Origin of the sequence: Halococcus salsus (assembly GCF_009900715.1) — an archaeon.
Taxonomy (GTDB): Archaea; Halobacteriota; Halobacteria; order Halobacteriales; family Halococcaceae; genus Halococcus; species Halococcus salsus.
Genome location: NZ_JAAAJC010000003.1, coordinates 109,762 through 165,776, shown reverse-complemented (window position 1 = coordinate 165,776; position 56,015 = coordinate 109,762). Strand labels below are relative to the sequence as shown.

At 67.7% G+C, this 56,015-nt stretch carries 55 protein-coding genes (2 of these 55 only partly in view); 25 read left to right on the top strand and 30 right to left on the bottom strand.

The genetic code is table 11. The features are described from left to right. The 6 genes from GT355_RS10365 to GT355_RS10340 form a co-directional block, all read left to right on the top strand. Positions 1-436, top strand: the end of a protein-coding gene (locus tag GT355_RS10365; protein ID WP_160134573.1) for a glycosyltransferase. The gene continues 665 nt to the left of window position 1, outside the view; the window shows 436 of its 1,101 coding nt (coding positions 666-1,101); the start codon falls outside the window, past its left edge; it ends in the stop codon at positions 434-436. An 84-nt stretch (positions 437-520) separates the two neighbouring features. Beyond that, a complete protein-coding gene (locus GT355_RS10360) occupies positions 521-1,543 on the top strand; it encodes an NADP-dependent oxidoreductase (RefSeq protein ID WP_160134572.1) in 1,023 nt (340 codons plus the stop codon). Next, entirely contained in the window at positions 1,540-1,848 is a 309-nt protein-coding gene (locus GT355_RS10355) for a cupin domain-containing protein (RefSeq protein ID WP_160134571.1), read from the top strand. The genes GT355_RS10360 and GT355_RS10355 overlap by 4 nt, the downstream gene beginning before the upstream one ends. A gap of 241 nt (positions 1,849-2,089) precedes the next feature. Further along, positions 2,090-3,805 (top strand): L-lactate permease, encoded by a 1,716-nt coding sequence (locus GT355_RS10350; protein WP_160134570.1) that lies wholly within the window; start codon positions 2,090-2,092, stop codon positions 3,803-3,805. A gap of 99 nt (positions 3,806-3,904) precedes the next feature. Further along, positions 3,905-7,159 (top strand): FAD-binding and (Fe-S)-binding domain-containing protein, encoded by a 3,255-nt coding sequence (locus GT355_RS10345; protein ID WP_160134569.1) that lies wholly within the window; start codon positions 3,905-3,907, stop codon positions 7,157-7,159. Positions 7,160-7,344: 185 nt separating this feature from the next. Next, positions 7,345-10,338 (top strand): FAD-binding and (Fe-S)-binding domain-containing protein, encoded by a 2,994-nt coding sequence (locus GT355_RS10340; protein ID WP_160134568.1) that lies wholly within the window; start codon positions 7,345-7,347, stop codon positions 10,336-10,338. Positions 10,339-10,366: 28 nt separating this feature from the next. Here GT355_RS10340 and dgoD read toward each other — a convergent pair whose 3' ends face one another. After that, on the bottom strand, positions 10,367-11,521 hold the full coding sequence (gene dgoD, locus GT355_RS10335) for a galactonate dehydratase (protein WP_160134567.1): 1,155 nt from the start codon (positions 11,519-11,521) through the stop codon (positions 10,367-10,369). 133 nt (positions 11,522-11,654) lie between these two features. Between dgoD and GT355_RS10330 the strand changes: the two genes are divergently transcribed. From GT355_RS10330 to GT355_RS10320, 3 genes are read left to right on the top strand one after another with little or no spacing between them, the layout of a single operon-like run. Beyond that, positions 11,655-12,824, top strand: coding sequence for an enolase C-terminal domain-like protein (locus GT355_RS10330; RefSeq protein WP_120072354.1), 1,170 nt, complete (start codon positions 11,655-11,657; stop codon positions 12,822-12,824). 55 nt (positions 12,825-12,879) lie between these two features. Beyond that, entirely contained in the window at positions 12,880-13,761 is an 882-nt protein-coding gene (locus GT355_RS10325; RefSeq protein ID WP_160134566.1) for an MBL fold metallo-hydrolase, read from the top strand. A gap of 25 nt (positions 13,762-13,786) precedes the next feature. Then, entirely contained in the window at positions 13,787-14,581 is a 795-nt protein-coding gene (locus GT355_RS10320; protein WP_160134565.1) for an SDR family NAD(P)-dependent oxidoreductase, read from the top strand. Between the two features lie 392 nt (positions 14,582-14,973). Here GT355_RS10320 and xacF read toward each other — a convergent pair whose 3' ends face one another. Next, on the bottom strand, positions 14,974-16,437 hold the full coding sequence (gene xacF / locus GT355_RS10315) for a 2,5-dioxovalerate dehydrogenase (RefSeq protein WP_192928001.1): 1,464 nt from the start codon (positions 16,435-16,437) through the stop codon (positions 14,974-14,976). A 125-nt stretch (positions 16,438-16,562) separates the two neighbouring features. Between xacF and GT355_RS10310 the strand changes: the two genes are divergently transcribed. The 5 genes from GT355_RS10310 (at position 16,563) to GT355_RS10290 (ending at position 19,654) form a co-directional block, all read left to right on the top strand. Next, positions 16,563-17,429: a fumarylacetoacetate hydrolase family protein gene (locus GT355_RS10310; protein WP_120072362.1), complete on the top strand. Its 867-nt coding sequence runs from the start codon at positions 16,563-16,565 to the stop codon at positions 17,427-17,429. 159 nt (positions 17,430-17,588) lie between these two features. Then, complete coding sequence (locus GT355_RS10305) at positions 17,589-17,999, top strand: type II toxin-antitoxin system death-on-curing family toxin (RefSeq protein WP_160134563.1); 411 nt, start codon at positions 17,589-17,591, stop codon at positions 17,997-17,999. Between the two features lie 35 nt (positions 18,000-18,034). Further along, complete coding sequence (locus GT355_RS10300; protein ID WP_160134562.1) at positions 18,035-18,190, top strand: hypothetical protein; 156 nt, start codon at positions 18,035-18,037, stop codon at positions 18,188-18,190. Positions 18,191-18,373: 183 nt separating this feature from the next. Next, a complete protein-coding gene (locus tag GT355_RS10295) occupies positions 18,374-18,778 on the top strand; it encodes a DUF7694 domain-containing protein (RefSeq protein WP_160134561.1) in 405 nt (134 codons plus the stop codon). A 57-nt stretch (positions 18,779-18,835) separates the two neighbouring features. Beyond that, complete coding sequence (locus GT355_RS10290; RefSeq protein WP_160134560.1) at positions 18,836-19,654, top strand: alpha/beta fold hydrolase; 819 nt, start codon at positions 18,836-18,838, stop codon at positions 19,652-19,654. Positions 19,655-19,698: 44 nt separating this feature from the next. Here the strand turns inward: GT355_RS10290 and rpiA are convergent, their stop codons facing one another. The 3 genes from rpiA to GT355_RS10275 all read right to left on the bottom strand — a co-directional run bounded on the left by rpiA (position 19,699) and on the right by GT355_RS10275 (position 22,761). Further along, positions 19,699-20,568, bottom strand: a complete 870-nt coding sequence (rpiA, locus tag GT355_RS10285) for a ribose-5-phosphate isomerase RpiA (protein ID WP_160134559.1) — start codon at positions 20,566-20,568, stop codon at positions 19,699-19,701. A gap of 7 nt (positions 20,569-20,575) precedes the next feature. Further along, a complete protein-coding gene (locus tag GT355_RS10280; RefSeq protein ID WP_160134558.1) occupies positions 20,576-21,616 on the bottom strand; it encodes an NADP-dependent phosphogluconate dehydrogenase in 1,041 nt (346 codons plus the stop codon). 131 nt (positions 21,617-21,747) lie between these two features. Beyond that, positions 21,748-22,761, bottom strand: a complete 1,014-nt coding sequence (locus tag GT355_RS10275) for an AIR synthase family protein (protein ID WP_160134557.1) — start codon at positions 22,759-22,761, stop codon at positions 21,748-21,750. A gap of 128 nt (positions 22,762-22,889) precedes the next feature. Here GT355_RS10275 and GT355_RS10270 point away from each other — a divergent pair, with 128 nt between their 5' ends. Next, a complete protein-coding gene (locus tag GT355_RS10270; protein ID WP_160134556.1) occupies positions 22,890-23,150 on the top strand; it encodes a MarR family transcriptional regulator in 261 nt (86 codons plus the stop codon). A 51-nt stretch (positions 23,151-23,201) separates the two neighbouring features. Here the strand turns inward: GT355_RS10270 and GT355_RS10265 are convergent, their stop codons facing one another. The 7 genes from GT355_RS10265 to dnaJ form a co-directional block, all read right to left on the bottom strand. Further along, complete coding sequence (locus tag GT355_RS10265; RefSeq protein WP_160134555.1) at positions 23,202-24,992, bottom strand: right-handed parallel beta-helix repeat-containing protein; 1,791 nt, start codon at positions 24,990-24,992, stop codon at positions 23,202-23,204. Positions 24,993-25,068: 76 nt separating this feature from the next. After that, entirely contained in the window at positions 25,069-25,311 is a 243-nt protein-coding gene (locus GT355_RS10260) for a hypothetical protein (RefSeq protein ID WP_160134554.1), read from the bottom strand. 129 nt (positions 25,312-25,440) lie between these two features. Next, positions 25,441-26,742, bottom strand: coding sequence for a malate synthase AceB (aceB, locus tag GT355_RS10255; protein ID WP_160134553.1), 1,302 nt, complete (start codon positions 26,740-26,742; stop codon positions 25,441-25,443). Positions 26,743-26,857: 115 nt separating this feature from the next. After that, a complete protein-coding gene (gene aceA / locus GT355_RS10250) occupies positions 26,858-27,913 on the bottom strand; it encodes an isocitrate lyase (protein ID WP_160134552.1) in 1,056 nt (351 codons plus the stop codon). Positions 27,914-28,145: 232 nt separating this feature from the next. Beyond that, positions 28,146-29,258 carry a hypothetical protein gene (locus GT355_RS10245; protein ID WP_160134551.1) on the bottom strand — a complete coding sequence of 371 codons (1,113 nt, stop codon included), beginning with the start codon at positions 29,256-29,258 and terminating at the stop codon, positions 28,146-28,148. A gap of 63 nt (positions 29,259-29,321) precedes the next feature. Next, positions 29,322-30,149: an MBL fold metallo-hydrolase gene (locus tag GT355_RS10240; RefSeq protein ID WP_160134550.1), complete on the bottom strand. Its 828-nt coding sequence runs from the start codon at positions 30,147-30,149 to the stop codon at positions 29,322-29,324. 370 nt (positions 30,150-30,519) lie between these two features. Beyond that, positions 30,520-31,707, bottom strand: coding sequence for a molecular chaperone DnaJ (gene dnaJ / locus GT355_RS10235; protein ID WP_160134549.1), 1,188 nt, complete (start codon positions 31,705-31,707; stop codon positions 30,520-30,522). 107 nt (positions 31,708-31,814) lie between these two features. Here dnaJ and GT355_RS10230 point away from each other — a divergent pair, with 107 nt between their 5' ends. Beyond that, a complete protein-coding gene (locus tag GT355_RS10230) occupies positions 31,815-32,498 on the top strand; it encodes a helix-turn-helix domain-containing protein (protein ID WP_160134548.1) in 684 nt (227 codons plus the stop codon). Positions 32,499-32,535: 37 nt separating this feature from the next. Here GT355_RS10230 and GT355_RS10225 read toward each other — a convergent pair whose 3' ends face one another. The 4 genes from GT355_RS10225 to GT355_RS10210 form a co-directional block, all read right to left on the bottom strand. Then, positions 32,536-33,267 carry an RNA methyltransferase gene (locus tag GT355_RS10225; protein WP_160134547.1) on the bottom strand — a complete coding sequence of 244 codons (732 nt, stop codon included), beginning with the start codon at positions 33,265-33,267 and terminating at the stop codon, positions 32,536-32,538. Beyond that, positions 33,267-33,761: a DUF8114 family protein gene (locus tag GT355_RS10220; RefSeq protein ID WP_160134546.1), complete on the bottom strand. Its 495-nt coding sequence runs from the start codon at positions 33,759-33,761 to the stop codon at positions 33,267-33,269. Before GT355_RS10220 ends, GT355_RS10225 begins: the two co-directional genes overlap by 1 nt. 108 nt (positions 33,762-33,869) lie before the next feature. Continuing rightward, positions 33,870-34,514: a hypothetical protein gene (locus tag GT355_RS10215; RefSeq protein WP_160134545.1), complete on the bottom strand. Its 645-nt coding sequence runs from the start codon at positions 34,512-34,514 to the stop codon at positions 33,870-33,872. Between the two features lie 98 nt (positions 34,515-34,612). Continuing rightward, on the bottom strand, positions 34,613-35,665 hold the full coding sequence (locus GT355_RS10210; RefSeq protein ID WP_240145772.1) for a M48 family metalloprotease: 1,053 nt from the start codon (positions 35,663-35,665) through the stop codon (positions 34,613-34,615). Positions 35,666-35,829: 164 nt separating this feature from the next. Here GT355_RS10210 and GT355_RS10205 point away from each other — a divergent pair, with 164 nt between their 5' ends. The 3 genes from GT355_RS10205 to GT355_RS10195 are packed head-to-tail and all read left to right on the top strand — an operon-like array spanning position 35,830 to position 37,539. Continuing rightward, a complete protein-coding gene (locus tag GT355_RS10205) occupies positions 35,830-35,988 on the top strand; it encodes a hypothetical protein (RefSeq protein WP_158589413.1) in 159 nt (52 codons plus the stop codon). Positions 35,989-36,025: 37 nt separating this feature from the next. Continuing rightward, the gene (folP, locus tag GT355_RS10200) at positions 36,026-36,853 is read left to right on the top strand and encodes a dihydropteroate synthase (protein ID WP_160134544.1); all 828 of its coding nucleotides are present in this window, start codon (positions 36,026-36,028) and stop codon (positions 36,851-36,853) included. Beyond that, positions 36,850-37,539 (top strand): 6-hydroxymethylpterin diphosphokinase MptE-like protein, encoded by a 690-nt coding sequence (locus GT355_RS10195; RefSeq protein ID WP_160134543.1) that lies wholly within the window; start codon positions 36,850-36,852, stop codon positions 37,537-37,539. Before folP ends, GT355_RS10195 begins: the two co-directional genes overlap by 4 nt. Here GT355_RS10195 and GT355_RS10190 read toward each other — a convergent pair. The 3 genes from GT355_RS10190 to GT355_RS10180 are packed head-to-tail and all read right to left on the bottom strand — an operon-like array spanning position 37,536 to position 40,940. Further along, positions 37,536-38,504 carry a quinone oxidoreductase family protein gene (locus tag GT355_RS10190; RefSeq protein ID WP_160134542.1) on the bottom strand — a complete coding sequence of 323 codons (969 nt, stop codon included), beginning with the start codon at positions 38,502-38,504 and terminating at the stop codon, positions 37,536-37,538. The genes GT355_RS10195 and GT355_RS10190 overlap by 4 nt on opposite strands. A 40-nt stretch (positions 38,505-38,544) precedes the next feature. Continuing rightward, positions 38,545-39,837, bottom strand: coding sequence for an AI-2E family transporter (locus GT355_RS10185; protein ID WP_160134541.1), 1,293 nt, complete (start codon positions 39,835-39,837; stop codon positions 38,545-38,547). Positions 39,838-39,896: 59 nt separating this feature from the next. Then, entirely contained in the window at positions 39,897-40,940 is a 1,044-nt protein-coding gene (locus GT355_RS10180) for a mechanosensitive ion channel family protein (protein WP_160134540.1), read from the bottom strand. Positions 40,941-41,175: 235 nt separating this feature from the next. Here GT355_RS10180 and GT355_RS10175 point away from each other — a divergent pair, with 235 nt between their 5' ends. Both GT355_RS10175 and GT355_RS10170 read left to right on the top strand, forming a co-directional pair. After that, positions 41,176-41,838: a helix-turn-helix domain-containing protein gene (locus tag GT355_RS10175; RefSeq protein WP_160134539.1), complete on the top strand. Its 663-nt coding sequence runs from the start codon at positions 41,176-41,178 to the stop codon at positions 41,836-41,838. Positions 41,839-41,959: 121 nt separating this feature from the next. Then, the gene (locus tag GT355_RS10170; RefSeq protein WP_160134538.1) at positions 41,960-42,400 is read left to right on the top strand and encodes a hypothetical protein; all 441 of its coding nucleotides are present in this window, start codon (positions 41,960-41,962) and stop codon (positions 42,398-42,400) included. Positions 42,401-42,416: 16 nt separating this feature from the next. Here the strand turns inward: GT355_RS10170 and GT355_RS10165 are convergent, their stop codons facing one another. Both GT355_RS10165 and GT355_RS10160 read right to left on the bottom strand, forming a co-directional pair. After that, positions 42,417-43,796: an NAD(P)/FAD-dependent oxidoreductase gene (locus tag GT355_RS10165; protein WP_160134537.1), complete on the bottom strand. Its 1,380-nt coding sequence runs from the start codon at positions 43,794-43,796 to the stop codon at positions 42,417-42,419. A 39-nt stretch (positions 43,797-43,835) separates the two neighbouring features. Next, the gene (locus GT355_RS10160; RefSeq protein WP_160134536.1) at positions 43,836-44,705 is read right to left on the bottom strand and encodes an alpha/beta fold hydrolase; all 870 of its coding nucleotides are present in this window, start codon (positions 44,703-44,705) and stop codon (positions 43,836-43,838) included. A 73-nt stretch (positions 44,706-44,778) separates the two neighbouring features. On the opposite strand from GT355_RS10160, the gene GT355_RS10155 reads away from it, so the two are divergent. Continuing rightward, positions 44,779-45,093, top strand: a complete 315-nt coding sequence (locus tag GT355_RS10155) for an MTH1187 family thiamine-binding protein (protein WP_160134535.1) — start codon at positions 44,779-44,781, stop codon at positions 45,091-45,093. A gap of 33 nt (positions 45,094-45,126) precedes the next feature. Here the strand turns inward: GT355_RS10155 and GT355_RS10150 are convergent, their stop codons facing one another. Both GT355_RS10150 and GT355_RS10145 read right to left on the bottom strand, forming a co-directional pair. Continuing rightward, entirely contained in the window at positions 45,127-45,324 is a 198-nt protein-coding gene (locus GT355_RS10150) for a hypothetical protein (protein ID WP_120074658.1), read from the bottom strand. 72 nt (positions 45,325-45,396) lie between these two features. Further along, positions 45,397-46,347 carry a M48 family metallopeptidase gene (locus tag GT355_RS10145; protein ID WP_160134534.1) on the bottom strand — a complete coding sequence of 317 codons (951 nt, stop codon included), beginning with the start codon at positions 46,345-46,347 and terminating at the stop codon, positions 45,397-45,399. Positions 46,348-46,429: 82 nt separating this feature from the next. Between GT355_RS10145 and mch the strand changes: the two genes are divergently transcribed. From mch to GT355_RS10130, 3 genes are read left to right on the top strand one after another with little or no spacing between them, the layout of a single operon-like run. Next, positions 46,430-47,362 (top strand): methenyltetrahydromethanopterin cyclohydrolase, encoded by a 933-nt coding sequence (gene mch, locus GT355_RS10140; RefSeq protein ID WP_160134533.1) that lies wholly within the window; start codon positions 46,430-46,432, stop codon positions 47,360-47,362. After that, positions 47,359-47,838 (top strand): double winged helix-containing putative transcriptional regulator, encoded by a 480-nt coding sequence (locus GT355_RS10135; RefSeq protein ID WP_160134532.1) that lies wholly within the window; start codon positions 47,359-47,361, stop codon positions 47,836-47,838. The genes mch and GT355_RS10135 overlap by 4 nt, the downstream gene beginning before the upstream one ends. A gap of 30 nt (positions 47,839-47,868) precedes the next feature. Further along, positions 47,869-48,543 carry an HAD family hydrolase gene (locus GT355_RS10130; RefSeq protein ID WP_160134531.1) on the top strand — a complete coding sequence of 225 codons (675 nt, stop codon included), beginning with the start codon at positions 47,869-47,871 and terminating at the stop codon, positions 48,541-48,543. 13 nt (positions 48,544-48,556) lie between these two features. Here the strand turns inward: GT355_RS10130 and GT355_RS10125 are convergent, their stop codons facing one another. From GT355_RS10125 to GT355_RS10095, 7 genes are all read right to left on the bottom strand, one after another. Beyond that, complete coding sequence (locus tag GT355_RS10125) at positions 48,557-50,359, bottom strand: hypothetical protein (protein WP_160134530.1); 1,803 nt, start codon at positions 50,357-50,359, stop codon at positions 48,557-48,559. Positions 50,360-50,490: 131 nt separating this feature from the next. After that, a complete protein-coding gene (locus tag GT355_RS10120; protein ID WP_160134529.1) occupies positions 50,491-52,089 on the bottom strand; it encodes a GTPBP1 family GTP-binding protein in 1,599 nt (532 codons plus the stop codon). A 287-nt stretch (positions 52,090-52,376) separates the two neighbouring features. After that, positions 52,377-53,012: a hypothetical protein gene (locus tag GT355_RS10115; RefSeq protein WP_160134528.1), complete on the bottom strand. Its 636-nt coding sequence runs from the start codon at positions 53,010-53,012 to the stop codon at positions 52,377-52,379. A gap of 223 nt (positions 53,013-53,235) precedes the next feature. After that, complete coding sequence (locus tag GT355_RS10110; RefSeq protein WP_160134527.1) at positions 53,236-53,634, bottom strand: (R)-mandelonitrile lyase; 399 nt, start codon at positions 53,632-53,634, stop codon at positions 53,236-53,238. An 82-nt stretch (positions 53,635-53,716) separates the two neighbouring features. Next, positions 53,717-54,481 (bottom strand): SDR family oxidoreductase, encoded by a 765-nt coding sequence (locus GT355_RS10105; RefSeq protein ID WP_160134526.1) that lies wholly within the window; start codon positions 54,479-54,481, stop codon positions 53,717-53,719. A gap of 124 nt (positions 54,482-54,605) precedes the next feature. Then, positions 54,606-55,283 carry a helix-turn-helix domain-containing protein gene (locus GT355_RS10100; RefSeq protein WP_160134525.1) on the bottom strand — a complete coding sequence of 226 codons (678 nt, stop codon included), beginning with the start codon at positions 55,281-55,283 and terminating at the stop codon, positions 54,606-54,608. 118 nt (positions 55,284-55,401) lie between these two features. Further along, a protein-coding gene (locus GT355_RS10095; RefSeq protein ID WP_160134524.1) for a phosphoglycolate phosphatase crosses the window boundary here: on the bottom strand, positions 55,402-56,015 show its 3' portion. The gene runs 85 nt beyond the window's last position; only the last 614 of its 699 coding nucleotides appear in the window; its start codon lies off the right edge, out of view; the stop codon is at positions 55,402-55,404.

Genomic DNA, 56,015 nt, shown 5'->3' with positions numbered 1-56,015 from the left:
CGACGCGACGGTCGTGCTCGGTGGCGACGGCCCGGCGCGAAAGACCCTCGAAACCGAGGCGGCGGAGCTCGACGCCGACATCCGATTCCTCGGGTTCCTCGAACGCGAGGAGCTCCCCGAATTCTACAACGCGCTCGACGTCTTCGGGTTCCCGAGCCCGGTCGAGACACAGGGACTCGTCGCGCTCGAAGCCATGGCGTGTGGCACCCCCGTCGTGGGGGTCGACGCCGGCGCGCTCACCGAGACCATCGACGAAGGGGAGACGGGCTATCACTACCGACCGGGCGACATCGCGGGCTTTCGCGACGCGCTCGGACGGGCGCTCGCCGACCGCGACCGGCTCGTCGAGACCTGCCGTTCGCGCCGCGAGGGGATGGGAGTCGACCACGCGGTCGACGCGCTCACGGACGTCTACGACGCCGTGGGCGTCGTGTAGCGGCGTTCGACCGGACGGGTGGGTGGAACGACCAACCGCTGTCGGAACCCGAAGGCTCTGAAAGCTACAGTCCCTCCGGTCGGTATGGCACCCACCAACCGCCAGTTCGTGCTGGGCAAGCGACCCGAGGGCACCCCCGACCGCGACACCTTCGAACTCGAAGAAGTCGAGGTACCGGAGCCCGAGTACGGCGAGGTGTTGATCCGGACGCTCTACCTCTCGGTCGACCCCTACATGCGCGGCCGGATGGACGAGGCGGAGTCCTACGCCGAGTCGTGGCAGGTCGGCGAGCCGATGGAGGGCGCGGTCGTCGGCGAGGTCGTCGAGTCCGAACACGATTCGTGGGACGAGGGCGCGTTCGTCACCGGCGACCTCACCTGGAGCGAGTACGTCACCGCCCACGGCGACCGGCTCTCGCCCGTGGAGCCCGGCGAGAACCTCGGGCTCGAAGCCCACCTCGGCGTGCTCGGGATGCCCGGCAGAACGGCGTATTTCGGGACGCGCGACGTGCTCGACCCCTATCCGGGTGACACGGTGGTCGTCTCGGGCGCGGCGGGTGCGGTGGGGTCGACGGTGGGCCAGATCGCGAAACTCGCCGGAACGCGCGTTATCGGCTTCGCCGGCTCCGAGGAGAAGGTCCGATATCTCGAAGACGACCTCGGATTCGACGTCGGGATCAACTACGAGGAGACCGACGACTACCGGGCGGCGCTCGACGAGGCCGCACCGGACGGCGTGGACAGATACTTCGACAACGTCGGCGGCCCGATCTCCGACGCGGTGTTCACGAGGCTCAACGTCGACGCGAAGGTCGCGGTCTGCGGGCAGATAGACACCTACAACGCGACCGAAGCCCCGACCGGGCCCCGAAAGCTCCCGATGGTCATCGCGCCGCGCGCCACAGTACAGGGCTTCCTGGTGTTCGACTACCAGAGCCGCTTCCCCCAGGCCACCGAGCACCTCCGCGAGTGGGTGGAAGCCGGCGACCTCGACCACCGCGAGACCGTCGTCGAGGGGTTCGAGAACGCGCCCGACGCCTTCCTCGGGCTCTTCTCGGGCGACAACGTCGGCAAGCAGGTCGTGAAGGTCGCGGAGCCGGACTCGTGAAACACGTCGACACCCGCGAGACGGGCGAGTTCTTCGACGTGGTGGGCGAGACCGAGCGCTCCCAGGCCGCGACGATGACCCTCGACCCCGGCCAGTCGACCGGCGGCCCCGAGAACCGCCACCCGGACAGCGACCAGTGGTGCTACGTCGTCTCGGGCGCGGGCTCGGCGGTGGTCGACGGCGAATCCACCGCCCTCGAATCGGGCTCCCTCGTCTGCATCGAGGCGGGCGAGACCCACGAGATAACCGGCGAGGGCGACGAGCCCCTCCGGACGATCAACGTCTACGCGCCGCCGACGTACTAACTCGTCAAAGATCGTCGCCAGTCCGGCTGCTTTCGCCGTTTTCAGCGCTCTCGGCCCCCCCCTCGGCGTTCGAGCGGATCGACCGGTACCGTGGGATCCGGCCGGCACCAAAATTTATTATCATTCCTTATGAATAGGCCTGAGTGATGACCGCACACCGGACCGACCGTCGGATCGGGGAGCCGACCCCTGGCTATCGTCGTCGACCGCCCGACCCGCCGACATCGAACGGGGCGCGTCGATGAACGGTCTCGCCGGGGTTCTGGTCGCGGTGTTGCCGCTGGTGGCCATCGCGGTGTTGATGGTCGGTCTCTTCTGGCCGGCGACGCGCGCGATGCCGGTGGCGTGGCTGGTCGCCGTCGCCGCCGGGGCCGTCGGCTGGGGGATGAGTCCCCGCTGGATCGCGGCGGCGACCATCAACGGCTTCATCACCGCCACCCAGATCCTCTGGATCGTCTTCGGCGCGATCCTGCTGTTGTACACCCTGAAGCAGACGGGGGCGTTCGACGCCATCAGCGGGGGGTTCGCCGCGGTCAGCGACGACCGCCGCGTCCAGGTGGTCCTGCTCGTCTTCCTGATGGGGTCGTTCATCGAGGGCGCGGCGGGCTTCGGCACGCCGGCGGCGGTCGTCGGGCCGCTCCTCGTTGGACTGGGTTTCCCGCCGCTCGCCGCGGTCGTGGTGGCGCTCACGGGGAACCTGATGGCGATCACCTTCGGCGCGGTCGGCACGCCGCTGATCATCGGGCTCGAGGACACCTTCGCGTCGAGCGAGGCGATCCGGTCGACGGTCACGTCGGAGACGCCGTACACCATCGCGAGCTGGGTCGCCGAGATCGGGGCGTGGGCGGCGACCTACCACGTCATCGTGGGTATCGCGGTGCCGTTCATCGGGGTCGCGATGATGACGCGTTTCTTCGGCGAGGAGCGCTCCGTCCGCCCGGCGCTCGAGGTGTTGCCCCTCTGTCTGTTCTCGTGGGCCTCGTTCGCGGTGCCGTACTGGCTCACCGCGATGTTCCTCGGTCCGGTCTTCCCCGGCCTCGTCGGCGCGATGGTCGGCCTCGCGCTTACCGTGGGCGTGCTCAGGCTCGGTTACCTCCATCCCGACGAGGAGTGGGACTTCGGCGACCGCTCGGCGTGGCCCGACCACTGGGTCGGCGACATCGAGCCCGGCGAGTCCTCGACCCGGAGCGGGGCCATCGCGGCCGACGGCGGCACCGCCCAGGCGATGCCGCTCTGGAAGGCGTGGGCCCCCTACGCGCTGCTCGTGGTCCTCCTCGTCGTCACCCGAACGATCGACCCCATCTCCACGTTCCTCCAGGCCAACGGCGTCCTCGTCTGGTCGGACATCCTCGGGACCGGCCTCACGAACGACCTCGCGGTGCTCTACCTCCCCGGCGCGGCGTTCGTCTTCGTTTCACTGCTCACCATCGGCTTCCACCGGATGAGCGGCGACGAGGTCCGTGGCGCGTGGCGCGAGACGGGCGAGAAGATCGCGCCGCCGGTGGTCGCGCTGTTGTTCGCGGTTGCCACGGTCCAAGTGATGCTCCAGTCGGGGGCGGCGACGGGCTCTGACAGCATGCTGATCGTGCTCTCGCAGGCCACCGCCGACCTCGCCGGCGGGATCTACCCGTTCTTCGCACCGCTCGTCGGTGCGTTCGGGGCCTTCCTCGCGGGGTCGAACACCGTGAGCGACATCCTGTTCGGTACCTTCCAGTACGGCGTCGCGACCGACATCGGGACACCGCGAACCATCATGCTGGGTGCGCAGGCGGTCGGCGGGGCGATCGGCAACCTGATCGCGGTCCACAACGTGGTCGCCGCGCTCGCGGTCGTCGGCCTCGTCGGCGAGGAGGGCCGGGTCATCCGGCTCGAACTCATCCCGCTCGCGTACTACGCGACCTTCGCTGGCCTCCTCTCCCTGCTGTTCAGCTACGTCCTCTTCCCCGGAACCTTCTGAGCCCCGTCCACTGCCTTCGTTTCGTCTCGAACCCGACCACGACCCCAGGGGTCGGATAGCCGACGCGAGTTTATGCCTCCACGGTGAACGTGTGGTACCGTGACAACCGAGTTCGCCGCGCTTCCGCACGACGACCCCGCCGAGCACGATGCGAGCTACGACTACCAGGGTAACGAGGTCGAACGGCCCGACCTCCTCGCGGCGCTCGACTCCCGGACCGCGGGCGACGTTCGCTTCGACACCTACTCACGACAGCTCTACGCGACCGACGCGAGCGCCTACGAGATGACCCCGGTCGGGGTGGTCTTCCCGGAGTCGACCGCCGACGTTTCGGCGGTGATGACCTACTGTGCCGAGGAGGGGATCCCGGTGCTCCCGCGCGGCGGCGGGACGAGCCTCGCGGGCCAGGCGGTCAACGAGGCGGTCGTGCTGGACTTCACGCGACACATGGACGGGATGGTCGACATCGACCCCGACGGCCGCACCGCCCGCGCCCAGTCGGGCAGCTACCTCGGCGACATCAACGAGGCGCTCGCGGAGTGGGACCTGAAGTTCGCGCCCGACCCCGCGTGGGGCGACAAGAGTTCGCTCGGCGGCGCGATCGGGAATAACTCGACTGGATCGCACTCGCTGAAGTACGGCAAGACCGACGCCTACATCGAATCCTGCGAGGTCGTGCTCGCCGACGGCAGCGTGACGGAGTTCGGGGAGCTCCCTCTCGACGAGCTTCGTGACCGCGCCGACCCGGAAGGGGACCTCGAAGCCCGGATCCACGCCGCCGTCGCCCGGGTCGTCGACGAGGAGAGCGAGGCAATCGAGGGGGCCTATCCCGACCTCAAACGGAACGTCTCGGGCTACGACCTCGACATGCTGGTCGCCGACGCGAAGTCGGATTCGGTGAACCTCGCGCGATTGCTGGCGGGGAGCGAAGGTACTCTCGGGATCGTCACCGAGGCCACCGTCGCGCTCGAACCCGTCCCCGAGACGAAGGCCGTGGCGCTGTTGACCTACGACTCGCTCGTCGACGCGATGGAGGACGTGGTGGCGATCCTCGACCACGACCCGGCCGCGGTCGAGGTGATGGACTCCGTCCTCCTCGACCTCGCACGCGACACCAGCGAGTTCGCGGACGTGGTGGGGATGCTTCCTGATGGTACTGATTCGGTACTCCTCGTCGAGTTCTACGCCGACTCCGACGACGACGGACGACGCAAGACCGCGGACCTCATCGCCGACCGGGTGGATGGCGAGACCGAGGTCGAGCCGAGCGAGGGCGCGACCGAGACGACGGGAAAAGCACGCTACGCGAACGCGGCGATGGAGGCCCACGACGCCGAGACGCGCGCCCAGTTCTGGAAGATGCGGAAGTCCGGGCTCCCGATCCTCCTCTCGCGAACCACCGACGCGAAACACATCTCGTTCATCGAGGACTGCGCGGTGCCCGCCGAACACCTCCCGGAGTACGTCTCGGGCTTTCAGGACATCCTCGACGAACAGGACACCTTCGCGAGCTTCTACGCCCATGCGGGGCCCGGCGTGCTCCACATCCGCCCGCTCGTCGACACGAAGACCGTCGAGGGGCTTCGCCAGATGGAGGCCATCGCCGAGGGCGCGACCGACCTCGTGGTCGAGTACGGCGGGTCGGTCTCGGGCGAACACGGTGACGGCCGCGCGCGGACCCAGTGGAACGAGAAGCTGTACGGCGAGCACCTCTGGAACGTCTTCCGCGATCTCAAGACCGCCTTCGATCCCGATTGGCTGTTGAACCCCGGCCAGGTCTGTGGGTTGCCGCCCGCGGAGGGATCGGACGGTGCGGATGGTGACAGCGAACTCCCGGACCTCACCGAGAACCTCCGGTTCGACCCCGACTACGAGTTCGAGGCGGGCTTCGAGACCGAACTCCGGTGGGAGAACGAGAACGGCTTCCAGGGGATGGCCGAGCTCTGTCACGGGTGTGGCGGTTGTCGGGGCCACCAGTCGACGACCGGCGGGGTGATGTGTCCGACCTATCGCGCCTCCGAGGAGGAGGTCACCTCGACGCGCGGCCGGGCGAACCTGCTCCGGCAGGCGATGAGCGGCGACCTCGACGACGAGGCCGTCGACGTCGAGTTCATGCACGAGGTGATGGACCTCTGTATCGGCTGTAAGGGCTGTGCGAACGACTGCCCGAGCGAGGTCGACATGGCGAAGCTGAAGGCCGAGGTCACGAACGCCTACCACGAGCGCCACGGTGCGAGCCTCAGGGACCACCTGTTCGCCAACATCGACTCGCTCTCGGCGCTCGGCAGCGCGCTCGCGCCGCTCTCGAACTGGGGCACGAAGCTCCCCGGCGCACGGAACCTGCTCGAACGAACGGTTGGGATCGCGACGGACCGGACGCTCCCCACCTTCCACGGCGAGAGCTTCGAGGACTGGTTCGAGAAACGAGGTGGCGCGCGGGTCCCGGCGGCCGAGGCCGACCGTCGGGTCCTGCTGTTTCCCGACACCTACACCAACTACAATCACCCCGAGGCCGGGAAGGCCGCCGTGCGAGTTCTCGAAGCCGCCGGGGTTCACGTTCGACTCCCGCTGGGGGTCACGGACAGCGGCCGCCCCGCGTTCTCGAAGGGGTTCATCGGGAAGGCTCGCGCGGCCGCCGAACAGAACGTGTCGGCGCTCGCGCCGCTGGTCCGGCGAGACTGGGACGTCGTCGTCGTTGAGCCCTCGGATGCCGTGATGTTCCAGTACGACTACCCCGACCTACTCCCCGCCCAGGACCGAAGCGTCCCCTCGGGGACCGTGCCGGCGGGCGAGGGTGGCGACCAGGCGATCGCGGACGGGGGTGAGCGAACCGACGGTTCGCGAGCCTCGTCGGTCGAGCGAGAGGCGCGACCGGCGGAAGCGCCTCGAACCGACGAACGGCGAAGCCGTAAGCGAAGCGAGTCCGACCGTGGGGTCGCCGATGTCGAACTCGTCGCCGGGAATTCGTACGGGGTGCTCGAATACCTCGACCGCTTCCGGCTCGACGAGGCGGTCGACTTCGACGAGCCCACGGAATCGCTGGTCTACCACGGTCACTGTCACCAGAAGGCCACCAAGAAGGACCATCACGCGGTCGGGGTGCTCCGGCGGGCGGGCTACACCGTGGACGCGCTGGACTCGGGCTGCTGTGGGATGGCCGGCTCGTTCGGCTACGAGGCCGAACACCTCTCGATGAGCCGGGCGATCGCGGGCGTGCTCTACGACCAGGTCGAGGACAGCGACGCCGAGCGGGTGGTCGCGCCGGGGGCCTCCTGCAGAAGCCAGCTCGGCGAGCACGAGGCCGAGGAACCACCACACCCGGTCGAGAGCCTCGCCGACGCGCTCGCCGAGTAGCGGAATCCCGGCACTGGCTGGCCTCCGGGTCCGCGATAGAGCCGACGTCGGAACGAAGTTCGTTCTATCAGAGACACATCTCCGATAACGGTACTGCCTCCGTGAGTTCCGGAAATATAATCAATGTTAGGAATGTTGTTATCTATCGTCATAGAACTTAACCGCTTCAACCACGGAGCGTGGCCATGGCCGTCGAAGACGAATACTACGACCCAGCGGGTTTCGAGACCTCGGTCGAGGCGCTCGGCCACGACCACACCGACGTCGCGGAGTACCGCGCCCTCGCCGACGACCTCCGCGAGGCCGTCCGCGGCGAGGTCGACTTCGACGAGTACGCGCAGGTGCTCTACGCGACCGACGGCAGCATCTACCAGGCCCGGCCCGCGGGCGTGGTCTGCCCGCACGACATCGAGGACGTCCGGGCGGCGATGCGGGTCGCCGCCGACCACGACACCCCCGTGATCCCGCGCGGCGCAGGGTCGTCGCTCGCGGGCCAGGCCGTCGGGCCGGGCTGTGTCGTGCTCGACATGACCCGTTACATGGACTCGATCCTGGATACCGACCCCGACGAGCAGACCGCGACCGTCGAACCGGGGGTCGTCCAGGACCACCTCGACGACCACCTCGCGGAGTGGGACCTGAAGTTCGCACCCGACCCGGCCTCCTCGAACCGCGCGACGATCGGCGGCGGCATCGGCAACAACAGCACGGGCGCTCACTCGGTGCGCTACGGGATCACCGACGCCTACACCGAGGAGCTCCGGGTGGTGCTCGCCGACGGGTCGCTGATCCACACCCGCGAGATCGTGCTCGACAGTCCCGAGTGGGAGTCAGTGACGAGCGGGGACGACCGCGAGGCCGAACTCTATCGCGAAGTCAGACGACTGGTCGAGGAGAACGCCGACGAGATCGAAGCGAAGTACCCCACCCTCAAGCGCTCGGTCTCGGGGTACAACCTCCAGAAGGTGATTTACGAGAACGACACCGGCGAGGAGGTCATCAACCTCTCGAAGCTGTTCGTCGGGGCGGAGGGGACGCTGGGAGTCATCGTCGAGGCCACCCTGGCGCTCGTGAGCAAACCCGAGACCACCGCGCTCGCGCTCTACTGTTTCGACGACCTCGTGGACGCGATGGAGGCGGTGCCCGAAGCGCTCGACTTCGACGTCAGCGCGGTCGAGCTGATGGACGACGAGGTGTTCCGACTCGCCAGCGAGTCCACGGAGTTCGCGGAGTACGCCGAACCCATCCCCGCGGGGACCGCGGCCGCGCTGATGCTGGAGTTCGATTCGGAACTCTGTGACGAGTTCGAGGACGCCATCGCGGAGACCAACGACTTCTTCGTCGAGAACGGTGCGGCGTTCGACGTTCTGGAGGCCTACCTGCCGGACGAGCAGGCCGACATCTGGAAGCTCAGGAAGGCCGCCATTCCCCTCCTGATGAGCCTCGAAGGCGACCCGAAGCCCTACCCGTTCATCGAGGACGCGACGGTTCCTCCTGAAGAGCTCGCGGTCTACGTCCAGGAGTTCGAGGAGGTTCTCGACGACCACGACACGTCGGCGGCGTACTTCGCCCACGCAGGCTCGGGCACGCTTCACATCCGCCCCATCCTGAACCTCAAAGAAGGCGAGGGGATCGAGGCGATGCACTCGATATCGGAGGACGTCACCTCCCTCGTGCTGAAACACAACGGTGCGTTCTCGGGTGAGCACGGCGACGGCCTCGCGCGCACCGAGTTCAACCCGAAGATGTACGGCGACCAGTTGTGGGGCGCGTTCCAGGAGCTCAAACTCGCCGCCGACCCCAACCGGCGGATGAACCCCGGCAAAGTGGTTTACTGGGACGACGACCCGGCGGACATGCGCGAGCACCTCCGGTACGGGGCCGACTACGCCTCGCTCGAACCCCGGACCGAGATGGACTTCGGCGAGGACGGCTTCTCACACGTGGTCGAGCTCTGCAACGGCTGCGGGACCTGCCGGCAGACCGACTCGGACACGATGTGCCCGACCTACCGCGCCTCGAAGGAGGAGATCCAGGCCACCCGTGGCCGGGCGAACATGCTCCGGGCGGCCATCTCGGGCGAGCTCTCGGAGGAGGAGATGTACTCCGAACGCTTCCAAGAGGAGGTGCTCGACCTGTGTGTGGGTTGTAAGGGCTGTATGAGCGACTGCCCGACCGGCGTGGACATGGCGAAGCTGAAGGCCGAGGTCAAACACGACTACCACGAGCGGGAGGGAACCGGCCTGCGCGAGCGCGTGTTCGCCAACATCGACTCGCTCTCCGAACTCGGCAGCGCGCTCGCGCCGCTCTCGAACTGGGGGCCGAAACTCCCCGGCGCGCGTGCCGCGATGGAGCGAACCCTCGGGATCGCCGCCGAGCGCGAACTCCCCCACTTCGAACGGGAGAGTCTGGAGAAGTGGTTCGATGCCCGGGGTGGATCGAAGGTCCCGATCGGCGAGGCGGAGGCGAAGGTCCTGCTCTTCCCGGACACCTACACCAACTACAGCAACACCAAACCGGGCAAGGCCGCAATCTTGACCCTCGAAGCCGCCGGGGTCCACGTCGAGATCCCCGATGGAGTGGTTTCGAGCGGCCGACCGGCCTACTCGAAGGGTCTGCTCGACCTCGCGCGCGAACGGGCCGAGACCAACGTTGAAGCCCTCGACCCCTACGTGGCCGACGACTGGTCGGTGGTGTTCACCGAACCCTCGGACGCCGTGATGTTCCAAGACGAGTACCTGAGTTTGCTCCCTGACGACGAGGCCACCCACCGGGTCGCGAGCGCGGCCTACGGAATCCTCGAGTACATCGACGTGACGCGTCTCGACGAGGCGATCGAGTTCGACGAGCCGAAGGAGCCGGTCTCCTATCACGGCCACTGCAACCAGAAGGCGATGAACAAGGACCACCACGCGGTCGGGGTGATGCGGCGGGCGGGCTACGCGGTCGAGCCGCTCGATACGGGCTGCTGTGGGATGGCGGGCTCGTTCGGCTACGAGGCCGAACACTACCAGCTCTCCCAGGCCATCGGCAACATCCTCTTTCGGCAAGTCGAGCAAAGCGACGCCGACGGTGTCGTCGCGCCGGGCACCTCGTGTCGGACCCAACTCGGCGACCGGCCGGGCGAGTCGGCTCCCCGACATCCGATCGAGAAGGTCGCGCTCGCGATCGCGCGCTGAGGAGGACGGGAATTTCAGTCGCTTCGACTCACCACTCGGCGACGCTGCCGTCGTCGTGTCGCCAGATCGGGTTGTGCCAGTCCACCGGTTCCGCCGACTGGGCTTCGATGTGGTCCTCGTCGAGGTCGACCCCGAGGCCCGGTTCGTCGAGCACGTCGACGAAGCCGTCCTCGTACTCGAAGACGCTCGGGTCGGCGAGGTAATCGAGCACGTCGCTGGTCTCGTTGTAGTGGATGTTGAGGCTCTGCTCCTGTATCAGCGCGTTCGGCGAGCAGGCGTCGACCTGGATGCACGAGGCGAGCGCGAGCGGTCCGAGCGGGCAGTGGGGCGCGAGCGCGACGTCGTAGGCCTCGGCCATCGCGGCGATCTTCTTGACCTCGGTGATCCCGCCGGCGTGCGAGAGGTCGGGTTGGATCACGTCCACCGTTCCGTCCTCGAAGACCTGTTTGAAATCCCACCGCGAGAACATCCGCTCGCCCGTCGCGATCGGTGTGGTGGTGTGGCCCGCTATCTCGCCGAGCGCGTCGTTGTGCTGGGGCAGGACGGGTTCCTCGATGAAGAACGGGTCGTAGGGTTCGAGCGCCGCGACGAGCCGTTTCGCCATCGGTTTCGTGACGCGCCCGTGGAAGTCGACCCCGATGTCGACCTCGGGGCCGACGGCCTCGCGGACGCTTCGGAGGCGCTCGACGGCGTCCTCGACCGCCGCGGGCGAGTCGACGCGCCGCATTTCGGGGGTGGCGTTCATCTTGAGCGCCGAGAACCCCGCCTCGACCTGCTCGGCGGCGGCCTCGCCCACATCCGCCGGCCGGTCGCCGCCGATCCACTGGTAGACGCGAATCCGGTCCCGCGCCCGACCGCCGAGGAGTTCGTGGACCGGCGCGCCGAACCGCTTGCCCTTGATGTCCCAGAGCGCCTGGTCGACGCCCGCGATGGCGCTCATGAGTATGGGCCCACCCCGATAGAAGCCGCCACGGTACATCGCCTGCCAGTGGTCCTCGATCCGGCTCGGGTCCTGTCCAAGCAGATAGCTGTCGAGCAACTCCTCGACGGCGGCCGCGACGGTCTTCGACCGGCCCTCGACGACCGGCTCGCCCCAGCCGACGAGGCCGTCGCTCGTCTCCAGTTTGAGGAACAGCCACCGCGGCGGCACCTCGTAAAGTTCGTAGTCGACGATCTCGGTCATCGTCGAGACGCTTCCGCACCCGCCCGAATGAGCGTTTCGAGTGGTCGATTCGCCCCTCCGTGCGTCACGGTAGCACGTTTGCGGCGAGCCGAACTGCCCGGCTTTTTACCCTCGGCTTTCGTAGCCGGCGGATATGGCACCGGAGATCACCCGGATCGAGACCACCGAGTTCAGCTATCCGCTCGAAGACGTGGGGTCGGACACCGGCTTCAACCTCGTCTACGACCCGGGCGAGACCACGAACCGACGGCTGTTCTCGATCCGCATCCACACCGACGACGATATCACTGGTGAGTTCATCGGCGGCAACTCGCCCGCGTTCGCGGAGTTCCACGAGGTCGCCGACTACCTCATCGGCAAGAACGCGCTCAACCGCGAGCGCCACTGGTCCGAGATGAAGCGCGGCCTCCGGAAGTACGACCGGATGGGGATGGGCCCCGTCGACATCGCGCTCTGGGACCTCGCGGGCAAGTACTACGACGCCTCGATCTCGGAGCTCCTCGGGCGCTACCGCGACCGGCTCCCGACCTACGCCTCGACCTACCACGCCGACGATAACGGCGGACTCGACTCCCCGGAAGCCTACGCCGACTTTGCCGAGGAGTGTCGCGAGCTGGGCTACGGCGGGTTCAAGATCCACGGGTGGGGCGGCAGCGACGAGCGCCGCGACGTCGACCGCGAGGTCGAGACCGTGACCGCGGTCGGCGAGCGCGTCGGCGACGACATGGACCTGATGATCGACCCGGCCTGCGAGCTCGAGACCTTCGGCGACACCATGAAGGTCGGCCGCGCGTGTGACGAACAGGAGTTCTTCTGGCTCGAAGACCCCTACCGCGACGGCGGTATCTCCCAGCACGGCCACCGCAAGCTCCGTCAGAACCTCGACACCCCGCTGCTCCAGACCGAGCACATCCGCGGGCTCGAAGTCCACACCGACTTCGTCGACGCCGAGGCGACGGACTTCGTTCGCGCCGACCCCGAGTACGACGCGGGTATCACCGGCGCGATGAAGATCGCCCACATGGCCGAGGGCCACGGGCTCGACGTCGAGATCCACTCCCCGGGCCCCGCCCAGCGCCAGTGCATGGCGGCCATCCGGAACGCGAACTACTACGAGATGGCGCTCGTCAACCCCGAGTGCGACAACACCCAGCCCCCGATCTACGAGGGCGGCTACGAGGACCAACTCGACACCGTCGACAGCGAGGGCACGGTGCCCGTCCCCGACGGCCCCGGCCTCGGCGTCGAGTACGACTGGGACTACATCGACGGGCAGAAGAAGGGCGGCCGGACCTACGAGTAATCGAATCCGCTCGCTCGACGGATTTTATTAGGCGGGCGCACGAACTCGTTCGGGTATGGTCCACTCCACCTGGGGCGACTGGTTCGTTCGCGACGAGGTCGAGGCCGTCGAACCCGATGGGCTCTCGATATGGTATCTCGGCTGTAACGGCTACGTCCTCCGGACACCCGAGACGACGGTCTACCTCGACCCGTACTTCGGGGACGGCACCCCGCCGCGTACCATTCGGATGATCCCCGTGCCGATGGACCCCGCCGACGCGACGCAGTGTGACGCCGTCTGCGTCACCCACGAACACATCGACCACATGCATCCACCGTCCTACGGCCCGCTGGTCGAGGACCTCGGGGCGGACATCTACGCCCCCGAGGCGTCCTACGACGAGCCCGACTACGACGGCGAGATGCGCGCCCCGGACGACCGAAAGAACGTCGTCGACGTCGGCCAGGACATCGAGGTCGGCGACCTCTCGATCCACGTTCGCGGCTCGAACGACCCGGATGCGATCGAACCCGTGAGCTACGTCGTCGAACACGACTCGGGCACCTTCTTCGCGGCGGGCGACTCCCGACCCGCGGAGGCCTTCTCGGACATCGCCGACGAGTTCGACATCGACCTCGGGGTGCTCGCCTACGGCACCGTCGGCAACATCTACCACAGCGAGGACGACCCCACCGCGACCTATCCGACCGATTGGTACAACGACGGCAACCAGGTCGTCGAGGCGGCGAACGATCTCGACCTCGACAGGTTAGTTCCGGTCCACTGGGACATGTGGAAGAACGTGGGGGCGGACCCGAAGACCATCGCCGAGTACGCGACCTCCTTCGCCGCCCCGCACGTGGTCGAGACCATCAGCATCGGCGACCGGCTCGATATCGACCAACCTGGTGTCGTGGGCTTTCGCGACCACAGAGAAAGCCAGCATCGGACTTAAGCCGGCGACGGCCACAGAGGGTGGCATGGGAACCGCGAACTTCGATTTCAGCGACGAGACCGTGATCGTCACCGGCGGCAGTGCGGGGATCGGCCGGGCCATCGCGCTCGGGTTCGGCGAGGCCGGAGCCACCGTGATAACCGCCGACGTCCGCGAGGACCCGAAGATGGAGGGCGAGGACGTCCCGACCCACGAGCTCATCGCCGAGTCCGGCGGTACGAGCGAGTACGTCGAGACCGACGTCTCGGACCCCGCGGAGATCGAGTCCGTCGTCGAGGCCGCCCGCGAGTACGGTGGCGTAGACGTGATGGTCAACAACGCCGGCGTCCAGCACTCGGAACCCTTCCTCGACGTCGAGCAGGAGGACTTCGACCTGCTTCACCACACCAACATCCGGGGGGCCTTCTTCGGGACCCAAGCCGCCGCTCAGGACATGATCGACCGCGACGAGCCGGGGAGCATCGTCAACACCGCCTCGATCTCCTCGGAGGTCGCCCAGTTCGGCCAGGTCCAGTACGATTCGACGAAGGGCGCGATCAAGATGGTCACGCGGGGCGCGGCGCTCGAACTCGCCGAGCACGACATCCGCGTGAACGCCATCGGCCCGGGCCAGATCGCCACCGAGTTCACCGAGGGCTGGTCGGAGGAGGCCCAGGAGGCCGCGAGCGAGGGCGGCGAGGGCTTCATCAAACCCGTCCCGCTCGGTCGTGAGGGCCACCCCGACGACAACGCGGGCGCGGTGCTCTTCCTCGCGAGCGAGGACGCCTCCTACATCACCGGCCAGCTCCTCTTCGTCGACGGCGGCTGGACCGCGATCTAACAACGACCTTTTGCTGCGGTCGTTCGCTCGCGTTGCTCGCTCACTCCCTGGCAAAATGTCGATCAAAAGCCGTCGTCACCCCACTCGCTCCGCTCGGGGGTTCCTCGGCCCGCTCGCTCCCTTCGGTCGCTCGCGGTACAATGACTCACCTTCCGCAACCGCTCCACAACCACCCAACACCGCCTCCGCCGAAGCCCTCGCGCCCTCCGGGCGCTCGCCCTTCATCCGCCAGGTTCCGCAGCTATCGCCGCGCCGCTCCCGCACCGCGGCCGCGGCGGGCCGCCCACCGCGCGGGCGGCTGGGATTCGATGGGACGGAGCCACTGCGATTGCTACTGAGCGTGAGAAAAGAACGGCGCGTGGAGCGCCGAAAGCGGCGAAAGAACGCGCTGTCTAGTACGAGTCGTAGACCGTCTTGATGATCGTGAAGTAGTTCATGCCTTCCTCGCCCTGCTCGCGGTAGGTCTCGCTGGAGGAGGCGTTCATCCCGCCGAACGGGACGTGGAGTTCGAGGCCGGTCGTCGCCTCGTTGACCTTCACGATACCGAAGTCGATCTCGTCGACGAACTGGTTGGCCTCGGAGTGGTCGTCGGTGACGATACCGGCGGCGAGACCGTACTCGACGTCGTTGGCGAGCTCGATGGCCTCGTCGATGTCGGAGTAGGTCAGGACGCCGACGAACGGCCCGAAGACCTCCTCCTGCATCACGGTCGCGTCACTGTCGAGCCCGGAGAGGACCGTGGGCTCGACGAAGTGACCGTTCTCGAACTCGTCGCCCTCGGGTTCGCCGCCGCCGTACTCGATGGTTGCGCCCTCGTCCTCGGCGGTCTGGATGTAGTCCAGCGTGTTCTCGAGTTCGCTCTCGCTGGCCTTCGGGCCCATGCCGGGGTCCTCGACGCCGTGACCGATCTCGGTGTTCTCGGCACGCTCGACGAGCGCGTCGATGAACTCGTCCTCGACCGACTCGTGGACGATGACCCGCTCGGTCGCGGTACACGCCTGGCCGGTGACGCCGAAGGCACCACCCGAGACGATGTCGGCGGCCTGCTCGATGTCGGCGCTCTCGGTGATCACGGTCGGGTTCTTCGAACCCAGCTCGGTCTGGATGCGCTTGTGGGCGTCGGTGGCCTGCTCGTAGATCATGTCGCCGACCTGGCGGCTCCCGGTGAACGAGACCGCGTCGACCTCGTCGTGTGTGACGATTGGCTGGCCGACGTTCTCACCGCTGCCGGTCAGGACGTTCACGACACCGTCGGGGACGTCGTGTTCCTCGGCGGCTTCGGCCATGCACTCCATGACCTTGAGGTAGACCGTCGGGGCTTCCTTCGAGAGTTTACAGACGACGGTGTTCCCGGTCGCGAGCGCGGGTGCCATCTTCCAGGCCGGGATCGCGATGGGGTAGTTCCACGGCGTGATGAGGCCGGCGACACCCATCGGCTCGCGGACGGTGTAGAGGTTCTGGCCCTGGGCGCTCGGGTTGTAGCTCTCGCCGGCGTAGTCCATCGCGCGCTCGGCGAAGTAGTAGAAGATGTCCACCGCGCGGCCGGTCTCGCCGGTCGCCTCGGAGAGGGTCTTCCCCTCCTCGCGCGAGAGCGTCTCGGCGAGCTCGTCGCGGCGCTCGTCCATCTTCTTCGCGGTCGTCCGGAGGAACGCCCCGCGGTCCGGACCGGGGGTGTTCTTCCAGGCGTCCCGCGCGGCCGCGGCGGCCTCGATGGCCCCGTTGGCGTCGGCCTCGCTCGACTGCTGGCACTCGGCGACGACCTCGGTGGTGTCCGAGGGGTTGACGACCTCGAAGGTCTCGCCGGTCTCGCTGGCGCGCCACTCGCCGTCGACGTAGTTCTCGAAAGTCTGTGTCATCACCTCCCCCTCGGAGCCGACCACCCCTTTTCTTTTCGGTTGTGTTGGCAAGTAAACCGATCGATCGTGACAGATCTCGGGCTCCAACCGGGGTGACTTTTGTGCAGGGAGGTCGTACCGTGGCCATGCGATACTACCGCACCACGCTCGATGACGTGCCGAAGTTCGTCGTCCGCGACGACGAGAAGGCCTACGACCTGACGGCAGCCCGCGACGGGCTCACCTCGTTCGTCGACCTCGCCACCGTCGCCGAGGTCGAGGGAACCACCGTCGACGAGGTGGCCGAGGGGGTCATCGACGACGCGCCGCTGCTCGACGCCGGTGCGGTCGTCGAGAACGTCACGATCCCGGCGATGCCCGACGAGGTCTGGGCCGCGGGTGTGACCTACCAGATCAGCAGCGACGCACGCGAGGAGGAGAGCGGTCGTGGCGAGATGTACCAGGGTGCCTTCGAGAACGAGCGCCCGGAGATCTTTTTCAAGGCGACCCCCGAGCGCACGATGGGGCCCGGCGAGGCCGTCGGGGTCAGAAGCGACTCGGACTGGGACGTCCCCGAACCCGAACTCGCGGTCGTGGTCTTCCGGGGCGAGATCGTGGGCTACACCATCGGTAACGACATGTCGAGCCGGTCGATCGAAGGGGAGAACCCGCTCTACCTCCCGCAGGCCAAGATCTACGACCGATGTGCCGCTATCGGCCCCTGCATCGCCTCGCCAGAGACCGTCGGCGACCCCAACGACCTCGACTTCTCGATGACGATCGAGCGCGACGGCGAGACGATGTTCGACGGGGCCACCTCGACCGACCAGATGGTGCGCACGCCCGAGGAACTCGTCTCGTACCTCACGCGCCACAACGCGATCCCCGAGCTCTCCGTGTTGATGACCGGCACCTCGCTCGTCCCCGACGACTTCACGCTCGAAGAGGGCGACCACGTCTCGATCGACATCGAGAACATCGGACTGCTCGAGAACCCCGTCGTCGAGGTCTAAGCTGCAAACGTGGCTTGTAACTACCAGTCATTGCTTTTCGCGACGGAATTCCGCCGATTTCTCTCAAGCATGGCTGGCGTTTCGATTGCTTTAGCCCCGTGTTGGTCTATTGCAAAGAGATGTATGGACACGGCTCGACTCGTCGGTGAATGAAGACGGATGAGCGCTGAGGAGCTTCTCTATCCGACGATTGAGGACGTTCACACGATGCATGAGGATATTATCACCAACGACCCGAAAGCCGACGGTGGTGTCAAAAACCCGGGTGGAGTTGAGTCGGCGCTGCTCTATGTCTCGGTCGGATATTACAATCAAGTTCCCGAAACCATCCACGAGAAGGCGGCTCACCTCATGCGCCTGCTCGCAGCAGGACACGTGTTTTGGGACGGGAACAAACGAACGGCGCTGAATGCAACCGAGACGTTCTACGACCTGAACGGATACGAATTCAATCACGACGATAGCGGGGTTCGGGCGATCCTCCGTGAGTTCGCCACTGACGAATCGAGCGTGGACATGGATGCAGTAGTGTCGTACTGTGAATCCCATGCCACGAAGGCCGAAGAGTAAAAACCGATGGACCACCAAACAAGGAGCGGAGAACCATGGACGAGATAGCTCACCGCGAAATACGGAAAGAGCTTCGTAGGCAGGCGCGGACGGCCGAGAACGATACTGACCGGCGCAAGGCGGTGCGTGAACTCGCGAAGATCAACCGCGAAGTCAACGCGAAGACGTACACGAAGCTCGCTGAGGAGTAAGGTTTTCACCTCGTCACAGCAGCACCCGATATGCCGCCGAACCTCACCCTGTAGCAACGGTTCAAAACCGACTCGCTCGCCGTACCTCCAAGCAGCCAGTCCTCGGAGCGGGTTCGATTAGGCCGTCATCCCTCGGCATCGTTCGGCGAAACGTTCTCGTCCATCGGCGAACACGGAGCCTTCATGGATCGAGACGAGGACCGATCGGACGACGGATCGCCCGTGACGGGCATGCGGATCCCGCCGGGCGTCGAGACGCACGGCGACTACCACGTCGTCGACCGCGGCGACCACGAGACCTCGTGGGGGCGGTTCACCCACGTCGAGATCCACCGGGTCGACGACTCGCCGACCCACGACTGGTACGACCTCTTCGAACTCAAGAACGAGCTCTTCGGCGAGGACCGGGCGGCGCTCGAAGTCTACCCGCCGGCCGAGCGCCTCGTCGACGACACCAACTCCTATCACCTCTGGGTGCTCGAAGCGGATGCCGAACTCCCCTTCGGGATCCACGACGCGGACTCGACGAACCGGGGGACCGTCATCCCCGGCCGACGTTCCGACGCCGAGGACGCACCCGACCGATAGCGCGCCGTCCCCGAATCGGATGACAAACGCCTTCTCGCCGACGGACGAACCCCGCTCGTGGATCTCCCCGACCGGTGGACGACCGAGGCCGTCTCGGTCGACGGCGTCCACCTCCAGTGCTATCGGACGGGTAGCGGCCCGCCGATACTCATGGCTCACGGGCTCTACGACAACGGCCGCCGGTGGCTCCCGCTCGGCTCGGACCTCGCCGCCGACTACGAGATCGTCGCCTACGACGCCCGCGGTCACGGCCGCTCGGACGCACCCGAGACGGGCTACGATATCGATACGCGGGTCGCGGACCTCGTTTCTCTGATCAGGGAACTCAACCTCGCGAACCCGATCCTCCTCGGACATTCGATGGGCGCGGCGACGGTCGCGTGGGCGGCCGCGACCCACCCCGACCTCCCGCGCGGGCTGGTGCTCGAAGATCCTGCCCGATTCCGCGACCTGCCGGACGTGGACACCGACGAGACACGGGCCCGCGCCCGCGAACACCTCCGCGAACGGCAGGCGCGCTCGGTCGAAGCGCGGGTCGCCGACTACGACGACGAGCACGATACAGAACATATCAGACGGCTCGCCGAATCGGTCGACGAGTGTCACCCGAACGCGGTGAAGGTCGCCGAAGACCACCCGCCGGTGGCCGAGGCGTTCGAGGCGATCACCTGTCCCACACTGGTCTTCCGGCGCGACCTCGGTATCGAGGGGCGGCGGGCCGACCTCGACGTCGCGAACCACCTTCAGGATGGCCGGCTCGTCCACGTTCCCGACGCCGGTCACTACGTCTTCCTCGACGAGTACGAGGCAGCATACACCGAACTCCGGACCTTCCTTCGTCGGGTCTCGCGGCTCGCCGACCGAACGACGGACTGAACGCTACGGGACCGATCGCCGGCGAAAAACTTCGAGAGGTTCCCTCAGAACTCGAGGACGTCGACGTCGTCCTCGGTGCCGAGGTAGACCGTGTCGACCATGTCGAGGAAGATACCGTGTTCGAGGATCCCCGGGATCTTCTCGAGGTCGCGTGCGGTCCCCGCCGTATCGTCGAGGCCGCCGAAGTCCACATCCAGAACGAGGTTGCCGTTCGCGGTGAAGACGGGACCGTCCTTCTTGACCGCCATCCGGAGTTCGGGCTCGCCGCCCACCTCGCGGATGTCCTTCGAGACGACCTCGCGGGCGTCGGGCATGACTTCCACGGGGACGGGGAAGTCGAGCGGGTCGGTGGCCTTCTCCTCGTCGGTGGCGATGACCAGTCGATCGGCCATCGCGTCGACCACTTTCTCGCGGGCGTGGGCACCGCCGCCGCCCTTGATGACGGTGGGTTCGTCCTCGGAGTACTGGTCGGCACCGTCGATGGTGATGTCGAGTTCGGTGACGGCGTCGAGGTTCACGAGGGGAATACCGGCCTCCTTCGCGAGTTCGTGGCTCTGGAGCGAGGTCGCCACGCCGCGAACGTCTTCGAGCTCGCCGTGGCGGATCATGCGACCGATCTCGGCGACCGCCCACGCGGTCGTGCTGCCGGTGCCGAGGCCGACGTCCATACCGTCCTCGATGAGGTCCTGAGCGGTGCGGATGCCGCCGCGTCGGCGTCGGGCGTCGAAGACGCCGTCCGCGCCGGACTTGATCCGGTTCGGCGAGGGGATGACCTCGATGTGGTCTTTGATCTCCTCCTCGCTCATCTCGACGCCCGCCGCGTCGAGTTCCTCGCGTGCCTTTTCGATGGTGTCGGCCTCGCTCTCGGCCCACACCTGGATGTCGTTGTCGTCGTCGGTGAATTCTTTTGCCATGGTTGGATCAGGCGTCTTCGTCGGCCAGCGGGCCGACCGGGTCCATGTTCTCGGCGTCACGCAGGTCGTGGCGCGCCTCGTTGTCGACCCGGCCCGAGAACCGCTCCCGCCGGATGGTGTCGTCCTCGCCGAACGGGTGGGTCCCGAAGCCGTGTCGCATCAGCGCGATCGCACGGTAGGCGTGACGTTGTTGGCCCCGTGATTTGAAGAGTTCGGTCACCGACTGGGAGATGACGGGAATCGGCGTCTCGCCCTTGTAGGCCTCGCTCACGAGCCAGTTGACCTCGCCGGTGTCCTCGATGTAGTTCGGGATCTCCTCGAAGTCGGGGGCGTCCGACTGCTGGTCCTCTTTGCGCAGGCCCATCTCCATCAGCTTGACGAGCCAGCTCTCGATTACCGCCCCGTTCGACCAGTTGTGGAAGACGTCGGCCATGTCGACGTCGAACTGGCCGGACTTGAGGAGCTCGACCCCCTCGGCGATCGACTGGAGCATCCCGAACTCGATGCCGTTGTGGACGAGCTTCACGAAGTGGCCGCTGCCCGGCGGGCCGACGTGGAGCAGACCGCCCTCCACGGAGAGCGTGTCGAGGTAGGGTTCGGCGATCTCGAAGCCCTCCTCCTTGCCGCCGACCATGAAGCAGGCCCCCTCGCTCGCCCGGGGCGGGCCGCCGCTGGTCCCGGTGTCGAGGTAGTAGACGCCCTCGTCCCAGGCGCGCTCCTCGCGGCGCATCGAGTCGCGCCAGAAGGAGTTCCCGCCGTCCATCACGACGTCGCCCTCGTCGAGCACTTCGAGGAGGCTGTCGAGTTCGCTGTCGATCAGGTCGCCGGCGGGCAGCGAGAGGTAGACCACCCGTGGCGTGTCGAGCTCCTCGACGAGCGTGTCGTACTCGCCGGCGTCGTGGACCTCGACGCCCTCGTCTTCGAGGTCCGGGCGGTCCTCCGTGTCGAAGCCGACCACCCGAATGTCCTTCTCGACGGCCTGTTTCGCGAGGTTACCGCCGATCTTTCCGAGTCCGACGATCCCCAGTTCTTGGTTTGTGTCTGCCATGATTGTGTTTCAAGCTGGTCCGTCACCTATCCGCGTGGCGACGGTCGCCCATTACGGGCGCTCACTCGGTGGGTCGAAGCACGGGAGTATAGAAGTGTCGCCTGCATTCGTTGTCGGTCGCCCGCGACCCCTCAGTCCGCTCCCCCGGCGTAGTCGGCGTAGACGTCCCACGAGCGGTCGACTCGCGGGTGGTCGAGCCGACTTCCGTCGACGAACGCCCCCTCGCCCCCGTCGACGCGACCGACGACCGCGGCCGTCGTCCCGCGGTCGGCGAGCGCGTCGAGGACTTGGTCAGTGCCCGCCGGGTCGACCGCGACCAGGAGGCTCCCGGAACTCGTCACGCGCCACGGGTCGAGGTCGTGATAGGTACAGACGGGTTCGACGCCGGGGCGCATCGGGACGGCCTCGCGCTCGACGTCGATCCGGACCCCGGCGCTCCCGGCGAACTCGCAGAGCGCGGCGGCGAGCCCGCCCTCGGTGACGTCGTGCATCGCCGTCACCGGGCCGGCGGCCGCGGCGGTGAGCGCGTCGCGCACGCCGCGCGCCTCGCCGAACCGCTCGCGGGCGGCGTCGAGGGTCGATTCGGGGAGATCCATCTCGTCGCCGAACAGCGTCGTCAGGAGCCCGACGGCCTCGACGCCCGGTCCCGTGGTGAGCAGGAGGTCGTCGCCGGGCCGTGCGCCGTCGGGGGAGACCATCTCCTCGGGGTCGCCGACCGCCAGCACGGTGGCTCCGCCGACCCACGGGTACGAACAGCCCGCGTAGCGCGCGGTGTGGCCCGCGACCACGCTGGTTCCCAACTCACGCGCCTCCTCGTCGATGGTTTCCCAGACCGTCGCGAACTCCGCGTCGGTCATCTCGGGTGGGAGGGTGAAGTTCACCGAGAGGTACGCCGGCGGGAGGCCCGAGACCGCGACGTCGGCACAGACCACGTCGAAGGCGAACCGCGCGGCGCGCTCGAAACCGAGGTCGGGGACGATCGATATCGGGTCCGTCGCCACCACCAGCGAGCGTTCGCCAACGTCGACGACCCCGAAATCGACGCCGTGTCGTGGCCCCACCCGGACCTCCGCCCGCGAGGCACCCAGGTGGGGGTAGATATGCCGGTCGAAGAACCGCCCGTCGACCTTGCCGGAGTCGGGCATGGTTCGTCTACGAACTCAGTGGTAAAACCCGGTTCGATCCCCGGAACTAGTCAGACGAGTTTATAATCCAGCTTTCAAGTTATTGGATCTCCGATACGTTTATTCGCGTTCCGGCCCTACGTATTTCGATGAGTAGATCCGAATCGGGATGGACGGACGGTCTCTCGCCGAGCGCGAAGCTCGTCGTGAAGGTCCTCGAGTACCGGGGGTCGCTCACCCAAAAGGAGATCATCGAACAGTCGCGGCTCTCGGGACGAACGGTGCGGAACGCACTCGAACAGCTCCAACGTGCCGGAACCGTCGAGAAGGGGATCTGTATCGAGGACGCGCGCCAAAATCGGTACAAGCTCACGCCGCCGGTCGCGAACCGGATCGCCGGCGACGACTGAACGGGACCGACGCGACCGGGGGAGTCACGTTCCGGGCACGAACCGGCCGACTCACTTCTCGATCCGACCGTACGGCTTCCAGCGACCGGGCGACCCGGCCGCGACGCAGACCCATCCGAGGTGGCCGCCCGCGGCGGGAGCGGTGTGACGAACCCGGCTCCCGACCGCGAACGCGCCCGCCTCGGGTGGCTGGTCGCCCTCGAACGTCGCCCGAACCCCCTCGCAGTCGCTGCCGACGGTGAGCCCGGTATCGGGTACGTCGGCTCGAACGTCTCCGGAGGCCCCGTCGATCACCGTCGACTGGTCGAATCGCGTCGCGTCGTTGTCGCGCACCACCGCGTCCGTACAGTCGCGGACCCGATAGCCGACGGCTCCCGACCCGTCCCGATCCCCGATACCGTCGTTACCGGTGAGGTGGAGGTCCGTCGCCGCCACGACCGAGACGCCGACGTCGACGCCCGTGACCGTGTTGTCGTCGATCCGGTAGCGAACCCCCGCCTCGGCCCACACCCCGCCGCGAGCCTCCGGCCCGCCGACCACCTTGTTGGCCCGGATATCGACGCCACCGACCGACCCGGCGTCGGCGAAACAGGCGATCCCCCACACCGCGCCGTCGACGTCGTTGTCCGCCACCACTACGTCGGTCGAGCCGTCGCGACAGACCACGCCGATCCCACCGAGGTCCCTGAGGACGTTCCCCCTGACCGAGATGCCGTCACAGCCCTCGACCGTAACCCCGGCGTGGGCCGAATCCGGCGACGCACCGTCGGTCCCGCTTCCCGTCCCGGTTCCGTGCGCCACCCCGTAGACGTAGTTGTCGACGACTTCGCCCGCCGCACCGTCGACGGCGATGCCGGTCCCCGCGACCCGCTCGACGGTGTTGTCCCGAACCGTGACACCCCGCGGGAGCGAGTCGGGTTCGTCCTCACCGGGGTGGACCGCGATCCCCCACGCGCCGTGGTCGCGGACGGTGTTGTTCGCTATCGAGAGGTTGGTGTACTCGCCGTCGAGGCGGATCCCGCTGGATCCTCCATTGCCCTCGACGATGTTGCCGGCGACGACGACGTCGTGCCACGTCATCTCCGGGTCGCCGAGGATCCCGACCCCGGTACAGCCCCTGATCTTGTTGTCCCGTACAGTCAGGTCGTGGCCGCCGTCGCGGTGGAGGTGGACCCCGCGGCCGCAGTCCGCCGCGACGTTGCCGGCGATGTCGACGTTCCGGTTGGTGGTCCCGTCGACCACCGCGCCCTCGGTGGTGCCGTCCTCGTGCTCTACGACGAGGCCACCGTCGGAGGTCAGGTTGTCGGCCTGGTAGGCCGCGGTGTCGAGGTTCGCGGCGTAGCAGTCGGCGACCAGCACGTCCGTCGCACCCGCGATGTCGACGAGGTGCCAGTTGAGGCCGTGGGTCTGACACGCCTTCACCGCCATGTCTGCGGCCTTCGCCATCCCGATCCCGTTGCCTTTCTCGGGGTCGACTGACTCGACCGTGAGTCCCTGGATCGTGACGCGCGAGGTCTCGACGGAGCCATCGAAGCTCTTCGAGACCAGTGCTGTGGCGTCCTCGTGGCTCGGCTCGAACGCGATCGTGGCCGCCGGGCCGTAGACCACGAGGTCGGAGCCGTAGAGCAGGCTGTAGGTCGTGTAGTAGGTGCCGGCGGGGAGGTAGACGACCCCGCCGCCCTCCTCGTCGGCGGCGTCGAGCGCGGCTTGGACCGCGGCGGTGTCGTCGGTCGTTCCGTCGCCGGTCGCACCGTGGGCGGTGACGTCGTAGACCGGGTGGTGCTCCGTGAGCACGCGCTCGGCCGTCAAGCGCTCGAACACGTCGTCCGGCCGGTCGTCCATCGGATTCACCACCGGCTCCGCTGTCCCATCCTCCAAGCGAGGTCCTATCGGGGCTTGTAGCTTTCGCGCACCCCGGTTACGCCCAGTCGGGCGGGTCGAGGCTCTCGGCCTCGTCGATCGGGTGGAGACGTGCGCCGTACTTTGTCGCGAACAGCGCGTGCGGGACGTAGAAGTCGGTCTCGCCGTCGTACAGCCCGACCCCGTGGTCGTCGATACTGGTGACCTCGAAGTACGAATCGTGCTGGCGGTCGCGGAGCACGTCCCCGACCCCGAGGTCGGCGAGGTCGGGTGGCAGGTCGGGCTCCTCGTTCGGTTCCATTGGAATGCCTCCTCCGGATCCCGGAGTCGGTCGGCCGTTGTAGGTCTATTGGCGGCCGTCGGAACTCCGTCGTTAGCCGTTACGGCCGATCGACCGCTCCACCGCCGACGAAGCGGCGGGACGGGACCCTTACGTCCCGACCTCTACCGCGCGCTCGACGACGTCCTCGCCGTACATCTCCGCGAGGTCGTCGTGTTGGTCCGGGCGGTGTTCGTAGACGTCCTGGAACAGCGTGACCGGTGTCATCGCGGCCTGGTAGGTCGCCTCGTCCCACATCCGGTCCGTACTCAGGTCGACCTCGACGCCGTCGATCTCGATGGTCGTGGCGCGCTCCATCGCGATCGCGCCGGTGCCGGCGTCCCTCGCTTCCTCGAACTCCTCCATCGAGTCCACGATGTCGTCCATGCTCGGGACGTACTGGACCATGTTGAGCAACTCCTCGTGGAGGTCGTCCTCGTCGAGGTGTTGTTCGTCGCCGCCCGTGCGGAGGACGTACTCGTCGCCGCTCTCTTCGAGCGAGACCCGGTCGCCCTCGTAGACCTGCACGTCGCCCTCGTCGGTGAGTTCGACCTGGTCGCTGCCGTCGTCGAGCAGCCAGCTTCCCTCCTCCGGCGGGAGCGGGGACGTGTTCGCCTCGACAACCTGACCGGGGGTGAGCGACCAGATGCCGAGCATTCCCTTGGCCTGGTTCTCGGTCATGCGTTCGCGATACCCCTCGACGTCGCGGATGTCGTCGTAGGGGCCGTCGACCGCGATGCAGCCGTTGGCGCTCGCCCCACGCGAGGTGTTGTGGCGGAGTTCGGGCCACGGCGGGAGGTCGCCCGCGGGCGTGATGGCGCGCATGTCCTTGGTGTAGTCGACCTCACCGTCGACGAACAGGAACAGGCGTTCGAGGTTGTTGGTGGCCTTGCCCATCTCGTCGCGGAGTTTCCCCATCGCGAGCTCGGACTCGCCGGCCTCGATGATCACCGACATCGCGATGGAGCCCTCCTCGAAGCCGTACTCGTTCTCGACGATGGTGAGGAACTCGTCCGCTTTCTTCCAGTCGTCGATGTCGCCGACCTCGGGGATCACGAAGCCATCGATGTGCTCGATCGCGCCGTTCGCGGGGTCGGCGAGGTCGAGCAGGTGCTGGAGACACTGATATCTGGTCTCGGGGCTGTCGCGGTGCCAGACCACGCGGGGGTGGATCTCGCCGGGGAAGTCGGCCCCGTTCTCGGAGACGACCTCGATGATGTTCTCGACGCCCTCGTCGCGCATCGAGGGTGCGGTGGCGTCCTCGTTGTCGGGCACCCAGACGTCGGGGGCCTGCATCCCCCGGAGCCCGCTCGCGCTCCGGATCATCTTCGCGGAGTCGTCCTCGCCCTCGAGCGCGGTCGGCGAGGTGAAGAACGTCCGGACGAACTTCCTATCGTGTCTTCGTTCTGTCATTATATTGTGGGGTGGGAGTGTCGCTGCTGTTTCGTCGCGATTCGATTACCTTCTTGGTCGATCGACTACTTTAGGGTTCGGGACACCGGCAAGACCGGGCGAGGCGAGCGCCCGGTCAGTCGTCGCCGCCGTCGGCCTCCGCGGTCAGCGGGTCGCGTTCGTCCTCGGAGAAGCCCTCGGAGCCCTCGATCCGCGAGCGGGCCTCGGGGTCGAAGCGCATCTCGATGTCCTGGAACTTGTCCACGAACGAGAGTTCGTGGTGGGACTCGGTCTCGTGGTCCATGTACTTCTCCTCCAGGTCGAACTGGCCCTGTTCGGCGTTCTCCGCGAGGTTCTTCATGTCCTCGTAGGCGGCGTGGGCCCCCGAGTGGAGCGCGAACAGGGTGATGAACTGGTACTTGTAGCCCAGGTCCCCGAGCTCCTGGAAGGTGAGGGGGTCGTCCTCCTCGGACCACGCGAAGCTCGACGAGTAGTTGAACGCGAGCTTCAGGTCGGGGTGGGTCTCGTGGATCGTCTCGGCGTAGTTCACCGCGTCCTCCCGACTCGGGTCCGGCATCTCGGGCCAGACGATGTCCACCCCGGCGTCGGCGTAGATCCGCCCGCGTTCGAGGTGTTCCTCCCAGTCGCCGTTCGCCGAACCGTAGGCGTCCGTCCGGGCGATTATCACCGTGTCCTCGGACTGTTTCGCGTCGACGGCGGCCTCGAAGCGCGCCTGGGCGTCCTCGCGGGAGATGATCTGCTTGCCCGCGATGTGGCCACATCGTTTCGGCGTGACCTGGTCCTCGATGTGGATCGCGGCGACGCCGACCTTCTCGTACTCGCGGACCGCGCGCTGGACGTTGTGGATCCCGCCATAGCCCGTGTCACAGTCGGCGATCACGGGGAGGTGGGTGGCCTCGACCATTCGTTTGGCGTTCTCGACCATCTCGGTCATCGTGACCATCTCTAGGTCGGGGAAGCCGAACTGGCCGAGGACTGTCGAGTAGCCGCTCATGTAGGCGGCGTCGTGGCCGGCCATCTCCGCGAGCCGGGCGTCGAGCGCGTGGTACATCCCGGGCGCGAAGACGTAGTCCTGGGTGTTCAGCATCTCGCGCAGCTCGCGGGCTGCGGGGTTGTCGACGTCCTTCGTGAAGACGTCCGTGTCTCCGATGAGTTCTGCTGGGGTTTCCATGGTTGGTGTGTTCGAGGCGACGGACCTGCGGGCGCTGGAGCCCGTTCGCCGTCTGCATCGCCACCGACGACCGAGGCCTAAAAAACTGTTATGAATTATCATGATAATATTCTTTAGAAGGTTTCGTGTCTCGGGTCGTGACTAACGAATATATATGACGATCGATCGCGCGGTAGTCGGTGACACGGCCACGAACGACGACCTCCCGCCGTCCGGACGGGGTCCGATTCGGTCAGTCCTCGTCCCGGTCCGTCGAAACCCCACCGAGCACGTTCGAGATCTGCTCGCGCCAGTCGTCGATCGCCTCGACGTCCTCGCGGAGGTCGGCGACCGACTCCTGGGTCTCGGCGACCTCGGCGTTGGTGTCGGCGACGCCCTTATCGAGCGCGTCGATGTCGTCGGCGTTCGACTCGGTGTGGTCGTCGAGGCGCTCGATCGCGGTCGCGTTCTCGGTGGTGCGTTCGTCGAGCGCCTCGACGTCGGCCTCGATGGTTTCGAGCCGGTCGGTCATGTCCTCGATCAGCTTGCGCGCCGGGCCGTTCTCGTCGATGAAGTCCTCCAGGGCGTCGGTGTAGGCTTCGAGGTCGCTGATCCGTGACTGGAGGTGTGAGACCCGAACCTCGTGGCCGGCGTCGTTCCCGTCGAGCTCGTTCGCGAGGAGCTTCCGGTCGGGCTCGCTGAGGTCTCCATCTCGGAGTTCGGCCGCGAGTACCGCGCCGACACCACCCTCGGGAAGCGCCGCCCCCGCCCCGTCGCCTGCCGGACCCGCTGAGTCCGCGGTGGTGGTTTCGGTCGCCGTCCCCGAATCGCCGTCACCGGAGAGGTCGACCGCCTCGACGCCGCCGCGGTCGTTGTCGAGGCCGGACACCGATCCCTCGCCCGAGATGACGTCGCGGGCGGCCTGGCTGGTGTCCCGGCCCGGTGTTTCGGGGGCCGGCCCAGTTTCGGTCTCCGTTGTGGATGCGTCTTCGGCTGGCGAATCGCTCCCGTCGGCTCCGTCGACGGTGAGGGTCGGTTCGGTCATGAACGCCGCCGGGTCGATGTCGGTGTCGCGGACCCCGTAGACGGTTCTGAAGGTCTCGTTGGGTTCGATCCGGCGCTCGAAGACCGCGGTGCCGTCCCCGGCCGACCAGTGGTCGCCGCCGTAATTGGGGTTGAAACCGAGGTCCGCGGCGGCCACCGCCTCGGGCACCGGGTCGACCAGCCTGAACCTCGCGGCGTCCTCGCGTTCCGAACGGACCTCGAACGAGACGACCTGTACGGGGAACTCGTCGGATTCGTACGATTTCCTGACCGAGACCCCGTCCGCCGCGAGGTCCAGTGGCGTCGTGTCTGCGTTGCTCATCGTCGTTCGATCGGGTACGACGCCCTTAAGCTTTCAGCGGGGTCGAGCCGGGTGGTACAGGGGTCAGTAGTCGATCCGGTCGCCGATCTCGACGATCTCGAGGTGTTCGGGGTAGTCGTACGTCCGGGCGTGTGGGTGGAGGGCGGCGGGGTCCGCGGTGAGGCCCTTCCACATGTCCCAGTGGGTGGGGACGAGGGTGTCGACCTGGAGCTGGTTCGCGACCTCGATGGCCTGGTTCTCGTCCGAATACCACCGGGTTCGTTTGGGTTCCCGGGTCTCCTTGTCGAGGATCATCCCGACCGCGCCGAACGCACAGACCGCGTAGTCGATGTCGTACTCCTCGCCGATCGGTTCGAGTTCGTCGCCGGGTTTGGTGTCGCCGCCGTGGAAGAAGGTGCCTGCCGGGTGGTCGATGAGGTAGCCGACGGGGTGGGTCGCGTCGGGGTCGTTGGCGTGGGTGACCGTCACGGTAAATTCACCGATCTCGTTGGTGTCGCCCTCCGAGACCTCGACGAGCTGGTCGTCCGCGAGGTCCCACTCGTCGGTCCAGTCGTTCTCGTGCGCCACGGCGAGGCTGTCGTCGGGTGCGTAGAATTTCGCGCCCGTGCCCGCGAGGATCGGGGCCTGCGAGGGGCCGTCGACGTGGTCGGAGTGTTCGTGGGTGGCGAAGACCGCGTCGGCGGATTCGATGTCCTCGGGGTCGAACGGGATCGGGACCATTCGAACGGTCCGCGGTGGGTCCCCAGTACCCAGATAGGGATCGACGAACAGCGTCGTCTCGCCGTCGGTGAGCACGAGGCCGTTACAGCCGAGATACCAGGCCGCGACGCCTTCGGGGTCGGCGTTCTCGATCGCCTGCGGGAGCCAGTCGCCCCAGTCGGAGTGGACCATTGGCGAACCGTCGCTCGCCTCCCGCCTAAATTCCCCGGTTGTGGTGGTGCGGGTGCGGCGGAGGCGGTCGCGGTGCGGCCGCCGCGCGGTGGCGGTGTGGTGGCGGTTGCGGTGCGGGCCTGGCGGATGAAGGGCGAGACCGCGAGCGGAGCGAGCGGTCGAGGGCTTCGGCGGAGGCGGTACTGTGCGGTTTGCGGCAGCGGTGCTGAGTGGAGGGGGTAGTGATCGCACCGCGAGCGAGTGAAGCGAGCGAGCGGGCCGACGACTGACCGGAGGGAAGGAGGAGGCCTTTGATCCACATTTTGCCAGGGAGTGAGGCGCGCAGCGCCGAACGACCGCAGCAAAAGGTGGGGGTGTGAGAGGTGGGGTTCTATAGGGAGTTCTTGATCTTCTTGAAGAAGCCCTCCTCCACCTCGACCTCCTCGCCGCCGGCCTCGGCGAAGGCTTCGAGCGCCTCGCGCTGGTCCTCGTTGAGTTGGTCCGGGGTGACGACTTGGACCTTCACGAAGAGGTCGCCCTTCCCGCGTCGGCGGAGGCGGGGCATCCCCTTGCCGCCGAGCCGGAAGGTCTCGCCGCTCTGGGTACCGGACGGGATATCCATCTCGACGGTGCCCGAGAGGGTGGGAACCTCGATCGAGGTTCCGAAGGTGGCCTGCGGGAAGGAGATCGCGGCGCGGTGGGCGAGGTCGTCGCCGTCGCGCTCGAACTCGGGGTGTTGTCTGACGCTGACCTCGATCAGCAGGTCGCCCTTCGGGCCGTTGTTCTCGCCGGGTGCGCCCTCGCGTTCCATCCGGAGGGTCTGGCCGTCGGCGATCCCCGCCGGGATGTCCACCGAGAGCGTGGCCTCGTTGCGGACCCGGCCGTCGCCGCCGCAGGTGTCACACGACTCGGAGTAGAGGGTGCCGTCGCCGCCGCAGCGCCGGCAGGTCTGGGTCTGCTGAACGCGTCCGAGTGCGGTCTGTTGGACCTGCGTGGTCTGGCCCTGGCCGTCACACTCGGGACAGGTCTCGGCGTCGGCGCTTTCGGGGTGGCCCGAGCCATCACAGTCCGGGCAGGTCTCGGGTCGGGCGACGGTGAACTGCTTTTGGACGCCCTCGGCGGCCTCTTCGAGTTCGATGGTGAGGCTCGTCCGGAGGTCACGACCCTGCTGTGGGCCGTTCCGCCCGCCGCCGCGCCCGCCACCGCCGCCGAAGAACTGCTCGAAGATGTCGCCCATGCCACCGCCCATGTTGCCACCCATCCCGCCGAACGGGTCGCCGCCGCCCATGCCGCCACCCATCCCGCCAGCGCCGCCCCGTCCGCCCGCACCGCCGTCGAACCCGCCGCGTTTCTCGGCCTGCTCGAAGCGGTCGTGGCCCATCTGGTCGTAGGCCTGGCGTTTCTGGTCGTCGGTCAGCACCTCCTTGGCCTTCTTCGCCTGTTTGAACTTCTCGTCGGCGTTCGGGTCGTCGGAGACGTCGGGGTGGTACTCGGAAGCCTTCTCGCGGTAGGCCTGTTTGACCTCGTCCTCGCTCGCGTCGCGCGAGACGCCGAGCACCGAGTAGAAATCCTCGCTCATTGGTTGAGGACACTATCGGCTTGAGACACTTCAACAGAACGGCTCCTCGGCACGTGCCTCCCGTCCAGCAAAACGGTTATACGAGCTACTGTCCCATCTCCGGACGAATGAGTACCATTAGCGAGATCTCGATCCCCGCCTCGACGTTCGTTCTGGGCGAGACGCTCGAAGCGGTTCCCGAGGCCACCTTCGATATCGAGCGGGTGGTCGCCCACGACACCGAGCGAGTCTTGCCGTTCGTCTGGGCGAGCGCCTCCGACCGCGAGACGCTCGAAGACGCTCTCGACGCCGACCCGAGTGTGGAGGACGTCGAACTCCTCTCGGACCTCGAGGACGAGTGGCTCTACCGGATGGCCTGGATCGACCACGTCGAGTTCGTGGTTCACGCCCTCCTCGAAGAGCAGGCCACCGTCCTCAACGCCCACAGCGAGGATGGACGATGGCATCTCCGGCTCCTCTTCCCCGACCGGGAGTCGCTCTCGCGAACCTACGAGTTCTGCGAGGAACACGACATCCGGCTCGACGTCAAGACCATCTACGAGATGGACAGCGAGCGCCACGGCCGGTTCGGCCTCACCGAGGAACAGTCCGAGGCGCTCAGCGCGGCCTTCGAACACGGCTACTACGAGGTTCCCCGCGGCGTCTCGGTCGAGGCACTCGCCGAGAAGCTCGACATCTCCCATCAGGCGCTCTCCGAACGGTTCCGCCGCGCCCACGGTAACCTCATCGAGAACACGCTGATCATCGGTGCCGACAAGGAGACCGACTCGCGACCCACGCCCGAACTGTAGTCCTTCCTCCCGACGGTCGCCTCGTGCCCGACTCTCGCTATTCCTCGTTTCGCGCTCGCTCGACCGCCGACATCGCGCCCCGGAGCACACCGCGAAGCGTCGCGACTTCCCGGCCCGTGGGATGGGCGCGCCCGAGCAGCCGGCGGAACAGCCGGGCGGTCTTCGCACGTTTCTCGGGCGGGTGCTCGATGGTCTCCAGCAGCGTCCCGAACTGGTCGTAGAGCCCGCCGAGCGCGGCTTCGTCGGCCCGTGTGTGACGGTCGGGGTGGTGGACCTCGGCGAGCCCCAGCTCCCGGAGTTCGTAGAGGGCGACCGTCGCGGCCTGGCCGAGATTGAGCACTGGATAGTCGGGGCTCGCGGGGATCGAACACACCTCGTCGATCCGTGCGAACTCGGCGTTCGACAGCCCCGTGCCCTCGCGCCCGAAGACGAGCGCGACGTCGGCGTCGAGGCCGGCGAGGTGCTCGCGGAGTTCGACCGGCGTCTTGAACGGATAGCGGACGGGATGGCCGTCGTCCTCGCCGGTGATGGCGGTGAAGCCGACGGTGTAGTACCCCGAGACGAGGTCGTCGAAGCCGAGCACCGCGTGGTTCGGGAGGACGTCCTCGCGGGCGTGCCCCGCGAAGCCGTAGGCCTCGCCGTCGGGGTCGAGTTCCGGAGGATCGACGAGCAACAGCTCCGAGAAGCCGAAGTTCTTCATCGCCCGCGCGATGGTGCCGACGTTACCGGGGGTCCCCGCGCCGACCACCGCGACCGATATCGACCCCATTACTCGAAGTCCAGCCCGTCGAGGTCGACCGCGGTGGCCTGGCGTTCGACGTCGGCCGCCGACCCGCCGACCGCCGCCGGCACCCCCGACGGATCGGTGTCGACGTGTTCGATCCCGCCGTACCCCTCGGGCGCGCGGTTCCCGTCGGCGAACCACTCGTGGAAGGCGTCCTGGAGCTCGTCCTCGCCCCGGTAGCTCGCTCCGCCCTCCTCGCGAAACCAGTAGAGGAAGTCGGGCTCGTGGTGTTCACAGAGCACCACCTCGTGGAGGGGTTCGCCGTAGACCGACGCGGCCTCGTGGCACGCGTCGAGGTCGTCGTCGCCGTGGATCAGCCAGCAGGCGTGACACGGCGACCCGACGAGCTGGCGAAGCCGGACGACGCGGTGTCTGGTGTCGTGGTCCATGGTTTCGAGCGGCTTCACGTCCCCGTCGGCGTCGAACACCGCTCCCTCGTCGAACCGCCAGCCCCGCAACCCGATGCTGACTTTCCCCATACGTCGGATCGGTCGTTCGGGGTGAAAAATCACGCGTGTCCCCGGTCGCGACCCGTTCACCGATCCGAAGGAGGGAACGAGGGGCGGTCGCGTCGTTCGGGCCCGTCGTCAGTTCCCGCCGGTGCCGGCGATCCCGCCGACGCCGCCGTTGCCGCTGTCGCCCTCGTGGTCACCGAACTCGACCTGCTGGTTGGTGACGTCGACGCTGAACTCGGCCTGGTTCGTGTCGGTGTGTGTCGCCCCGTCGGTCGTTTCGAGCTCGGCCGTGATCTTTACGCCGATCGGGCCGACGGTCTCGGTCTCGCCGTCCTCGTCCGCCTGGAACTCCCACTTGGTCCAGGACTTCGAGTTGTCGAGCAGACTGAGCTTGTTCTCGAAGGTGTACTCGCCCTCGCCGGACTCCCCGACGTCCGAGAGCTGTGCGGTTTCGCTTCCCATCGTCTCGTACCAGTCACTGAGGTTGTTGCCCTCGGCTTCGAGGGTGAACGTGATCGATTCGGGCGACGAATCGAGGGCCGACCACGAGTAGGTGGGTTTCGGCTGGAACCAGATGTCGTTGATGGAGCCGTCCGCCGAGGTGATGCTCACGTCGTCGGCGGTGAAGGTCTGTTCTTCGAGCGCGAAGACCGGTTCGGCGGCGAAATACTGGAACCCGCCGACGCCCACCACACCGGCGACGCCGAGCGCCCCCGCCCGCCGAAGCATACCCCGCCGAGTCAATCCGCCTTCGTCGTTACCGTCGTCTTCGGACATATACCATCGTTGGTGATGCCCGAAGGTATCTCCAGTGTCTAGCTCTCTAGACTGGTCGTGAACGATCGTGACGATCTTGTGGCGGTAGTCGGCGAGGGTCATCGTATCGCCCGCTGGAGCGCGCGAAGCCGCTCGATCCGCTCGTCGGTGTCGGGGTGGGTGCGCAGCACTCGCGCCACGAACGCCCGGATCGGTTTCGTCGCGTTGTAGAGGTACGGCGTCCGATCGCCCTCGGGCCCGAGCATCACGGGGCCGTCGTCGGTCTCCGCCGCTTCGAACGGGACGATCGAGAAGGCCGCCACGCTCGCGCTCGACCGCACGTCCTCGCTCGGGAGGCTGACCGACGTCCCGTCGAGCGTCGAGAGCGCGCTCGCGAGGGTCGCCGGCGACCCGGTGATGGCGACCGCCCCGCGGTCGGCCGCGACCTCCCGATACCGCGAGAGGAGACTGAGCAGGACGCGCCCGACGGCCCAGAACAGCCACGCGACCGGGAACACGAACACTCCCACGATTCCGCTAACCGATTCATTCGACGTGATTGGTGCGGCGATTGGCTCCTTCGACCGCTCCGCCTCCTCGTCCCGCTCGGCCCATCCCATGATCGTATGCGCGATCACCGTCGGGAGCGACAGCGCCATCATCACCGCGACGTCGCGGTTCTTGACGTGGGCGAGTTCGTGGGCGACGACCGCCGCGAGTTCGTTCTCGTCGAGCGCGTCGAGCAGGCCGGTCGAGACCACCATCGTCGCGCCCGCCTGCGTGTAGCCGACGGTGAACGCGTGCGGCGCGGCGGTCTCTATCACCGAAACCGTGGGAACCGGGAGGTCGGCCTGCTGGGCGGTTCGGCTCACTATCCGGTGGAGGTCGGGAAAGCGCTCCGGCGTCGTTCCGCGAACGGCCACGTGTCGGAGCACGAGCGTGTCGCCGAAGACCCACTCGACGGCGACGATGCCCGCGACGAACACCACCGCTGCGGCCGCACCTACCGCCTCGGCCAGCGACGGCGGGAAGTAGCCACCCGAAGCGAGGAAGGCTGCCAGATACGAGAACACGCCGAACAGCACACCCGCGAAGGCCGCCGCGACGAGGGCCAGCGCGACGGTCGCCAGCACCATTCGGGCCCGGAGCTTCCATTCTACGCGCCAGTTCATCTACTGCAAACTCGAATCGGCTCGAAATATAGCTGTCGCACCGATACATCTCGTTCGTCTCCCGATATGTCGCTCGCTCACGAGCGGTACGTCGGTCTCCCGAGCGCTCCCCGGTCTCCGGACGTAAACGGTATCGAGACCGGGGTCGAGTCTCGCGGTGTCCGATGAACACCTGTGAGGTCTGTGACGCGCCGCTCCGTGGCACCGCATCGACCGACCCCGTCAGCCACGGGGTCGCGAACTATCACGTCTGCTCGTACACCTGCGAGACGGTTCTCCACGACCGATTCGCCCCGAACGTCGGCAGCGAGCCCCGTCCGTAATCGGACCGGCTTTGTGGCCCCATCCCCGATATCCACCATGCAGACCGTCGAGGCCGCCGGACTCCGGATCGGCGACGACCACCCGCCGCGGGTCATGGGCGTGCTCAACGTCAGCGACGAGTCGACCTACGGCCCGAGCGTGTTCACCGACCCGAACGAGGCCGCGGGCTACGTCGACGGCCTCGTCGAGGAGGGCGCGGAGATCGTCGATATCGGGCTCGAATCCGCCAACAAGCGCTTCGAGGTGCTCTCGGCCGACGAGGAGCTCGACCGGCTCGACACCGCGTTCGAGACTCTCGACCGGACCACGCACGACGCGGTGTTCTCGATCGAGACCCGGTATCACGAGGTCGCCGCCGCCGCGCTGGATGGGGGTTTCGACATGGTGAACGACATCTGCGGCTTCGCCGACCCGGAGATGGCACCGACCTGTGAGGCCCGCGACGCCGCGGTAGTGAAGATGGCGAGCCCGCCCGACCTCGAACGGCCCGGCGCGCTCACCACCGTCGAGGAGATCCACGACGCGCTCGCCCGCGACCTCACCGACGAGACGATCGTCGACCCCGCTTTCGGCGGGTGGAGCGAGGCCAAGACCCTCGACGACGACCGCGAGATCTTCCGTCGGCTCGGAGAGTTCCGTGATCTCGACAAACCGATGCTGGTCTCGATCAACCGGAAGAACTTCCTCGGCGAGGTCGTTGGCCGGGAGACCGACGAGCGCCTCCCCGCGAGCCTCGCGGCGACCGCCCTCGCGGTCGAGCGCGGTGCGAACGTCATCCGCACCCACGACGTGGCCGAGACCCGCGACGCCGCCCTCATCGGCGACGCGCTCGGCGCTCCCACGAACCCGACCGCCGAACGATGAACTTCACCGAGTGGAATCCCGTCTACGAAGCGATCCTCCCGGACTTCGGCTTCGAGCGCGTCGCCGACGAAGCGGTCCGTGACCGGCTCGCCGAGTTCGCCGAACCGTTCTCCCTCGACCGCCTCGACGTCGCCGGCGGACCCGTCGTGGTCGCCGGTGCCGGCCCCTCGATCGAAGCGGATCTGGATGGATTCGACGGGTCAGCGCGGGTGTTCGCCGCCTCGACCGCCGCCGACCGCTGTCTCGACCGCGGCATCGAGGTCGACTGCATGGTGACGGACCTCGATAAGAACCCCGAGACCGCGAAACGGCTCTCCCACGAGGGAACGCCGGTCGTGGTCCACGCCCACGGCGACAATCGGGAGCTGGTCGAGCGCTGGGCTCCCGATCTCGAGACGTGGAACGTGCTCGCGACGACCCAGGCCGCGCCGGTTGGAGCTGTCGAGAATTTCGGTGGGTTCACCGACGGCGACCGCGCGGCGTTTCTCGCCGACCACTGCGGGGCGAGTGACTTGAAATTCGCCGGTTGGGATCTCGACGACCCGTCGGTGGATCCGATGAAACGGCGAAAACTCGGCTGGGCCGAACGGTTACTCTACTGGCTCGAACAGCGCCGCGGCGAGCGGTTTGCCGTGCTCGACGGCCGGCGTGAGGGGATCGATAGCAGCGCGTTACCGGTCGATTAGGGTTCGAGGACGACCTTCCCCGAACTCTCTCGGTTCTCGATGTGCTCGTGGGCGGCCGCCGCCTCTGTGAGCGGGAACGTCTCGCCGACCACGACTTCGAGGTCGCCGCCCGTGAGCAGCTCCGTGAGGTGCTCGACCGCGCCGAGGACGCGGCCCGGGTCGCGCTGCATCGACTGGCCGAGGTGGTAGCCGTAGACGGTGAAGTTGTTGAACAGGAGCGTACTCGTGTCGAGCTGGCCGGGCTGGCCGCTCGCCGCGCCGTAGGCGACCATCCGGCCGCCGTGGGCGAGACAGTCGAGGCTCTGCTGACTCGTCTCGCCGCCGATGCCGTCGAGCACGAGGTCCACGCCCTCGCCGTCCGTCTCCTCGTTGACCGCCTCGGCGAAGTCCGTCTCGGTGTAGTCGATCAGGTGGTCCGCGCCGAGGCGTTCGGCGAGGTCGCGTTTGTCCTGGGTGCTCGCGGTGCCGAAGACCTCCGCGCCGGCCTCGTGCGCGAGTTGGACCGCGGCCGTGCCGACCCCGCCCGCGGCGGCGTGGACCAGTACCCGCTCGCCCTCCTCCAGCCCGCCCCACTCGAAGAGGGTGTTGTGCGCCGTCAGGAACTGGACCGGGAAGCCCGCCGCCTCGGCGAACCCCATCGACTCGGGGACGTCGAACAGCCCCGCGGCGTCCGCGGTGACCGACTCGGCGTAGGCCTGGTTCGTCATCGCCACGACGCGCTCGCCGACCTCGCGCTCGACGTCGTCGCCGACGGCGTCGATGGTCCCCGCGGCCTCCATCCCGGGGACGTAGGGCGGCTCCGGGCCGCCCTGGTAGTGGCCGCGGCGCTGCATGATGTCCGCGAAGTTTATCCCCGCGGCCTCGACCGCGATCCGGACCTCGCCCGGACCCGGCTCGGGCGCGTCGCGCTCGGTGGTCTCGATGACGTTGCTGTCGCCGAACTCCGTCACCTCGATAGCCTTCATCGCCGAACAGTTCGCCCTCCGTTCGGATAACGCTGCGCTCTCAGTCGTCGGTGTCGGACGGCCCGCTCGACGCGGTGTCGCGCTCGTCGGCGGGTTCGCCGTCGCCGTCGGCCGTGCTCGACTCCCGTTCCACCTCGGCTTCGTCGGGGTCGACGGGCGCGGGGTCGGGCGAGTAGACGTTGTCGGTCGCGTCGAGCGGGTTGCCCGCGGTCGCGCTCGCGGTGACGGGTTCGCCACGGACGAGCTCGGGCAGCAGGATCCGCGCGAAGTGGACCACGAGGACCAGGATCAGCGGCCCGAGGAACAGCCCGTACCACCCGAACAGCAGCGGTCCGATGATGTAGGCTATCATCACCGCGCCGGTGTGGAGGTCCCGCCCCGAGACGTACGGCCGGAGGATCAGGTCCGGGATGGTGTCGACGATCACGAGCGAGACCGCCGCGAACACGGCGGGGAACCAGATCAGCGTGGGGTCCTGGATCAGCGCCTCGACCGCGAGCAGGAGCGCGACCGGGATGTAGACGATCTTCATCCCCACCACCGGGATCAGACTCCCGACCCCGGTGAGGACGCCGAGCAGCGTCGGGGCGGGGATGGCGATCGCCGCGGGGCTGAAGGCGTTGAGGCCGTTGTAGAAGGCCACCGCGAGGATCGCCGTGGCGAAGGCGTTGAGGATGTTCCCGAAGTAGATCGTCATGAGGTTGTGGTCGACCTCTTTCAGGTAAGCGTGGACCGGCGAGCCCTCGCCCGCGAGCTCGTTGCGGAACCACGCCGCGAGCTTGTGGTCGTCACGGAGGAGGTAGAAGGCGAGTGCGAGCACCACGAACAGCTGGATCAGCCCGTTCCCGAACGCGCCGAGGTAGCCGAACACGGGGGTGAGCGCCTGGTTCGCCGTGTCCACCGCGCCGCCGTCCAGGAACTGCTGGGGGTCGTTCGTCAGCGACGACAGCACCGCTTCGGGGTCGGTACTCGACGTGGTCGTCGTGCTGATGTCGCCGACGTAGGGCTGGAGCGCGTCGATCAGGGGCTGGAGGTCCGCGCTCTCGGCGAACGCCGCGAGCTGGATCGCCCCGACGTAGACCGTATAGCCGATCAGGAAGATCACCGGGACCGCGATCGTGAGCAGGGAGACGACCGCGGTGAGGCTCTGGTTCCGGATGACCATGTAGAGCCGGCGGTGGATCGGCCGCGTGATGTAGTAGACGAACAGTCCGAGGATGAACGTGCCGATGTACTTCCAGACGATGAACGACAGCGCGAGGACCAGCACGACCGCCGCGATCCACATCGGGATCCGCGAGCGGTCGTAGTCACCGAGGAGGGTGGTGGCCATGTCACGCGAAGGTCGGGAGACCGTAAAAAGTCGTTGTGCGTCGATACAGGGACGACGATTCAGTCGCTCGGTGGCGAGTCGAACCCCTCGTCGCTCCCCGAGTCCTCCTCGGCGAGGTCGGCGGCGCTACCGCGTGCGCGCCGCATCCAGTCGTCGATGTTCTCGGCAACGTAGTCCTTGCTGCCCCAGCCGACGCCGATGCCGACCGCGAGCGCGAGCGCGATACCGAGCGCCCCGAAGAACGCGATCACGACCGTGTTGAACAGGGTGAGGAGCACCGTGGTGTCGAAGCCCGCGGTGTCGAGCGCGAACACGATGACGACGTAGTAGACGAACAGCTGGACGACCAGCCCGACGATGTCGGTCGCCCGGCTCCGATCGATGCCAGCGACGAAGTCGCCGATCACGTCGGCGAGGTAGATCCCCACGACGAGGACGAGCAGCCCCGCGACGATGAACGGGAGTTGACCGACGAACGCGCTCAGGGGGCGCGCGAGCGCCGGGAACTCGAGCGCGTCGACCGCGGCGACCACCGCGAAGTAGTAGACCAGGAGTTCGACGACCACGCCGACCGCCCGCCCGACGCCGCCGACCGAATTCGTGACCGAGGCCAGCGGCGTCCCGCGGAGGTAGCTGTCGAAGCCGAACCCGTCGACGATACCCGTGACGACGCTCCCGACGAACCGGCCGACCGCGAACCCGGCGACCAGGATGGCCGCCGCGACGACCACGCGGAGCCCGGCGGTGGTGATGTCCGAGAGCACGTCGCCGGGGATCGGGAGGTTGACCTGGTCGAGCGCGAGCAGGAGCGCGAGGAAGTAGACGATGTACTTCACGAGGTCGCCGAGCGCTTGCGCGATGTCGCCGTCGACGTCACGCCGGGCGAGCGGGGTTCCCTGAACGTACTGGCCGGGGTTGACCCGCCTGACGACCCGCTCGACCACGCCGCCGAGGACACGTCCGACGACGAGCCCGATGACCAGGATGACTATCGCGGCGACGATCGCGGGGAGCGCCCCGATGATGTTCGCGACCGTGTCCTGGAGGTACTGGGGGACCTGCTGGAGAACGATACCGTCGTTGACCGTGTACGAGTATTTCATAGTTGTCTCGCCGGTCGCTCACGGCGATACCGTCGACGTGAGCGCCCAACACCAGCGAATACACCATCACGAACGATAAGGACGGACGTTGGACATACAGGTCCTATCCGTGGATATCCGCCGACGAACCCGATGTGCCTGAAGATACAGGCTCGGGGTCGAACGGAGCGCGCGGCCGACGGCCGTCCAACATCGCGCGGGGAAATTATACGTCGGCGTCCGCCGTCGACGAGGTATGACGACGATCGCGGAACTCGAACTCCCCGCCGACGAGTTCGCGTTGTGGGAGACCCTCGATGCGCTGCCGGACGCCCGTTTCGAGGTGGTGCAGGTGGTCGCACGCAATCGGAACAACGCGATCCCGTACCTCTGGGTACGGTGTGACGACCTTCCGGCCCTCTCGGACGCGCTGGAAAACGACCCGAGCGTCGAGGACGTCACGCTGTTGGAGGAACTGGACGGGGAGTTCCTCTATCGAATGACGTGGACCTACCGGATCCGAGTGTTGATCCACATCCTCGTCGAAGAGGAGGCGACGGTGCTCAACGCCCGCGGCGGCGACGGTCGATGGCGGTTCCGCGTGCTGTTCCCGACGCGGGACTCGCTCGCGACCACCCACGAGTTCTGTGAAGCATCCGACTTCTCCATCGACCTCAAACAGGTCTACGAACTCGACAGCACCCGCCATGGTCGTTTCGGTCTCACCGAGAGCCAGTACGTGACGCTCGTCACGGCGCTCGAACTCGGCTACTACGACATCCCCCGTGGGATCGACCTCCAGGGGCTCGCCGAGGAGTTCGGGATCTCGTATCAGTCGGTCTCCGAACGCCTCCGTCGGGGCCACCGCAACTTCGTTCGGAACGCGCTGGGGTGGGGCTCGCTCGACGAGGAGGATTGAGGCCGGCGAGGCGGGTACGGTGCGGACCCAGTGGAGTAGGGGGCGGTAGGGACCCAGTGGAGTATAAACCCCAGGCGAGCGCGCGGGGAGCGGCTACGTCGGTGATACCCGGAGGGGTGCCATGGCGGACATCAAGACCGAACGCGAGATGAGCCGGGCGGACGTCGCGACGTATCTCCACCGGTTCGCCGACAAACTCGGTGGTACTGACGACGCGGCACGGACGACGGGTGACGACGCCACACGGACGACCGAGGAGAACGCAACACGGACGAGCGGGGACGACACGGAGTCCTCGGGGTCGGAGACGACGGCCGCGACGGACGAGGTGGACGGGACCGCTCAGCGTGACCGGACGGAACCGGGCGGCTCCAGCGAGCGCGTGACGTTCACGCTCGGCAACGACAGCGCGACGGTCACCCCACCCGAGACGATCCAGTTCGAGGTCGCCGTCGACTCCACGGCCGGTATGCTCGAATCCGGCAGCCACGAAACCGTCGCGTTCACGCTCCAGTGGGACGCCGAGCCGACGGACGACGAGGGCGAACTCGACATCCACTGAGCCGGTCCGCGACCAGTTATCGACCGCCGTCGCCGTCACCGACCGCCCCGACCTCGCCGCTCGTCCGCGGTCGGGGACCGGGTTCGTCGGTCTCGGCGATCCGGTCGGCACAGGCGAAGCCGGCGAGGATCCCGCCGTTGAGGCTGCGTTCGGGGTACTGCGCCCGGCTCGCCATCCCGGCGTAGTAGACCCCCTCCGCGACCGCGCTCCCGAGGTCGTAGGGCACGACCATGTCGAGGTAGCCGCGCTCGTAGACCGGTGCGGTTCGGGGGTTTCGCGCGGTCTTCACCCAGTTCACCGACTCCCGGTCGAAGTCCGGGAAGAGGTCCTCGATGCCCATCAGCCAGGTCTCCTCGACCGCCGCGTCGTCCATCCGCCAGATGGGCTCCTCGGGGTCCTGGACGTAGCTCACGGCATAGAGGAGGTGTTCGTCGCCGTAGCGCGCCGGCGGGACGAAGTTGGTGTGCTCGATCAGCGCGCCGAAGGGTGCCTCGTCGGCGATGTTGAGCCAGTAGGTGTCCATCACCGGCTCCGAGAGCGAGAGCACCGAACAGACGGTGCCCTGGAAGTCGATGTCGCAGGTGTAGCCCGTGAGGTCCTCTAGTACGTTGGGCATCGCCGCCACCACGACGTCGTCGACGGCGTGGGTCTCGGTACCCGCGCCCGTTTCGGCCGTCAACGACTCGACCGCGCCGTCCTCGATGGCGAGGTCCGTGACGCGCGCGTTCGTCTCGACGTTCCCGCGCCCGACGGCGGCGACCAGCGCGTCGACGAGCCGATGAAAGCCCCCCTCGAAGTAGCCCAGGAACTCGCCCCGCAGGAGGTCGCGCTCGCCGCGGAACTTGATCCGTCCGAGCAGCCACGCCGCGCTCACGTCGTCGCGTCGCGAGCCGAACTTCGCGTCGAGCAGGGGTTCGAAGAAGTTCTCGTAGACCCCCCGAGTGGTGTGGTCGAGCAGGAACTCCGTGATGGGGACGTCCTCGTAATCTTGAAGACTCTCGTAGCTGTCGAACTTCGGAACGCCCCCACGAACGTCGATGTCGAGCGTGAGCATCCCGAGCCGGAACGTGTCGTAGAGGCTGAGGTGGGGATAGGCGAGGATCTCCCAGGGGGTGTCCATCGGGTGCACCGTACCATCGACGTAGTAGGCGTTCTTGCCCAGCCGCCACTCGACCGCGTCGCCGAGGCCAAGCTCCTCGGCGAGTTCGACGATGGTCTCCTCCGACTTCGAGAGGTGGTGGTAGAACGCCTCGATCCGGTCGCCCCGGGTCTCGTAGGTCGCGGCGAGACCGCCGACGTCCTCGCTCGCCTCGAACACGCGCACCTCGTGGCCCGCCCGCTGGAGCCGATAGGCCGCGGCGAGCCCCGCGATGCCGCCGCCGACGATGCCGATCATGTCTCGACTCCTCGACCGGCGCGAATGTGTGTTGTGGTCTCAGCGCCCGACGAAGTCCGTGACCTCCGCGGCCACCGCCGCGGGGCGCTCGCGATGCATGAAGTGGCCCGCCCCGCGAACCGCGACCGCCCGACAGTCGGCCGCGAAGGCGTCGTCGGCGTCGGCGAAGAGTTCGGAGCCGATGCAGCCGTCGTCCGCGCCGGCGACCACCAGCCCCGGCACCTCGATACCGCCCCGTTCACGGTCCGCGAACGGGTTTCGCGCCACCAGCCCGCGGGCGAACTGGCGGTAGTACGCCAGCGCGGCCGCGACCGTACCCGGCGCGCGAAACGTCCCCTTCACGCTCTCGATGCGGGTTTCGGAGTAGCTCCACTCGGGGCTCCAGAGCCCCCAGAGGAGTTCGATCAGCGCGAACTCCTCGGCCCGGAGCGCGCGCTCGGAGAGGTCGGGAAGCTGGAAGAAGCCCATGTACCAGCTCCGGAGCCACTGGCGCGGGTTGCCGAGGGCGTTCGTCGGGAAGCCCGGCGGGACGGCCATCCCGACGAGGTGGGTGAACACCTCGGGGTCGATGGTCGCCGCGGCGTAGGCCGCCACGGCACCCCAGTCGTGGCCGACGACGACGGGGTCGACGAGGTTCTCCGCCTCGGTGAGTGCGTCGGCGAGCGCGAGTGCGTCGCGGCCGAGCGCGCCCGCCGAGTAGTCGCCGTCGGGGGCGGGGTCGGTGGGACCGTAGCCGCGCATGAAGGGCGCGACGACGGTGAACCCCGCCGCCGCGAGCCGCGGTGCGAGCGTGTCGAACGTCCCGGCGTCGTCGGGGAAGCCGTGGAGACAGAGCGCGAGCCGGTCGCCGTCGCCCCACTCGTAGTACGCGAATTCGATGCCGTTGGCCGTCACGCGGGCCGGTTCCATGATACGTGTGTGCCCGTCGAAGCCATAACGGTGGTGGCGGCAGGGTTAGGTGGCGCGCGACCGTTCGGCCCCCATGACAGTGGTCGCACTCCTCAGCGTGGCCCCGGTGCGAGAGGGAAGCATGGCGGGCGAGGTCGCGAAGGCCGTCGCGGCGCTCGACGAGTTCGACGTGACCTACGAGACCAACCCGATGGGGACGGTGATCGAGGCGGATTCGGCGGACGAGCTGTTCGCCGCCGCACACGCCGCCCACGAGGCCGTCGACGGCGACCGCGTGAGCACGGTGCTCAAGGTCGACGACAAGCGAACGAAAACGACGACGGCGGCCGAGAAGGTCGACTCGGTCGAACGCGAACTCGGTCACGCGGCCCGGAGCGACCGCGAGTAGCCGCATACGGGGACCGACCCCGTCGATCCAGCGCTATCGGTTGACGAGGAAGTAGCCGCCCGCGACCACGGTGCTCGCGATGATCGTCACGAGGATCCCGAGCACGAGGCTGACCCCGAACTGGAGAAAGAGCACGAGACTCACGACGATCCCGACGACGTCGAGCCCCATGTTTATCAGCGCGACCCGCGAGCTCAGTGGCCGCTCCGAGAACGAATCGAGTGTCCCCATCGGTTGATCGAACGTCGACCGTCGGTCCCTTCAACGTTCGCGTTGTCGGTCCCGGGAACCGCGTTCGCCACCTCAGTTGATCTCGATACGGCCGTGGCCCGACCCCGCACCGCGCGCCCGTGCGGCCTCGCGAACCCGCTCGATCCGGTCGTCGGTCGGCGGGTGGGTCGCGAACGTGCGTTCGAGCGGGCTCCGTTCCCGCTCGACGTCGCCGAACAGCCACGCGAACAGCCCGAAGCCGGGTTCGGTGGCGCGCTGGATCGTCCTGAGCGCCCGTGCGAGTGCGAGCGGGTCGTCGAGAACCTCGACCGCACGTTCGTCGGCGGCGTACTCCCGGCGGCGCGAGTAGGCCCGGAGCGCGACGGTCGGGCCGGTGACGAGACCCACGAGGAGCCGCATCGCCGCGCGGCGCGGTCCGCTCGCGACGCTTCCGGCACCCCGGACCGGCCGGCCGAGCAGGAGCGAGAGCCCCCAGCAGGCCACCCCGAAGACCGCGACGAACGGCGCGAACACGACCAGCGCGAGGCCGGTCACGGTTCTGAGGAGGCTGTTGGCGAGCGTCTGGACGAGCGTGTCGCGGCCCGCGAGGTGGGCGAGTTCGTGGGCGAGGATGGCTTCGAGTTCGGCCGGGCCGAGCAGGCGGAGGAGCGAGCGGTCGACCACCAGCGTGTCGCGCCCGAGCGCGAACGCGTTCGGCTGGCCGAGGCGTGCGACGTAGAGTGCTGGGGCGTCGATAGCCATCCGGGTGGCGAGGCGGTCGAGGCTCGCGTGGACGCCGGGCGCGGCCGTCGTCGACAACGGCGTCGCGCCAAGCCGGCCGAGGAGGCGTTGGCTGCCGGAACGGTAGCTCAGGTAGCCGAGCGCGAGCGCCGCGCCGAGGGCGACGACGAGCACCGTGCCGAGGCTCCCGTCGAGCACGAGCGCGCGGAGCAGCCCGTAGCCCGTCGCGGCGGCGAAGAGCGCGGTGACGAGGAGCCACGCGCCCGCCCCGACGGCGAGCACGCGGCGTCCGAGATGGGCCATAGACCGTCTACGGGCCGCGGACGCAAAATCCTTCGCGCCCGCGACCGACAGAGGGTTGAGAGCCCCGGACGAACGCGTCGGCATGGAGAGCCTCAACCGGATGGCGCTCGAACTCGTCGACGAGGCGCTCGACTTTGCCGACGAACTCGGGATCGCCGTCGACGAACTCGACAACGGGACGACGGTGTTCGACTTCGGCCACGGCGTGACGGGCGGCTACGAGGCTGGGCTATTGCTGGCGGAGATCCAGACCGCCGGCCTCGCTACCGTCGGAACCCGGATGGGAACCGTCGCCGACGCGCCGCTGCCCCACGTCGAGCTCACCACCGACCGACCCGCGCTCGCGTTGCTCTGCGCCCAGAAGGCGGGCTGGGAGCTCAGCGTCGAGGACTACGAAGGGCTGGGGAGCGGGCCGGCGCGCGCTCTGGTCGCCGACGAGGACGTCTTCGCGCGGATCGGCTACGGCGACGACTTCGACTTCGGCGTGCTCGCGCTCGAAGCCGACACCCTCCCGACCGAGACCGCCGCCGACCACATCGCCGACCGGGCCGCGCTCCCCGCCAACTCCCTCTTCCTCCTGAGCGTGCCGACCGCGAGCCTCGTCGGGAGCGTCACGGTCGGCGCGCGCGCCGCCGAACTCGCGACCGTCCGACTCGTGGACCTGGGCTACGACCCGCTCGACATCCGCTCGGTGGCCGCCGACGCGCCGATCCCGCCGGTCGCCGGCGGCGAGCCGACCGCGCTCGCCCGGACCAACGACGCGCTCGCCTACGGCGGGCGGGTCCACTTCACCGTCGCCGAGGACTTCGAGCGATTCGCCGACCTCCCGTCGACCGCCGCCGACGAGTACGGGACGCCGTTCGAGGCGATCTTCGACGACGTCGACTGGTCGTTCGCGGACCTCCCCGATGGCCTGTTCGCGCCCGCCCAGGTCACCGTCGACGTGGTCGGCGGCCCGACCCACACCTTCGGCGAAACCGACCACGCGATGCTCGAAGAATCGTTCGAGCTGTGAGGCTCAAGGTCGCCCCCGAACCCCGCTCGCGGGCGTCCGTCCGCGAGGTGAGCGCGGCGCTGCCCATCGTACCGGGCAGCGAGGACGACTGCTGTGCTCGCGTGGTCGAGGCGACCGACGTCGGTTCGCGCGAGGCCGCTCGCGAGTGGATCACCTTCTGCCGGGCGCTCGACCTCGCTGAGGAGACCGATTCGGGCTACCGTCGTCTCCCCGATGCACCCGACGACGCGGCGCTCGCCCGTGCGTTCCGCGAACGGGTGTTCGCGGCCAGCGAGGTGCGCGACGCGCTCGAAACCGATGGCCCGCGCAGCGCCGACGAAGTCTTCGAGCGGGTTCGGGAGGCAGTCCCGACGTGGGAACGCAATCGGTCGACGGACTGGCAAGCCGACTGGCGCGAGCGCGTCCGGCGGCTCCTCGAATGGGCTGTCGTCTTCGGCCTCGCCGAACGGGTCGACGACGGCTACCGCGCCCTCTGACTTTTGGTCGCGGCGCGCCTCCGTTCGGCCATGACTCCGCCGGTCGACACGGTCCTGTTCGACATCGACGGTACGCTCTGTGAGTACCGCCGACCCGGCCACGAACTTCTCGCGGCCTCGTTCGAGGCTCGGGACGTGACGCCCTTCTTCGCGATCGAGGACTACTACGCGCGGTACGACGAGTTCACCGCGACCACCGACTCGGCCGACGACCTCCGCGCGGCGTGTTTCGCCGCGCTCGCCGCCGACAGCGGGCGCGACCCCGAGGTCGGCCGCGCGGTCGCCGAGGCCTACACCGCCGAGCGCGACCACCGTAACGTCCGATTCCTGCCGGGGGCGCGCGAGGCGGTCGCGGCGCTGGCCGACGACCACCGGGTCGGGGTCGTCACGAACGGCGCGCCGGCGATGCAGGCCGAGAAACTCGCCGGGCTCGACCTCGACGACGCGTTCGAGGTCGTGGTCCACGCCGGCTACGACGCGCCCGCCAAACCCGCAGCCGAACCGTTCCACCGGGCGCTCGACGCGCTCGACGCCGACCCGGAAGCGAGCGTCCACGTCGGCAACTCGCTCGCCGCCGACATCGCCGGCGCGCGGGCCGCCGGCCTCCGGAGCGCGTGGCTCGACGACGGTTCCGTTCCCGACCCCGAACCCGACTACGTCCTCGACTCGATGGCGGAGCTCGCGACCCCGCCGTGGGGACGGTAGCGACCGGCGCTCCTCACGGCCCGACCGTCGGCATCCCGTTCGGCTCGCTCGGGCTCGCCATCCTCACTCGCTCCTCCGAGCGGCTCGTCTTCTCGGGGACCGCCGGCACGACCTCACCGGCCGTCGTCAGGCGTCCGTCCCGTGGCGAGGCCCGCAACCGAACCCAGGCCTCCACCGTGTACCGATTCAGCCGCTCGGTCGAGGCCGCCAGCGGTCCGGCCTCGGACTCGGGGGGGTCGCCCGCCGAGGCGGCGGCCGTCAGCGCGACGCCGCTCGGCTCGTCGTCGAGCCCGGCGAGCGTCCGGTAGTTCTGTTCGCCCCGCTGCTCCCACTCGGGGTACGGGTGGACGAGCGGCGAGGCCACGAGCAGCGAGGCGGTCAGCGCGACGGCGAGCCCGACGACCACGAGGTTCGCGTCGGGCCGGAGCGTCCCCGTACGGGCGGCCGCGACGACCCGTTCGCCGGCCACCACGGTGACCAGCGAGAGCCCCGCCATCGCGGGCACGAGACAGAGATAGCCCGTCTGGATCTGGTCGCCGACTTCGAGCGGGGAGCCGATCCCGGCCCCCGCCACGACGAGGAGCCCCGGCACCGCGACGACCCAGGCGGCCAGGAAGCCGACCAGCCGCCGGGTCGCGGCGTCGAACGGCGGGTCGATGGTGCGCGCCGCCGCCAGCAGTCCCGCGAGACAGCCGCCTACGAACAGCGAATCCACGAGGTAGCGGACCGCCGCGCTCGCTCCCCCGCTCGTCCCCGTCGCTCCCGGCATGAGGGCGAACACGCCGACGAGCGCCGCGAACAGCGCGAGACTGAGCCCCCACGACCGGGACGCGACTCGGTCGAGGCGTCCTCGGGTCCTCCCGCGTCGGACCAGCAGGCCTCCGACGAGCAGCCCACCGGCGGCGACGAGGAGCACGGGGACCCGAAGCCCGGCCGGGAGGGTTTCGACGAGGCTCGTCGGCTGTCCGAGCCAGAGGAGGAACTTCAGGGGGAGGAACACCATGGAGCCGTCCGGTTCCGTGCCGATCCCGCTCCGGTAGCCGCCGAGGCCGCCGAGGACCGCGACGCGGACGACGACGTAGCCGGCGGTCACGACGACGAACGGCACCGTCGCCCGGATCCCCTCGCGGATCCTGGCCCGCCACCGCCCCTCGCGGTCGATGGCCACCCAGGCGAACACCACCGCCGGAACGACCAGCGCGGTCTCCTTCGCCCCCAGCGCGAGGACGTACGCGACCAGCGCGCCGCCGAGCAATCGGGGTCGATCCTCGCGCCGGCTCCGAACGAACAGCCCGACCGCTACGAGGACGAATATCGTCAGCAGGACGTCCTGGCGGCGGGCGACCGCCGGGATGACGGCCACGGCGAGCGGGTGGACGGCGAACAGGCCGCCGCTCAGCGCGCCGACCGCGACCCGCGCGGTCAGGTCGGCCACGACGAGCGCGACCAGCACCGCCGCGATGGCGTGTAGCACGACGTTCGTGAGGTGGTAGCCGCCCGGCGAGAGCCCCCAGAGCGCGTAGTCGACCGCGTACGAGAGGCTCGATATCGGCCGATAGAACAGGGCGACGTCGGTGAACGACGACCCGTGCATCAGGGGCTGGGTGAAGAGGTCGGCGAGATCCGCGACGGTCCCGACCCGGCTCGTCTCGATGAGCGTGAGGCTGTCGGCGGCGACGAACCAGTAGTCGGTCGTCCGGACGTAGGTCGCCACCGCGACCAGGAACACGACCGGGAGACAGAGCAGGTACTGGCGGCGCGTGGGTCGTCTCGACGACTGCGTTGCGCCGTCGGTGGCGCGGTTCGGCTCACTCATCGTGTCGAAATCCAGTCCCCGCTTCGGGGTCGACGAGGAAAGCTACGACGGATCCCGTTTCCGCGTCCGTGACCGTCCGGTCGTCGGTCGGGATCGTCGGGAAGGGTTCTGGTCGGACGTCTCGCGGGCCCTCACTCGTCCGGGGTCACGCTCGTCACGGTTCCGACGCCCTTGGACTGGCCTTCGCGGAAGACGAACCGCTGGCCCTCCTCGACGAGATACGGTCGGAACTTGAACTCGACGGTGGTCGTGCCGGTGTCGCCGGGGAGGAGCTGACCCTCGTCGGGGTGGAAGGCGGCGGCCTCGCTCACGGTTTCGAGGTGGACGACGGGCTCGTAGCCGTCGTCGATCCGGGTGGGATGGTTGAGCACCATCACGTCGGCCTCGAACCTCCTGACTGGGTCGGGGTCGGCATCGCGCGGGAGGAGCACCATCCCCCGTTCGAGGTCGGCCTCGCGAACGCCCTTCAGCGCGATCCCGACGATCCGGCCGGCCTTCGCCGAGTCGACTCGGTGGTAGTGCATCTCGATCGAACGGACTTCCACGGGTCGAAAGACGCCGTCGCGGAAGGGGCCGAGGAGGAGTTCGTCGCCCGCCTCGACGGTGCCGGATCGGACAGTACCGGAGGCGACCGCGCCGACGCCGGTGACCTGGTAGCTCCGGTCGACGTACATCGAGAACTCGCCGGCGGCGTCCCCGGTCTTCGGGAGGCGCTCGAACAGGTCGTCGAGCGCGTCGAGCCCCTCCATCGTGACCGCGCTGGTCCGGAGGATCGGGACGACCGTCTCGCTGATCTCCTCGACCGCGGCGTCGACGCCGTGGCGGGCGACGCTGAGTGGGGTCTTGCCGACCTCGCGGAGGAGGCGTTCGACCTCGCTCTCGACCGCGGCGACGCGCTCGTCGTCCACCATGTCGGTCTTCGTGATGGCGACCAGCGTCGGGAGTTCGGTGGCGAGCAGCACCCCGAGGTGTTCACGAGTCGTTTTGGTGGGGCCGTCGTCGGCCGCCACGGTGAGCATCCCGTAGTCGAGTTTCTGGCCGACGAGCCCTCGGATGGTGGTTCGGAGCCAGGGCTCGTGACCGACGGTGTCGACGAACGAGACGAGCCGCTCGGCCTCCTCGACGACGGCCGCACGGTCGGCCTTCCGGGTCGGGTTGCGGGTGTGGACCGGCTCGCCGTCGCGGAAGCCGTAGACCGCGTAGGAGAGGTCTGCCGAGAGGCCGCGCTCGACCTCGTGGGGCTGGACGTCGAGATAGCTCCGCGTGCCACCGTCGCCGTCGTCGGCCTGGCCGGTGACGAGACTCCCGACGAGGGTGCTCTTGCCGTGGTCGACGTGGCCCGCGGTGCCGACCACGATGTGGCCGTCGTCCTCGATCATCGCGCCCTCGTGGATGGTGGCGACGCCGACGATACCCTCGCCCATCCCCCAGGTGTCGACGGACTCGATGTGCGCTTCGGCTTCCTCGCTCAGGAGCGAGAGCACGTCCATCGACTCGGAGAAGGTGTCGGGGTCGATGCCCGCGAGTCCCCCGTCGTCCGTGACGCCGACGACGTAGATGGCCTCGCCGTCGCCCGAGAGCACGCGGTGGCGGAGCTGGGCGGCGAGGCTTTCGAGTCTGCCGTCGGCGAGATGGAGGTCCTTCGTGAGCCGTTCTTTGAACTCGACGTTGCCACCCTCCTGCTCGCCCGTGGCGAGCACCCGTTCGAGGATGGCCTGGTCGGCGGCCATGTGAGGAGATGGCGTGGCGTGCGCAAAAACCTTCGTGCGGGTGATCGGGGTGGTGACTACTCACATATCGATAGATAAGTAGCCGATCGAGAAAACGTAGCGTAGATTCGAGAGACGAGGGTTAGGGCCGTGATACTGTATGGATACGGACGTCGAATATGATCGCGGGATCCAACTGGGTCAGAGCGTCTGTGCTCTCCAATATTGCTGCGACGAGGCCTCCAAATCACAAAAAAAGCATAGCCGTGGGATGGGCAATGCATCGTCTACGGTTAGATGTCGGGTACTTACTGGCCCCCTAGCGAGCCCAGCAGGTCGTTCACAACGCCCAACAGGTCGTCGAGAATCCCCGAAAGCCCAGCCAATCCCGATCCGGAGCCGATGTTTGCGATACCACAGAGTAGATTCCCCAACAGGTTGCCTGCCCCAGTCTCACCAGTGATATCGAGCTCGATACGGTTCAGTTGCACTCGAAGCCCCAGTATCTCCAGGTCGAGCGGTCCGAGATCAAGGGTGAGAATGGTACAGCCTCCGTTCGACGCGAGCGCCGTCGTCACATCGCTGAAGGACTGGGAAACCGACTCCGTCGTCGACCCGGCTTTGACCGCACCGTCGAGGGTGCCACTTGTCTCGATCGCATCGGCAGTATCGCTTAGGCTGAAGCTGTCCAGCGAGAGCGTCCCGGTGAATCGGCCGACCCGCTTCCCGGTTTCCGCGTTTACGACAGTTGCTGTGACGTCCTGTGTAAGCGACCCAGCTTCCTGTGTGATAGGGCCCGTGCCGCCCGGTGCGGCCGCGGCTGCACCACTGACTACGCTAGTCCCGGCCGCTGTCGCTCCTGCCGCCCCAAGGAGTTTTAGTACGGTTCGTCGTTTCGTGTCCGTGTTTTCTGGCATCATCAGGTCTACCTCCGGTTGCCGCACCAAAATACAACATTTGGAAACTACATAATCGTTCAGGTTTGTTTCTCAACATATTCACTCTTGCTTACGGAAAAATAGATTGTAATTCCTTGTATATATGAAGGGGCCTTTTGATAGATCCGTTTCCGTCACGAAGTGTGCTCTCGCTTTGAGGCCCCGTCGGCGTTCATCACTGCGTATACCTCACTTGCAACAGGAAACGTCGCAGCGCTAACTCAGCTATCTATTCCAACTCGTACTCCTCGTCGGTGACGTGCTCCAACCAGGTGACGGCCTCGCCGTCCTGCTCCTCCTGAATCGCGATGTGGGTCATCCCCTTGTCGGGCCGCGCCCCGTGCCAGTGTTTCTCGCCGGCCGGGAACCAGACCACGTCGCCCGCTCGGATCGCCTCTCTCTCGCCGTCGTCGGTCCCGACGAGGCCACACCCACTCGTCACGACCAGGCGCTGGCCGAGGGGATGGGTGTGCCAGGCGGTGCGCGCGCCCGGTTCGAACGTGACGGTCGCCGCCGCCGCCCGTGCATCGCCTTCCGGGTCGAACAGCGGGTCGATGCGGGTGTCGCCCGTGAAGTACTCGTCCGGTCCGTCCGCCGAAGGTCGTGAAGAGCTGTCTGTGATTTCCATCGGTCGTATCCACCTCGAATTACGGCGACGCGTCGCTTAGGAGTGATGCTGTCTGAAATGGATGTTTAAGTAGCTATTCGAACTACGGCTGGACCTGGTCGAGCGGCCGGATCAGCACCTCGTTGATGTCGACGCGTTCGGGCTGCGTGACCACGAACGTGATCGTCCGCGCGATGTCCTCGGGTGCGAGCGCGTCCATCGACCCGACGTAGTCCTTGACGCCCGCCTGGACCTCGTCGTCCGGGATGTGGTCGAGGAGTTCGGTGTCGACCGCCCCGGGTTCGATCGTGGCGACGTGGATGCCCTCCTCGGCGATGTCGAGCCGGAGCGAGTCGCCGAACATCTTGACACCGGCCTTCGTCGCGTTGTAGTGCGAACTGTTCGCCTGGAGGAACCGGCCGACGACAGACGAGAGATTCACGATGTAGCCGCTGCCCTGCTCCACCATCGTCGGCACGACAGCGTGGGTGAGTTTGACGAGACCACTGAGATTCACGTCGATGGTGGTCTGAAGCGTTTCCCGATCCGCGTCCGCGATGTTCGCGAGCGGCATAAGCCCCGCGTTGTTCACCAGCACGTCGATGCGCCCGTACTCGTCGAGCGTCGCTTCGACGAGGGTATCGATGTCGTCGTCCTCGGTCACGTCCGTCGGCACGACGAGCGCGTCACCATCACCGTCCTCGATACGACTCTCCAGATCGGTGAGTTCGTCCTCCCGCCGAGCCGCGAGCACGACGCTCGCCCCGCGCGACGCGAGCGACTTCGCCGTCGCACCGCCGATGCCGGACGACGCCCCGGTGACGATCGCGACCTGTTCGTCGAGTTCGGAGCCGAAATCTGCTGTCATCGATAGAACGAAGCCCCGCCGTGGGTTTCGGGCTTATCCTGTTGGGAAAGCCTCTTTAAATACTAGTACGGCTGGTCGCTCGCCCGACCACCATCGACGTGGGCGACGGCAACGAGACCCCGATCTATCCGGAGAGGGCTTTCACTTCGGGCTGTGAGCCGAGCGCGGCGGTGAGGAGCTGGCGCTCGCCGCGCCGGAGCAGGCTCGACATGGAGGGCTGTGAGATGCCCATCTCCTCGGCGAGTTCCTGGGTACTGACCTCGCGCGGGCTCTCGTAGTAACCCCGCCCGATCGCCAACTGGAGCGCCTCCTGTTGGCGGTCGGTCAGGCCGTACTGGGAAGAGTCGTCGTCCTCGGGCGGGTTCTGGGAGATCGAGATGAGCTCGACCCCGATTCCGTACTCCTCACACCGGGTTCGCATCCCGTTGAACGCGTTGTAGTTCTGGAAGAGCTTCTTCTCGTACCAGCCGTCGGGTGTAACGACCGTCGGCTCTACCTGGCTCGCGGTGAATCTCTCGGGAGCGAACGCGTCCGAGACGACGTCCGCCAGTTCGAGGGTGACCTGATAGACGTCCTTGCCGCTCGCGCGCCCGAACGGCGTCACGTCCGTCACTTCGTCGAGGGCCGCGAGTTCGTCCGCCGAAACCTCGTCGTCCGGGTCGAGGTAGACCACGAACACCCGGGCGGTGCGTTCCCGACAGAGCCCGTGAACGCACTCGACCTGGTTCGAGGAAATCGATTCGGCGAGCGCGACGAGGGGAAGCGAGGGCGACCGGATGACGAACTCCGTGGTGATGGTCATTGGGCCGGCTACGCTCGCTCGGGAGTTAACGGTCGGGGTCGCTCCCGATAGCCGCACACCCGCTGCCACCGTCGTCGAGCCGGAATTTAGAAATGCGACAGTGTACCCATGACATTGCTTACTCCTCTCTGATCGCCTCCAGCGCTTCCAAGAATCCCTCGGCATACTCACTCTCCATCACGAAATCCGCCTCCCGTTTCGCGGTCTCGTCGGCGTTCGCCACCGCGTACGATTCCCCAGTCACGCGGAACGTCGCGGCGTCGTTCTCCGAATCCCCTATTGCGACGAAATCGCCGGGCGCACGGCCCAGCCGATCGGCGGCGGTCTTCAGCCCCTCGCCCTTGTCGACATCAGGAGAAGTGACGTGGTAGGCGAAGCCGGTGTCGAAGACCCGGAGGCCTTCGTCGTCGGCCAGTTCCCGGAGGGGTTCGAGCGGCGAGTCCCGGTTCACCGCGAGTTCGGTCTCGCGCCAGCGGTTGGTGAGGTCGAGGTCGCCCCAGCCGAGGTCGTGGCCCGCCTCCCGATACCGCTCGGCCACGCGTTCGGCCCCCGCGCGGTCGCCGACGATCACGAGTTCCTCGATTTCGGGGGTATCGAAACACACCACGCCGCCGTTCTCGGCGATCACTCTCGTTGGAACCCCGACGAACTGACAGAGCGCCACGGGGTAGGGCAGCGCCTTCCCGGTCGCCAGCACGACCGGCGCGGGCCACGCCCGGAGGGCGTCGAGGA

Bases quoted from the DNA above. Each gene is read 5' to 3' on its own strand.
- GT355_RS10350 (WP_160134570.1), top strand. From the start codon at position 2,090: ATGAACGGTCTCGCCGGGGTTCTGGTCGCGGTGTTGCCGCTGGTGGCC.
- GT355_RS10305 (WP_160134563.1), top strand. From the start codon at position 17,589: ATGAGCGCTGAGGAGCTTCTCTATCCGACGATTGAGGACGTTCACACG.
- GT355_RS10130 (WP_160134531.1), top strand. From the start codon at position 47,869: ATGACTCCGCCGGTCGACACGGTCCTGTTCGACATCGACGGTACGCTC.
- xacF (WP_192928001.1), bottom strand. From the start codon at position 16,437: ATGACACAGACTTTCGAGAACTACGTCGACGGCGAGTGGCGCGCCAGC.
- GT355_RS10215 (WP_160134545.1), bottom strand. From the start codon at position 34,514: ATGTCCGAAGACGACGGTAACGACGAAGGCGGATTGACTCGGCGGGGT.
- GT355_RS10220 (WP_160134546.1), bottom strand. From the start codon at position 33,761: ATGGGGAAAGTCAGCATCGGGTTGCGGGGCTGGCGGTTCGACGAGGGA.
- GT355_RS10155 (WP_160134535.1), top strand. From the start codon at position 44,779: ATGACAGTGGTCGCACTCCTCAGCGTGGCCCCGGTGCGAGAGGGAAGC.
- GT355_RS10320 (WP_160134565.1), top strand. From the start codon at position 13,787: ATGGGAACCGCGAACTTCGATTTCAGCGACGAGACCGTGATCGTCACC.
- GT355_RS10245 (WP_160134551.1), bottom strand. From the start codon at position 29,258: ATGAGCAACGCAGACACGACGCCACTGGACCTCGCGGCGGACGGGGTC.
- GT355_RS10205 (WP_158589413.1), top strand. From the start codon at position 35,830: ATGAACACCTGTGAGGTCTGTGACGCGCCGCTCCGTGGCACCGCATCG.
- folP (WP_160134544.1), top strand. From the start codon at position 36,026: ATGCAGACCGTCGAGGCCGCCGGACTCCGGATCGGCGACGACCACCCG.
- GT355_RS10280 (WP_160134558.1), bottom strand. From the start codon at position 21,616: ATGGCAGACACAAACCAAGAACTGGGGATCGTCGGACTCGGAAAGATC.
- GT355_RS10300 (WP_160134562.1), top strand. From the start codon at position 18,035: ATGGACGAGATAGCTCACCGCGAAATACGGAAAGAGCTTCGTAGGCAG.
- mch (WP_160134533.1), top strand. From the start codon at position 46,430: ATGGAGAGCCTCAACCGGATGGCGCTCGAACTCGTCGACGAGGCGCTC.
- rpiA (WP_160134559.1), bottom strand. From the start codon at position 20,568: ATGGCAAAAGAATTCACCGACGACGACAACGACATCCAGGTGTGGGCC.
- GT355_RS10275 (WP_160134557.1), bottom strand. From the start codon at position 22,761: ATGCCCGACTCCGGCAAGGTCGACGGGCGGTTCTTCGACCGGCATATC.
- GT355_RS10120 (WP_160134529.1), bottom strand. From the start codon at position 52,089: ATGGCCGCCGACCAGGCCATCCTCGAACGGGTGCTCGCCACGGGCGAG.
- GT355_RS10150 (WP_120074658.1), bottom strand. From the start codon at position 45,324: ATGGGGACACTCGATTCGTTCTCGGAGCGGCCACTGAGCTCGCGGGTC.
- GT355_RS10110 (WP_160134527.1), bottom strand. From the start codon at position 53,634: ATGGAAATCACAGACAGCTCTTCACGACCTTCGGCGGACGGACCGGAC.
- GT355_RS10145 (WP_160134534.1), bottom strand. From the start codon at position 46,347: ATGGCCCATCTCGGACGCCGCGTGCTCGCCGTCGGGGCGGGCGCGTGG.
- dnaJ (WP_160134549.1), bottom strand. From the start codon at position 31,707: ATGAGCGAGGATTTCTACTCGGTGCTCGGCGTCTCGCGCGACGCGAGC.
- aceB (WP_160134553.1), bottom strand. From the start codon at position 26,742: ATGACAGAACGAAGACACGATAGGAAGTTCGTCCGGACGTTCTTCACC.
- GT355_RS10105 (WP_160134526.1), bottom strand. From the start codon at position 54,481: ATGACAGCAGATTTCGGCTCCGAACTCGACGAACAGGTCGCGATCGTC.
- GT355_RS10185 (WP_160134541.1), bottom strand. From the start codon at position 39,837: ATGGCCACCACCCTCCTCGGTGACTACGACCGCTCGCGGATCCCGATG.
- GT355_RS10100 (WP_160134525.1), bottom strand. From the start codon at position 55,283: ATGACCATCACCACGGAGTTCGTCATCCGGTCGCCCTCGCTTCCCCTC.
- GT355_RS10240 (WP_160134550.1), bottom strand. From the start codon at position 30,149: ATGGTCCACTCCGACTGGGGCGACTGGCTCCCGCAGGCGATCGAGAAC.
- GT355_RS10210 (WP_240145772.1), bottom strand. From the start codon at position 35,665: ATGAACTGGCGCGTAGAATGGAAGCTCCGGGCCCGAATGGTGCTGGCG.
- GT355_RS10360 (WP_160134572.1), top strand. From the start codon at position 521: ATGGCACCCACCAACCGCCAGTTCGTGCTGGGCAAGCGACCCGAGGGC.
- GT355_RS10325 (WP_160134566.1), top strand. From the start codon at position 12,880: ATGGTCCACTCCACCTGGGGCGACTGGTTCGTTCGCGACGAGGTCGAG.
- GT355_RS10265 (WP_160134555.1), bottom strand. From the start codon at position 24,992: ATGGACGACCGGCCGGACGACGTGTTCGAGCGCTTGACGGCCGAGCGC.
- GT355_RS10295 (WP_160134561.1), top strand. From the start codon at position 18,374: ATGGATCGAGACGAGGACCGATCGGACGACGGATCGCCCGTGACGGGC.
- GT355_RS10270 (WP_160134556.1), top strand. From the start codon at position 22,890: ATGAGTAGATCCGAATCGGGATGGACGGACGGTCTCTCGCCGAGCGCG.
- aceA (WP_160134552.1), bottom strand. From the start codon at position 27,913: ATGGAAACCCCAGCAGAACTCATCGGAGACACGGACGTCTTCACGAAG.
- GT355_RS10225 (WP_160134547.1), bottom strand. From the start codon at position 33,267: ATGGGGTCGATATCGGTCGCGGTGGTCGGCGCGGGGACCCCCGGTAAC.
- GT355_RS10260 (WP_160134554.1), bottom strand. From the start codon at position 25,311: ATGGAACCGAACGAGGAGCCCGACCTGCCACCCGACCTCGCCGACCTC.
- GT355_RS10175 (WP_160134539.1), top strand. From the start codon at position 41,176: ATGACGACGATCGCGGAACTCGAACTCCCCGCCGACGAGTTCGCGTTG.
- GT355_RS10160 (WP_160134536.1), bottom strand. From the start codon at position 44,705: ATGGAACCGGCCCGCGTGACGGCCAACGGCATCGAATTCGCGTACTAC.
- GT355_RS10190 (WP_160134542.1), bottom strand. From the start codon at position 38,504: ATGAAGGCTATCGAGGTGACGGAGTTCGGCGACAGCAACGTCATCGAG.
- GT355_RS10230 (WP_160134548.1), top strand. From the start codon at position 31,815: ATGAGTACCATTAGCGAGATCTCGATCCCCGCCTCGACGTTCGTTCTG.
- GT355_RS10310 (WP_120072362.1), top strand. From the start codon at position 16,563: ATGCGATACTACCGCACCACGCTCGATGACGTGCCGAAGTTCGTCGTC.
- GT355_RS10340 (WP_160134568.1), top strand. From the start codon at position 7,345: ATGGCCGTCGAAGACGAATACTACGACCCAGCGGGTTTCGAGACCTCG.
- GT355_RS10195 (WP_160134543.1), top strand. From the start codon at position 36,850: ATGAACTTCACCGAGTGGAATCCCGTCTACGAAGCGATCCTCCCGGAC.
- GT355_RS10165 (WP_160134537.1), bottom strand. From the start codon at position 43,796: ATGATCGGCATCGTCGGCGGCGGCATCGCGGGGCTCGCCGCGGCCTAT.
- GT355_RS10180 (WP_160134540.1), bottom strand. From the start codon at position 40,940: ATGAAATACTCGTACACGGTCAACGACGGTATCGTTCTCCAGCAGGTC.
- GT355_RS10330 (WP_120072354.1), top strand. From the start codon at position 11,655: ATGGCACCGGAGATCACCCGGATCGAGACCACCGAGTTCAGCTATCCG.
- dgoD (WP_160134567.1), bottom strand. From the start codon at position 11,521: ATGACCGAGATCGTCGACTACGAACTTTACGAGGTGCCGCCGCGGTGG.
- GT355_RS10170 (WP_160134538.1), top strand. From the start codon at position 41,960: ATGGCGGACATCAAGACCGAACGCGAGATGAGCCGGGCGGACGTCGCG.
- GT355_RS10125 (WP_160134530.1), bottom strand. From the start codon at position 50,359: ATGAGTGAGCCGAACCGCGCCACCGACGGCGCAACGCAGTCGTCGAGA.